Here is a 57,671-nt window from a genome sequence, read left to right on the forward strand (position 1 = left end):
GTCTCGATGGCTGCTTAGTCTTTTTAATACTGTCTACTTGACAGGGATAAGACCATGTTCTCTATATACAAGAGTCTTTTCATTTAACTTCGCTTTACGAACCTTTTATTAATATTTATCTAAAATCTTTAAACGTCTCGCTAATACATGCTTAATCTCTCTAACTTTTTTAATTCCCTAAAGTTCGGATACATTTTATTTAACGAATGTATCGCACATCCACTTATAAAATTTTTCTTTCTCTTCAAATTGTGGATAATGAGCTGATTTCTCAAAAGCAATAAATTCCTTTTTATCCGCCTCAATCCTATCAAAATACTGTTTTGCTGCATGAAATGAAGTATTATAGTCGTATTTCCCCATAAGAAAATAAAACGGTAGATTCAGCTTAGTTACTTTAGTAGGTAATGGATTCTTTAAATCTTTTTCTAATAAGACAGTTTGAGAGTGTGATAATCCAACGTTATAACGAATTACGTCTAACAAGTTATATTCATTACTGAATAACATCCCCATGTTATCACCATCTGGATTTTCAATGAGTCTTGATGTTCCACCATATTTCGCAACATAATTTCGCGGGGTATATGTATCACCATTTTTAATTTTTTCAGTTAACCCTTTTAAATGTGAAACCTCATCCGCATTCCCAGCATTTTGTGCCTGTTCAATAACGTAGTTTAAACTGTCCATCTCACTTTCTACTGTATCACTCATCTGCCCTATACCAACATACGCTTCATATTTTTCAGGAGCTTTATAGGCAGCTTGCATTCCAATATATGTACCGTAAGAATGGCCAATCAATATTACTTTTTCTTTTCCGAGACGTTTTGAAACATAATCTGTCATAGCTAATAAATCCTCCACGAGTAGATCTGATGAAAGGTTAGAATAGTCTTCAAAGAAATGATACGATTTTCCACTTGCTCTTTGATCGTAATTGACAACCTTGAATTTCTCTTCCAATAAGTCTTGGTATTTTTGAGCATATGGTATTTCCGAAGAACCTGGTCCACCATGTACAAAGATAATAACTGGATTACTCTTATCTTTGCCGCGTATCATAATTTCATGACCAGTTCCATTTATCTCTACTTGTTCTAATGTACTTATACTGTTTTTGACCTTTATTTGTGAGGTCCATGTAGGAAATACTAACGCTATGATTAGTAATAGTATAGTAATGACTCCAATAAATTTTATTGCTTTATTTATCCTCTTCATAAGACATTTCCTTTCTGTTTAATTTATAATAATATCAATTTAATTCTGCAAAACTACCTCAAAAAAATAAGAACGTAAAACAATTACACTTTCCAATTTCATCTCAATCTTTTTGTACATTATTAATGTCCCATACACTTCTTAACTTTCCACTACATAAAACCTTAACACTTTCTTAATTTTCTATATATTCACTACAGAAAGGCTTGATAACATCTCGCATACACGTATCCCACGCATAGAAAAAAGCCCTTGTTTTCATAACAAGGACTGTTTTGTTAAACTATTTCACCACTTCTTCTTTCGGCACTACCATACCTTTATACAATTGAACAGTTATCCAGTAATAGATGAAATAAATTACTAAGAAGATTCCTATTGGCATCCACACCTTTACAAATGGGTCAACTAATATGAAGCTAAATAAGTTAAGCCCTACTAAAACGTGGGAAATTCCAATAATTGCTGGGAAGATAAATAAATATGAGATTTCTTTATATATACTTTTTGTTAACATACTACGTCTCACACCGATTTTCCGTAACATTTCATAACGGCGTACATCACGAGAAGCTCCTGTTAATATTTTGAACATAAGAGAACTTGCCATCATTGCTAAAAATGCAATTCCAAGGAAAAATCCCATAAACATTGTTCCGCTCATGAAACTGTTCATAAACTGATAAATTGTCATTTTCGTAAATAAGTCTACTTTTGCACCTGTTGTTTTTTCAATTTGTTCTTTTTGTCTCTTGTCTATTTCGATCAACAGCGGTTTATATTTTTTCATATCATCTACTTTTGCTAATGTCACAGTGTGTTCTGTTCCTTGAATTCCTTTATAATGCTCTTCATCAGCAATTCTTACAGGCTTTCCGTTAAATTGATTATGTGTAATTTGTATTTCTCTTACAACCGCATCTTCCCAATCTTTTGGCATACGAGGAAGCTTATTCGCTGCTTCGGGAGCTTCCAAAGCAGAATATACAGGTTCTGTTAAAGGTTCAGCCACACGTTTTCGTGCAGGCTCTTTTAAAGTCTTTGTATCAAAGTGATCAGAAACAAGCGGCGGTTTCGCAGTTAAATCGTCACGTAAGTAATAAACCGCTTCTTCATCTACTTTGTACTTATACTTGCTTTCTTCAACAATTTCCATTTCTTTTAATGCTTCTTTATCTTGATCATTTGGATCATGAATTACAACATCATATACACGAGAAAAGTCTGTCATTATGCCTACATTTTTTTGAAATGCCATACCTGCTGTCATTGCCCCTGCACCTAATGCAATTAACATCGCTACAGTGCCTAGTACTCTCGATAAACTAGTTACTCGAAAACGTAACTGTGCATAAGTAAAACTATTTAATCCCGTTTCATTTCGTTTTTTATTCCCCTTGATTTTCATTACAAAAAGTGGGAGTAACGAGCTAAAAATGAAATACGTTCCTAAAGTCGTAACAATTGTCGCTATTATAAATCCTAGTTCAGCAAACATTTTTATATTTACCATAAAATAGTATCCTGTACTTACTAGCAATACACCTAGTACTGTCATAATAACTGTGCGAGTCTTACTTTTCTTCACCTCATCTTGCGTTTCGTCTTCTCGTATTAACTCTAATTCTGTTTTACGTAATAAGCGGAAACTATTCATTAAACCAGTAATGAAAAATAATATTAAGAAGAAAATAGATGTAACTAATATAGCTGGTGTGTACACAGATGCGTAATTACCTTTTGCTGAAACTTCCATTCCATTCATTAAAAAATTTCCTGCTACACTAGCTAGTATGATTCCTACTAAAATACCGATAATAATACTGACAATACCCATACCGAATGTTTCAACAAATAATAGTTGTGCTACTTTTTTCTTTTTCGCTCCAAGCATCATGTACATACCGAGTTCTTTTCTTCTTAATGTAAGTAAAAAAGAATTGGCATAAATGATGTAAAAAACAGTAATGAAAGAAAGTAATATTGCACCAACCCAGAAGACGAGCCTAATACTACTAATGAGACTATTATCTTTTGTAAATTCACTATTCATCGCCATCGTTTGGAACATGTAAAAAATACTAATACTAATGACTAGACCAATAAGTAAAACCATATAATCCTTTAACATTTTTTTCATACTATGACGTGATAATTTGAATAACATAGTCTCGCCCCCTTACTTCGACTCAGTTGCTGAGCCCATTTGGGCAAGCACACCTAAAATATCTTGATAGAAATTTTCTCGTGTTCCTTGACGATTTAACTCTTTATAAAGAAGTCCATCCTGAATAAATAAAATACGCTCACAATAGCTCGCACTAAATGCATCGTGTGTTACCATCAAAATACTTACATTGTGATTTTCATGTAAATCTTGCATCGCTTCTAATAAACTTTTTGCATTTTTACTATCAAGTGCTCCTGTCGGTTCATCTGCTAATACGATTGCCGGATTATGTACTAAAGCTCGTGCTGCCGCTGTTCTTTGTTTTTGTCCACCAGAAACAGCAGTCGGATATTTAGTTAAAATTTCAGTAATCCCTAATTTCTTTGCTACTCCATTTACCTTCCCAGTAATCTCTCTTGATGGTACTCCTTGCAAAGAAAGTGGCAAAGCAATATTTTCATAAATTGATAAGTTTTCTAACAAGTTAAAATCCTGAAAAATAAATCCTAATTTTTGAGAACGAAAATCTGATAATGCATTCCCCTTCATAGAAGTAATATTTGTGCCAGCTATTGTTACACTGCCACCTGTCGCTTGATCAAGTGTACTAATCACATTTAGCAATGTAGTTTTACCAGATCCAGAAGGACCCATAATCCCTACAAACTCTCCCTCTTTAATACTTAATGAAACACCCCTTAATGCTTTTGACTGATTCTCATTTCTTTTCCCATACGTTTTTTCTACACTTTCTACAGTAACTACATTTGTTGACATCTCTTTCACTCCATCCCTTTTGTATAGTATTAATTTCTCACATATTTCTTATCTTTTTCTCATGTAAATCCTTAATTTTTTTTTAATCTTTCAAACAGAAAGAGATACATAAGTAGCATGAACCTATTTCCTACTTCATATTCTCACTTTTCTAAAACTCGTTCATTCGATTTCCCTTACATTTACCTTACATTTTTGTAAGGTAAAAAAGAAAACAAACCACTTCATAAGAGCATTTCTTTGGAATGCGAAATGCTTTTTATTTTTATCAAAATTAAAAAGATATTTCAAAAACAATAATAAAACAACAAAAAACAATACAATTTTATTGCAAAACGATAAATCGCATGATAAAATCATGTTGTTATTACATAAGCGAGGTGCTTTCTATGAAACAAGTTACGACACTCTTTTTAAAGCTAGCTATTATTTTTATAGGAATCCCAGTTTTTACATTGTGCATATTTTTGGTGCCTAAAATCGGGAATTTTGCTGGAGAATTGTATCCAGATATTGCTTATATGAAATCTCTCGTTTTAATCGATATGTACGCGGCAGCGATACCTTTTTATTTTGCTCTGTATCAAGCTTTTAAATTTTTAAGCTATATCGATAAGAACCAAGCGTTCTCGGAATTATCGATAAAGGCTTTAAAGAATATAAAATACTGTGCCATCACGATCAGTACCTTGTACTTGCTAGGTATGCCACTCTACTATCTCATAGCGAAAAAAGTTGACCCTCCAAGTTTCATACCAATCGGATTGGTCATCATTTTCGCCTCTATGGTGATCGCCGTTTTTGCTGCTGTTCTCCAAAGACTTTTACAAGAAGCTATTAATATAAAATCAGAAAATGATTTAACCGTCTGAGGTGGAGGATATGGCAATTATTATTAATATTGATGTGATATTAGCAAAACGAAAAATGAGCGTAACGGAGCTTTCGGAGAGGGTCGGGATTACGATGGCGAATCTTTCCATTCTGAAAAATGGGAAAGCAAAAGCGGTTCGTTTTTCAACATTAGAAGCGATATGTAAAACTTTAGATTGTCAACCAGGTGATATTTTGGAGTACAAAAGCGACGAATACACTCAATAAAAACAGACATTAACTCCGTCCTACATTTAGAACGGGGTTATGCTTGTCTGGGTTTTTAAAATTAAATAACTTTATTGTCATTTTATATAACGTTGTTCTTTAAATATTACAGAAACAACGTTATTTCAAAGCAACGTATTTGTCGTTTTGATGAATGTAGTAATAAAAGTGGTAATACAGTGACTGAATGTAGTGAAAAAAACCATAAAAAATAGGCGTATCAAGCAAAGTGTTGATACGCCTTAAAACTACTTTGTTAAACAACATGCGTCGTCGTGTAGTATATCTTTAATTACTTTAAATTCAGTATTACATATTAATGGTGTATTTTATTATCAATCTCTATTTCCTATTTTTCATTTCCACTTTCATACTTTCCACAAACGCATCTAGTGCAACAACTTCTGACTTCTCTTCACCATATTTACGTACATTTACAGCTTCGCTTTCCATTTCCTTATCCCCAATAACAAGAACATAAGGAACTTTTTGCATTTGCACTTCTCTTATTTTATATCCTAACTTTTCATCTCGTATATCTCGTTCGACACGAATTCCGGCTTGTGCTAATTTATCTGCAACCTCATTTGCATATTGTACATGAACTGCATTTGAAACCGGAATTACTTTCACTTGAACTGGTGCCACCCATGCTGGGAACGCGCCTCCAAAGTGCTCAATTAATATTGCTAAAAAACGGTCTAATGATCCTAAAACTGCTCGGTGAATGACAACTGGTCTTCTTTTTTCATTATTTTCATCTATATAATTTAAATCAAATTTCTCTGGCATTTGGAAATCAAGCTGGATTGTTCCGCACTGATGACTTCTATTTAAAGCATCTTTAATATGGAAATCAATTTTCGGTCCGTAAAATGCACCATCACCTTCATTTAATCTATATTTATAATTTAATGATTGTAATACATTTGCTAATGCTGCTTCTGCTTGCTCCCATAATTTATCATCACCCATTGAATCTTCTGGACGAGTAGAAAGCTCTACTTCATATTGGAATCCAAAAGTTTTATATACGTAATCAATTTGCGCCATTACTGATTTGATTTCATCTTCAATTTGTTCTGGTGTTACAAATAAATGAGCATCATCTTGGCAGAAAGTACGAACTCTTAATAATCCATTTAACGCCCCGCTAAATTCATGTCGATGTACTTGACCGAATTCACACATGCGAATCGGTAATTCGCGATAAGAATGCAATTTATTTTTAAACATAAGCATATGTCCTGGGCAGTTCATCGGTTTTAATGCAAAACTTTTATTATCCACTTCTGAGAAATACATATTATCTTTATAATGTCCCCAGTGCCCTGATTTCTCCCATAATTCTTGGTTCATCATGAACGGAGTGCGTACTTCTTGATAATTGTACTCTTTTTGAATTTCTCTTAAAAATGCTTCTAATTCATTGCGAATGATCTGTCCTTTCGGCAAGTAAAAGGGCATTCCCGGAGCCTCTTCCGAAAACATAAACAATTCAAGTTCACTACCTAATTTCCGATGATTTCTCTTCGCAGCCTCTTCAACAAAATGCAAATAATTTTCTAATTCTTTTTGTGAAGCAAATGCAACGCCATATATACGCTGAAGCACTTGATTATTACTATCACCTCGCCAATATGCACCGGAAACGTTAGTTAATTGAAATGCTTTCAAATAACCTGTTGATGGTAAATGTGGTCCTCTACATAAATCTACAAATTCACCTTGTCTATATAGTGTTACACTTTCCTCATTAGGAATAGCTTCTAAAAGTTCTAATTTCAAGTGATCGTTCATTTCTTGAAACAGTTTTTTTGCTTCTTCACGAGAGACCTCTACTCGCTCTATATTTATATTTTCATTTATAATATTTTTCATTTCTTTTTCGATTTTCGGTAAGTCCTCTACATTTACACTACTTGCCAGATCCATATCATAATAAAATCCATTTTCAATAACAGGCCCTACACCCAGGTTAATGTCACCATACATTCTTTTTACAGCTTGCGCTAAAATATGTGCAGCGGAGTGTCTTGCAATTTCTACTCCTTCATTTGAGTCTAAAGTAATGATTTCAACTTTCGCACTTTCTTCAATGTTTCGTCGTAAATCAAAAGGCTGATCATTAACTTTTCCTGCGACTGCTTTCTTTTTCAAGCTACTACTAATTGCCCCAGCGATTTCTTCTAAAGTAATTCCTTTCACAAATTCTTTAACGCTACCATCTGGAAATTTAATTTCGATCATCTGTTCTTTCATTTTTCATCTCTCCATTTCATAATAAAAAGCACACTCATCCCTAAAATAGGGACGAGTGTGCTTTTACCCGTGGTTCCACCCAGATTCCCATCGTAAAAATACAATGGCTTCTTTTACGGTAACGTCGTTTACACGGCACTAGATACTTGATTTCCCCAGTGCAGCTCTAAGGTGGTAAGTTATTTTTCTGCGTTAGGAAGTTCTCAGCTTTTCTTCCTTCTCTGTATAACCGTTTAAAATAACTCGTGTCCTTTTCTTCGCTTATTATGAAATTGAATGCAAAAAAGCATATTCATCCCTAAATATAGGGACGAATATGCTTATATTCGTGGTTCCACCCAGATTCCCATCACAAAAAACATAATGGCTTCTTTTGCGATAACGTCGCTTACACGGCACTAGATACTTGATTTCCCCAGTGCAGCTCTAAGGTGGTAAGTTATTTTTCTGCGTTAGGAAGTTCTCAGCTTTCCTTCCTTCTCTGTATAACCGTTTAAAATAACTCGTGTCCTTTTCTTTGCTTTTATAACAAATCCATTTATTGTTATTTAATATATCCTATTCATTTTATTTTTACAAGTGTTAAAAATATATTTTTTATTCAACAAAAAAAGAAACCAAAACATTTTTTGGTTTCCCCTTCTCTTTTTTACCAATCTTGTGGTTCGTAATTTAAGTCTGAAAATAGGCGTTTTTTCTCTTTTTTCGATAAATCTCTCCACTGTCCAACCGGTAAATTATTCAATTCAATATTCATAATTCTCGTACGTTTTAACGTATATACTTGATATCCTAAAGCTTCACACATACGGCGAATTTGACGATTCAATCCTTGTGTTAAAATAATTTGGAACTCATATTTTGATAACTGTGTAATCTCACAAGGAAGAGTTTTTGTATCTAAAATTTTAACACCTGCTGCCATTTTCTCTAAAAACTCCGGTGTAATCGGCTTATCTACTGAAACGATATATTCTTTCTCATGCTTGTTTTCAGCACGTAAAATCTCATTAACAATATCGCCATCATTCGTTAACAAAATTAAACCGTCTGAGTCTTTATCGAGACGCCCGATGTGATTAATTCTTAAAGGATGATTCACTAAATCGATAATATTACCTTTTACTGCTTTTTCACTTGTACATGTAATACCTACTGGTTTATTTAAAGCGATATACACATGGTCTCGAGCAATTCGAAGCTGCTCTCCATTTACTCGTACGTCATCACCTGGATTTACTTGGTCACCAATTTTTGCAACCTTACCGTTAATAATTACTTTTCTCTCGTTAATTAACTTATCTGCTCCACGTCGAGACGCTTTTCCAGCTTCACTAATAAATTTATTGATACGCAAGTTAGGCACATCCTTTTCATAAAAAATTTCAAGCTCACACTGCTTCTACCGTACAATACAAAAGGGTAAGCCTCCTATTATAACTTAAATATATTAACATGAAAGGGTATATGACGTCTTCACTTAATTACATGTTTATTAGAAAATAATTGGTTCTCTTTTCCTTTTCACCTTAAACTGTTTAGCAGTCAATAGATTAACCCTTGAATATAACATCATTTATTTACTTTTTTCATAGATAATATACCGATATAAGTTTGATTAATAATGCCTAAATAACTCACAATATGTGAAAAACAAAAAAGAATCCTTTTGAAAATAATCAAAATGGATCCTTCTTCAACTAAACGAATACTAGTTTTTATACAAAAGTGTTCAATAATTATAATCTTTGATATAAAACATCGTTCAACAAACAAAATAATCTCGAACTCCCCTAATTTTTTACGCTTCAATATTTTCTTCACATACTCCAAAAAGAAGCCCTTGATTATCTATACAATAAGCAAAGTAACCCATATTAGGAATAGCAGTTTTAGGTACAACTACTTGTCCACCATTTTCAATAACTTTATTTATGTACTCATCAACTGAAGGTACTTCAATCGAATTAGTCGTCCTAGTAGCACCATCAGGTGATTTCATTAATCCACCATCGATACCAGGTCTATCACTCTCACCTGTAATTATGAACCAATAGTCATGTGGCCCAGGCATTTTTTTAAACTTCCATCCAAAACTATTTGTATAGAATTGAATAGCTTCTTCAGGGTTTGGGACTTGCAATTCAAATCTTAAAACTTTACTCATTTAAATACCCCCTCTTGTTCTTGTACAAAGTAACCTTACCAGAACGAACGTTCTGTATCAACTTTATCTAAACCAGCTACTTTAACAAGTTCTAACTTTATTTCGAAGCGGCAACAGACCATTCTTCCTTCCGAATAACTTTCTTTCCATTTATATTTTCAACATACTCATTTACATTTGCTAACTGATATAACTCAGGGAAAATTTCTTTCATATAACGTTCATGTGCTATTTCATCTTGCCAATAAGTTAATACTATATAACGATTTTCAGTCTTTAAAGACTTCCCAACAACTCCACCTAACATCCCTTTTGCATTTTCCATTCCTTTATTCCAAATTGTTTCTTGCGTATGTAAAAAATTCTTTTCTTTTCCTTCTTTCACATCGCAAATTGCAACTCTTACAAATGACCCCTGTGCAATTACGTCTTTCAAAGGGGTTTCCGTTATATCATACAACGTTTGAAACATTTCAATATTACAGGAAACATATGTGCCTTCTTGATTACTATTTAAAAAAATTGTATCATGAGCATCATTCATGAATGATTGATATGCATTTCTATCTTTCCATAAAGTATACACACACGCTTCAGCTTCATTCCACCCACCAAATTGTCCATAGAATCCGTCTAAACACTGTAAATCACGCCATTTTTCTTGCGCATCAGAAAACAATTCCCTTTTCTCTTCTTCCACCTTGCAAAATATTGTTTTTAATAGCATTTCTAATCCCCCTTATGATACGGTTCATTTCCCTCTTGCAATACTTTCTACTTTTCCACCAACGCAAACATTAATTTTACTCTCAAACACCTCTGCTTGTATATGTATTAGAGAATGGCGATTTATCTCATACCCTTGTTCAACACGAATATTTATCTTTTCTGTTCCAAAATAACGATATTTTATAAGATACGCCGCTAAATATCCATTTGAGCTTCCTGTTGCCGCATCCTCTGGGATTCCATAATAATCTGCAAAATCACGGACATTTAGATTATTGATTTCCTAACTAAAAAATTCCTGATTTGCCATAAACACTGCAAGTTGATTACCTGAATACTTGCCTTGCGAGAATACATCCACAATGTAAAAATCCAAATATCTCACCTCTCTTCTTTGCTTCAATATAATCTGTTTACATAATGTAATTATAGTTTATTAAAATTGTATGTTTTTCAAAGGATCCTCTGCCTTTTCTATCAACCAATCACCACACGTATTTAAAAATGCTAAAATTTCTTCTATATCTTTTATCGGTTCAATTACATTTTGTAGTGCTTTCCTCATATTTTTTTCTTGTTCAGGAAAATGCTTACTAAATAACTCATATGCTGGATATAAGTCCCTGGAATAAAGCCCTTCTCTATCAATTGTTAATGCTAGACCTGCCCTGATTATTATCTTCATAATCCAACGACAACAATCCGCTATATCATCCACGCCTTTATTATGAAGTAACTCTTTACGAGCTTGTCCAATTTGTTTCCGCAATTGAATAAGATGTTCATAGGCTAACTCCTGACTTACTTTATATTTAGGTAAAGACAATTTTACGTCTTCACCAAATATACATACACCATGTGTCTGTATCATAAAGCTTATAAAAGAAAAACAATTGGAATTTATCACTTCTTTTTCACTGTAAAAACTTAACTCCACTCCTGATATACAATTAAACTGTTGTAAACTTTGAACTTCTAGCCTCTTTCGCCAACTTAAGTCTATTAATTTAGGATCCTTTCGCACTAATATAATCACATCTATATCTGCAATCCCTTCAATTCCAATCCCTCTTGGAATTGAACCCCTTATATAAACACTGTGCAATTCATCCTGTAACATTTCACCACAAGTATTTTTTATTTCTTGTATTACCTCCATAAATATAGGCTGAATTTTATCAATATGTGCATCATTTATAATATATCCATCATCATCTGTAGGACAAAAACGTCCTATTTTTTTTATACTTGGCAAATTATCAGCTCATTTCCATACTAAATATTATTTTATTCTATACGCATAACAATTATAATTTAAATAATTCAGAATTAAAAATCAAAAAGAGATAGGAAGTAAACAATCCTGCAATATTGTTTACTTCCTATCTCTTTTATTATCAATTATTTTTCAAATATATAATACGTAATTTTTCCCGGATAATGTAATACGGTTACCTTCCGTTTTCCTTAGTAATATGCATTACACTTATATATTTATAATCCTCTTCATTATCATCGTTAATATGTATTGCTGACATTGGTACTGGAAAATCTTCAATTTTAGATTCTTTATTCATAAATATGAATGCAAATAAACCAACTAATAACATAGCCGTTGAAATATTTGAAACTAGTTTTTTCTGTTCATTTCCACTAAAAATCCCCTTTTCTCACATACTCCTTTCATCATTTTACCTTTTTGAATTATTTATGTATATAAAAATTGTAATTCAAATCACTACTGCTTATATTCTCTACCTTTAACAACATTATTGTTATATATTTAATTATAAGATTTTTGATTTTTGGAGGCGTTGCACATTGAAGAAATTGTTTTTTAATAAATGGATAGTTGTAATTTCTATTTTTATCATTTCCATTACGATTTTCTACACAATTAAAGATAAAAATAATAACGAAAAAGGAACCGTAGAAACAGTTGATACAAAAACATTCAAAACTAAATTGCAACCTAAAATTAATGAATTAACTATTAATTATAATGACATAATTGAGAAAGATTGGTTGCCTGCCTGGGAAGAGATTAACACGAACGGAGATTCAGTAGACAGAAATAAACTATTAGTTACAATGAGTGCTGTTTCCAAGCAGTATGAAACAATTATGAAAGAAATAGACACGATGAAAATTGAAGAAAACATAACAGATATACATATACAAGAACAACTAATCTACTTCACAACTGAGTTTAAAGCTGCATCAAACTTCATGAAAAATGCAACCGATTTGATTATAGACGGAGCTAATAACTCTACTCCAGCCAATGAAATAATTGAAAATACTAAACATGCTTTAGGACTTGCGGATCAACATATTGTCATCGCTTTATCTACTTTAAATGAAGTTGAAGATAAATTAGGACTTTCTAAAAAATAAAACCGTTTACTATTTTAAAATAAAAAAAGGATTGCAATTCACAATTTGTCTGTCTATAATATTTTTATTGATTTACAATCAATGCGTTTAAGTTATTAATTTTATAATTCGGATGAACCATTCAGGAGAAGATTTATTGATCTACCGACGGGGCAAAAAGTTGCTGAACCAACTTTGAAACTCTCAGGTCTTGTTTACAAGTAGAACTGCATGGGGACGAATCTCTGGAGAGACTCCCTCTCGCTTAATATAGCGCGGAGGAAAACGAGCACCGAAGGAGCAAATCCGCTAATATAGCGGATAATCTCTCAGGTAAAAGGACAGAGACAAGCGAAAGAAAATGCCGATTTGTATCGGTTTATTTTTCTATACCTTGTTTCTCCAGAGACCATTTCATTTCCTTGAAGTGGTTTTTATTTTTTCTAAAAAAGGAGAATACAGATGGAGACAGTAAGTAAAGTATTAGAACAAATTAATCAGTATGTGTGGGGGTTACCAACTTTGTTGCTACTCGTTGGAACTGGTATCATTCTCACAGTGCGCTTAAAAGGTTTACAGTTTCGTAAACTAATATACGCTCACAAACTAGCTTTTAAAAAATCAGAGGAAACATCTTCTTCTGGAGATATTAGTCACTTCCAAGCACTCATGACAGCTATGGCTGCAACGATTGGTATGGGAAATATAGCAGGTGTCGCAACTGCTGTAACAATCGGCGGACCGGGCGCAATCTTTTGGATGTGGATTACTGCTTTATTCGGAATGGCAACAAAGTATGCCGAAGCAATCCTTGCAGTGAAATACCGTGTTAGTAATGAAAATGGTGAATACTCCGGTGGACCAATGTATTATTTAGAACGTGGTTTAGGGAAAAAGTGGCTGGCTGTTTTATTCGCTATATTCGGCACAGCTGCTTCTTTCGGTATAGGTAATATGGTTCAATCTAATTCAGTTGCAGAGGCAATGCGAATCAACTTCTCTTTCCCTCCTGCATTAACTGGTATATTCATGTCATTCTTAATCGCTATTGTTATTTTAGGCGGTGTAAAAAAAATCGGTAAAGTGACTGGATATCTCGTTCCTATTAAGGCATTCTTTTATATAATCGCTGGGCTTATTATTATCTTTTATCACTTTGATCAAATTCCAGAGGCAGTTTCACTTATTTTTTCTGGTGCATTTCAAGGTACTGCAGCTGCTGGTGGTTTTATCGGCGCAACAGTTGCATCTGCAATTCAAATAGGAATGGCGCGTGGTGTATTTGCTAACGAGGCTGGTTTAGGAAGTGCTCCTATTGCTGCGGCGGCTGCCAAAACAGATTCACCTGCAAAACAAGCTTTAGTTTCAATGACGGGTACTTTTCTCGATACATTTATCGTATGTACAATTACTGGTCTTGTATTAATTACAACAGGTGCATGGAAATCTGGTAAAACCGGTGTTGAAGCTACAACATTAGCATTCCAATCCGTATTCGGTACTGCTGGTAGTATGATTCTCGGTATCGCCATTATATTATTCGCCTACTCTACTATTTTAGGATGGTCGTATTACGGTGAGAAGTGTGTAGCTTATTTATTTGGACAAGGTGCTGTTCGATATTATAAAGCAATCTTTATCGTTATGATTGCTATTGGTGCAAATTTAAAACTAGGAATCGTCTGGACATTTGCTGATATTGCAAATGGGCTTATGGCGATTCCAAACTTAATTGGTCTTATTGGGTTAAGTAGTGTAGTTGTTGCTGAAACAAATTGGTTTTTACAAGCAGAGAAATTGAAAGAAATTCATAATAAACAGGCAAGTTAATTTAAGTTTAAAAAGAATGCTCCTAAACTGACGAGCATTCTTTTTATTTACTTTATTATACGAATCACCTGTTTCTGCAATTCCACTTCTTTATCTGCTTTTACAATTCCTTTTTCTTCAACTACATGTTTATTTATAGTTTTATATTTTACATACGTATAAAATTCCATTTTAAATGGAAACGGTGTAATTCGAATTGTTTCTTTATTCACCCACTCTGCTTGAATAGGTTGCTCCTCCTTACTATTAAATATTTCTGTTCCTTCAAAACCATCTTTAAATAATTCAATTTCATCTTTCTTTTTTACACCAGGTTTATTCATACATACATATAAAGAAAGTTCATCGCAAAACTTTAATAATCTATAATGTTTATCGAACATCGCAAATTGTTCTTTTGTTAACGTTTTCAATATTCTTTTTTGTCGTTCCAATTCCCCTGTATAAAATGACATCATCTCTTCGTCTTCCTCATTTAATGGAAACGATAAAAAATGTTTACTACAAAGTAACACCCCGTATGGATTTGACTCTTCAATTGCATTCAAACCAATCGTATAAAAAACAAAGCGTAATGAACTTGGACAATCCATAAATGTATATGGAATATTTTTAGCATCATTCAAAATTGGTACTTTATCAAGCTCTATCCATCCTCTATCATGCTCATATATAGCATCAATTGTCTCTTTTAAGTATATTTTATCTTCAAAAAAATCTTCTATTATATGTTTTGCAATTTCACCAGCTAAAAAACCATGATCATGTTGACGAATTAATATACTTTCTTTCTCATTCTTTTCACGAAAAATCATCCGTATACTCCCCCTCATCCTCATATTACAGCTTGTTGTATGCATCAATTCTTAATTAATCCCTAATTATTAGCAGGGATTCAGTCTCTTACAACGAAATTAACATAACTATACAGTATTCTTTCTACTAGCAAAAGTAGCTTATTCTATAACATTCATTATACTAAAACTTTTATTCTAAAATTTTTTTATGAGGTGAAAACATGAACAAAACAGAATTAGTTAAAAATGTGGCACAATCAGCCGATATTTCTCAAAAGGATGCTTCTGCGGCTGTACAATCCGTATTTGACACAATTGCTAATGCATTACAATCTGGCGATAAAGTTCAATTAATTGGCTTTGGAACTTTTGAAGTGCGTGAAAGATCTGCCCGTACAGGACGTAATCCACAAACTGGCGAAGAAATTCAAATCGCTGCTGGTAAAGTTCCAGCATTTAAAGCAGGTAAAGAATTAAAAGAAGCTGTTAAATAAACAAGAAACCAGCCATTTTATAGGCTGGTTTCTTGTTTATTTCTTATTTAAGCAGTTCCTTTATATTCTCTGCATGATACACTTCACAAATATAAAATATACATTTGCAGTTACTTACAATTTGATATTTTCTAGTCGGATAAACATTCGCTGCTACCGAGCACCCATCAAACAACTCGATAATATTTCCAGAAGGCTGATACCCTTCGTATAATACGTTTCTTCTTACTTCCATCTTTTCTATAAGCTTTTCAACTGGAATATTTCCATCCTCTAATTCTTGCTTTATGGTATCCGGTAAAAACGATGTGTCCGCAAAAATTAGGTTTTCAGATAACACCTTACCTTTATAACTAACATGAGATACGCGGTAAAGAAATGTTCCGTTTTTATCAAAGAAATTCTTTGCTTCTTTCGGAAGGTACTGTCTATCAAGTACCTCTTGTTCGAGAACATCAAACTGAACTGTATCATTCAAAAGCTTTTCTAAAGCATGAATAGATGATGTATCTCCAGAAAATAAAATATTCTTAATTGCTTGTACATTATAAGTTAATTCATTTTTTCTATTTTCCGCCACTAACATGAGGAACACCTCTTCTATAAAATATTTTATTAAACTTATTTATAATTTAAAAGCGATACCGCGTCTAACTGCGTAATTTCAGTTACTTCTTTACTAAATATTGCAATGGAAGCCATATAATCTAAACTAGGTCTTACATCTTCCATCATTGTATTATCTGCTAACTCTTGTCTATCCTTAAAAATTAACAATTTAGGAGGGTCATTTGGAGCTGATACAGTAATTTCTACTGGTGGAATCAATAGTCCTTCACCTGTCGCTTTCAGCACTGCTTCTTTTCGAGTCCAATATGTTAAAAATCCTTCTAGTCGCTGCTCATCACGTAATGTCATAACTTGTGCCACTTCAATGTCTGTTAATACACCCTCAGTCATTTTCATAACATCTACATTTGGATTGATTTGCTCAACATCAATACCAATAGGTGCAGATTTTGTAAATGCAACGACAACCCACTCACCCGAATGTGAAACTGATATTTGCGGCATACCTTTTGGTAATTGCGGTCTACCATGCTGTAACTTACATACCGGGCACATTCGATCAATTGGTACTTGAAATGGCGACATAGAAAGTATCTTTCCGAGTACTAATCTACTAATTACGCAACCTATTATAAAACGTGTACGATCTGCCGAATGATGATATGAATTTGCTTTCTCTCGCTCTACATCATTTAATAAATTGTAATGCCATGATTGTAAATCTGAAATTCTCGCCCACCATATTTGACAACTATTCTCATTAAGAGTTGGTACAGGATCTACAACTTTACTCTCTATCATGTAAACTCTCTCCTTTTAAATGCCAATATCACTTTATTTCAAAAGAGTATTAGCATGCTGCAACTCATTCATTTACAACTTCTTTCTCTTTTTGTAATACAGATAACGGCTTTTTATTCTTTTTTGACATTACCTCTATATCGGAAATACGTAAAGAAAATAGTAATGCTATGAGTAAAAATATTGCTGATCCAATTAATGCCGCTTGATATGGCAAGAAATCTGATTGAGCATTATTCTGTACATTATTACTTCCAAAACCAGATAGTATACTAGCTAAAACAGCAACTCCTATTGCAGATCCTAATCGATTTTGCACATTGAATATAGTAGTTGCTCTTCCCATAGAAGGTGGTGCAATATTGTTAAAAGCAGAAAATTGAACTGCTCCTACAGACTGCCCTAAGAAAATACCTATGCCAAACAATAATGCCCGTATTTGCCATGGATTTGTATTATGATTTACAAAACTTAATAAAACAAATATAACCGCCGTACTTATTAATCCAATAGAGATTACCTTTCGAGCTCCTAATTTCTTATATGACCATGGCACAATCTGTGAAGAAATCATTAATCCAATCGCCTCTGGGAATGTAGTAAGACCCGATTCCAGCGCGGAAACTCCTATTACATTTTGATACATAAGCGGAAAAACAAATAACATTCCTAGTAAACCAGCTGATGAAAACAACGAAATAAGACTCATTTTTCTAAAGACCGGTTCTTTTAATAAGCGTAAATCTAACATCGGTTGCTTTACTTTCAGTTCTACAATTATAAACAAAGTAATGAATACAATCCCAGCTATTCCAGTACTTATAATTTCTGGAGAAATCCAACCTTTTGACGGACCTTGACTGAGTGCATATATGAGCATCGCAAAACCTGGTGCTGAAAGAACAAAACCAAGAGAATCAAAGCGACCAGCTGATTTTTCAACATGCACTGTTAAAAATAGAAGACCAACTAGCAACGCAATGATACCAAACGGTAGGTTAATATAAAACGCCCAGCGCCAAGACATTTGATCTACAAAGAAACCGCCAATAATTGGTCCAATCGCTGGTGCAACAGCAATTGGGAGTACAATAAATCGAGAAATCTTCGGTCTTTCCTCTGGCGAGAATGTACGGAACAACATTGCCATCCCGACTGGTGTTAAAAGCCCGCCACCAGCACCTTGAATGATACGAAAAATGTTTAATGAAGTAATATCATTAGCAATTCCACATAATGCAGATGCAATTGTAAAAACGAAAAGGGCAATTAAAAATACTCTTTTCGTACCAAAGCGATCACCTAACCAACCAGAAATCGGAAGAGAAACAGCTAAGCTAACTAAATACCCAACATTTACTGTTCCCATTGCAGATGGGGGCACTTGCAGTTCTTTACTTATCGTTTGCAGTGCTACATTCACAATCGTTGCATCCATCGCAGCCATAAACATCGCTGTTATATAAACGATGCTTACAACTACTTTTGGATTTATTTTTGCTTTCATTATTGTTTCCCTACTAATATTTTTTCGCTAATTTGATTTTTTTTCGGCTCTAAATCATTCCAGTTAACTTCAACGTATTCTAAGCAAACTTGTCTGCTAGCTTCTTCATGTACGACATTCCATCCAATAGGTACATCGAGAAAGGCAGGCCAGAGAGAATACTGACCCTCCTCATTCATTAATACTTTATATGTGTAATTATCATTTTCAAATGGATTCGTCATACTCTACTTACCCCTTTCTTATTCTGCAAATATTTCGCTAGCACTTGTCCAATTTCTGTAAGCGGCCCTGGCTGACATAAATCTTTATGTCTACAATCAATATCATGTTGCACGATATCTCCATCTAAATAATTTAGCCATGTATTTGGAGAAATAGGATCAAACCAGTCTGGTATAACAGTAGATCTAAAGAATAAAATATCCCCGTTATAAACTTTCGGTACGTATTTTCCTAACAGCCCTACCGAATTTACATATGTTTCTTTCAAGTTCAAAATAGTCTCTTCTTCAAGACTTGCTAATGCACTTCCATCTTTACGAAGGATTGCAATCGCACTTTCCATAGTAAGTGGTTTACCATCCATGTTATCTGGATCATATCCACCTAAAGCAAGTAATGCGATTAACGCTTCTTCTTCAGTAGGTGCTTCCGTATTCGGTAAGAAGTGACCAGGATAAGAATCAAGCATAACGAGTAATTCTACTTCTTCCCCTTCATTTTGTAGTTGCGCCGCCATTGCATGAACAACATTTCCTCCAAGCGACCAACCGAGTAAACGATACGGTCCGTGAGGCTGTACTTCACGAACGTGTTTCAAATAATCCGCCGCCATCTCCTCTAAGCTTTTTGGAAGTTCTTCATTTTCAGCGATACCACGTGCTTGTACACCATAGATTGGATAATCTGTTCCTAAAGATTTCATAAGTCCTGCATAACACCAACTTAACCCACCTGCTGGATGTACACAAAATAGTGGTAATTGGTCTCCGCTTGCTCGTAATGGAAGCAACACATCAAGTGCACTTTGACCATTCCCCATTTCAAGTCTTTCAGCAAGCCCTGCAACAGTAGGTGCTGCAAATAAAGTTCCGATATTCAGTTCAACTCCAAGTGCCTCTTTAATGCGACTCATAAGCTGCACTGCAAGAAGTGAATGACCACCAAGATCAAAGAATCCGTCATCAATTCCAATTTGAGACACACTTAAAACTTCTGTAAACAAGTCACATAGTATTTCTTCTTGCGGTGTTCTTGGTCCACGGCTAGAAGATGATGCAATAAATTCTGGAGCTGGCAATGCCTTTCTATCTAATTTACCGTTTGGAGTTAAAGGTAACTCATTTACTACTACAACAGCGTATGGAACCATATAATCTGGCAAACTACCTCCAGCATACTGACGCATTTCATTCGTATCAATCGTTTCATTATTTGATGCGACGATATAAGAAACTAATCGTTTATCCCCTGGTTGATCTTCCCGGACAATAACGGCTACTTGTTCAACTTTATCGTGTTTCATTATTACCGCTTCTATTTCCCCTAATTCAATTCGGAATCCACGAATTTTAATTTGATGATCTGCACGTCCTATATAATCTAACGTCCCATCTTGACGCCAACGCGCTAAGTCTCCAGTACGATACATTCTTGTACCTGGTTTACCAAATGGATCTGCGATAAAGCGTTCAGCAGTTAATCCTGCTCTACCTAGATATCCACGAGCTAGTCCAGCGCCTGCAACATACATTTCTCCAACTACTCCTGGTGGCACTGGTTGTAAATAGTTATCTAATACGTATACTTTAAGGTCTGGTATACTGCACCCGATTAAACTATTTGCTCGTAAAGAAACGATACTCTCATCTAACTCAATATAACTAACATGTACCGTCGTCTCCGTTATACCGTACATATTAATAAGCTTCGGTTCGTTATAAGGATGACGACTATACCAATCTTCTAATCGACTTAGTTCAAGTGCTTCTCCTCCAAAAACAACATATCGTAAAGATAATTTTTGACCAATCTCTTCATTTTCACGATCTGCTTGCATCAATTGATAGAACGCTGATGGAGTTTGGTTTAAGACAGTAACCTTTTCCTCAACAAGAAGGTGTAAAAATTCTTTCGGTGAACGACTTACATTGTGAGGCACGACAACAAGGCGTCCTCCGTATAATAAAGGTCCCCAAATTTCCCAAACCGAGAAATCAAAAGCGTATGAATGGAACATCGTCCACACATCGTCCGCGTCAAATTGGAACCAATGATCTGTTGCTCCTAAAAGTCTTACTACATTTTGATGAGGTATCATAACGCCTTTCGGTCTACCTGTTGAACCTGACGTATAAATAACATAAGCAATATGTGAAGGAGATAAAGCCTTAATGCGCTCCATATCCTCAATATTGTCTTCACTGTATTTCTCTATTTCTTCTATTACTTTCACATTATCAACTAAAATCTTTAGTTTCTCATCACAATCAATGTCCACATCTGAATTTGTTAAAATACATGATGGTTTCGCATCGTGTAGCATAAATGAAATACGGTCTGACGGGTAATCTGGATCTAACGGAAGATATCCCGCACCAGCTTTAAGAACAGCTAGTAAGCTTACAACCATATTTAAAGATCTCGGCATCGCTAAAGCAACGAGTTGATCAGGACCGATCCCTTTTGCTATTAGCAAACGAGCAATTTTATTCGCTTTTCTATTTAACTCTTCATAACTTAGCGTTGTATCTTCAAAGACGACAGCAATAGAATCTGGACTTACATGGGCTTGCTTTTCAAATAATTGTGGCAATGTCATTTCAGGTACAATTTGAAAACCACCATTCCACTTTTCTAAAACTGTAGTTCGCTCTGCTAAAGTTAATATTTCTAATCTGCCAATTGATCGATCCGGATGTTTTGCCGCATCATCTAATAACAGAATGAATCGTTCTATTAGTTTTTGAACCGTTTCACGTTCATACAAATCAGTACTGAACTCCAATAAACCGTCTAAGCCATTTGGCGTACCATCAGCTCCAGTACTTTCACTAATCTCAAATGTTAAATCAAATTTTGCAGAACCAACGCTTTGAATTTCAAGGTTTGCTTCTAAATCTGGTACATCAAACGTTGCTTCTGGCGTATTTTGGAAAGCTATCATAACTTGAAACAGCGGATGACTATTTCGAGTACGTACTGGGTTTAACATTTCAACGAGTCGTTCAAATGGAACATCTTGATTTTCATAAGCAGCAAGGTTTGCCTGCTTCACTCTATTTAATAATTCTTTAAAACTTGGATCTCCTGAAGTATTTGTACGTAACACTAATGTATTTACAAATAAACCGACTATATCCGAGAGTGCATCGTCGTTTCTTCCAGCGATCGGACTGCCAATTGGTATATCAGTTCCAGCACCTAATCTTGTAAATAGCGCACTTAGTCCCGCTTGCAACACCATAAACAAACTAACCCCGTTTTTACGTGCAAGCTCTACTAACCTACGATGCATATTTTCATCTACATGAAAATGAATTGTCTCACCACGATAACTCGTTTCAATTGGACGCTGAAAATCTGTAGGTAACTCCATTTGATCTGGTAAACCTTTTAGTTCCTCTTTCCAAAAATCTAATTGTGTTGAAATAAGACTCTCTGGTGTAGCTTCATCACCTAATAACTGTTGTTGCCATAGTGAATAATCTGCGTATTGTACTGGAAGTGTCTCCAGCTGAACTTTGTCACCTTGACATCGTGCTTTATAAGCCGCTGTAAAGTCTCTCGTTAACGGTTGTAATGACCATCCATCTCCTACAATATGATGTAAAAGAATTAGTAATACATGTTCGTTTTCACTCACTTTAAAAAGTTGCAAACGAATTGCTGGTTCGATATCAAGATTAAAACTATATCTTACAGCTTCAGACATTGTACTTTCTAATTCATCCTTACATGTATTTGTTATAATCATTTTTAAATTCAATTTATCCATTTCTAGAATTTTTTGATATGAACTGCCAAGTGAATTCGGGAAAATCGTTCTAAGTGTTTCATGTTTCTCAACTACATCATAAAAGGCACCTTGCATTGCTTCCTCGTTCAAATTTCCAGACATACGAATGACTAACGGAATATTATAAGTAGGACTTGGACCTTCTAAACAATTTAAGAACCATAATCTGCGCTGTGCAAATGAGAGTGGAACTTCATTTGGTCTACTTACTTTCTTAATAGCTGGTCTTGCGCTTTTTGCACGATCCAATTGTTTCGCTAATTCAGCAACAGTTGGCGATTCAAATAGTTTCCCTATTCCTAATTCCACACTTAACGTTTCACGAATTCTTGTCATTAAACGAGATGCAAGAAGCGAATGACCACCCATTTCAAAGAAATTATCATCAATGCTAATTCGCGAAACACCAAGTATTTCTGCAAATAAATCACATAATATTTCTTCTTTCGGATTTCTAGCAACTCTCTCATTGCTCATTCCATTAAAATCAGGAGCAGGTAATCTCTTTCTATCAAGCTTACCATTTGGCGTTAACAGTAATTCTTCTAGCACAACAAATGCTGATGGTACCATATAATTCGCTAAACTTTCTGAAACATAAGAACGAATTTCTGAAAGATTAATCGTTTCCTTCTCCTCGGCAACGATATACGCAATGATTCGTTTATCATTTGGACGATCTTCTCGTACCATTACTACCGCTTGTTGTATATTTTCATGTCGTTGTAATACCGTTTCAATTTCAGCTAATTCAATTCGGAAACCGCGAATTTTAATTTGATGATCTGCACGACTAATGTACTCTAGCACACCATCGTTACGCCATTTCACAAGATCACCTGTGCGGTACATACGTGCTCCTGGTTCTCCATAAGGATTTGCAACAAACCGTTCAGCTGTTAACTCAGGTTTTCCTAAATATCCGTTCGCAAGCCCTTTGCCTGCAATATATAATTCACCGATAACTCCAGGTGGAACTGGTTGTAACCCTGCATCCAATACATACAATTCTGTATTCCAAATTGGCTTTCCAATAGGAGGTATACCACTTTCACTTTCATCAATGTTCATGAAAGTAGACCAAATTGTCGTTTCAGTTGGTCCATATAAGTTTGTAATAGAGCAACCTAATTCTATTAATTTATGTGCTAAATGTGCTGGAAGTGCTTCACCACCAACGAGCACGTTTAACCCTTGTAACCTCTCTGGATATTCAGTTACTAACGCCTGCCACAACGTCGGTGTAGCTTGCATAATTGTCGCTCTTTCTTCTTGTAAAAGTGTCGCTAACGCCGAAGGCTCTTGGATTACCTCTTTTTGAGCAATTGTTATACTTGCACCACTAATAAGAGGTAAATAAATTTCTAAAGCAGAAATATCAAACGCAAACGTGGTAACTGCTAATAAATGATCGTTTTCATTAAATGAAAGCGTATCTTGCATAGCTAATAAGAAGTTACTTAAACCTTCCATAGGAACAATTACACCTTTTGGCTTCCCTGTTGATCCTGAAGTGTAAATTGTATACGCTGGGTTTAAAAGTGATTCATCATTTTTAAATGGTATATTCATATGAGAATATGTTTTTAACGCTATTTTCGTTTCTTCGCTATCTAATATGATTTTTTTAATATCATTTTCTATAACTAAAGTAGATGAAACAGATGAATGTGTTATGATACAAACCGGATTTGCATCATTTACTATATAATTAGTTCGCTCGGCTGGGTATTCTGGATCTATCGGTAAATACGCTGCACCCGTCTTTAGAACTGCTAGCATACTAACTACCATTTCTATTGATCTTGGAAATACTAAGGCTACAAACTGATTTGCTTGTATTCCTTCTTCTACTAAATAGGTTGCTAATTCATTCGCTCGTTCATTTAGCTCTTTATACGTAAGTTTTATCCCATTACAAGTAACTGCTATTTTATTTGGATTTTTTTGTACTTGTTTTTCAAATAATATAGGTAGATTAATTAGCTCTTCAGCTTTCTTAGTTTCATTCCATTCCAATAAAACTTTATGATTTTCTTCAGGAAGAGTAATGTTTATTTTTCCAATCGGCTCGTCTTTGTGATAATTATTTATCACTAATTCTAATAAATTCATAAATCTTTCTTTATGCAATGCTAGTTCCGTATCGCTATATACTTCCGGATTCGCATCAAAATGAATCCTTAACTCATTTTCATCGAAGCGCTTATATACATTTATCGATAAATCATCGACAGGTCCTGCTGATAAATTATGTGTAATACCACGATTCCCAGCAAAGTTAAGCCCATAATCAAAAGGCATAACATTCACTAACGGCCCAAACAACCTTTGATTTTCACCTAGTAACTTTAAGTCTCTTCTTAATTCCTCATGACGGTATTTATGATGACGACGTACGTCTCGGATTTCTTTAGAAACTTGCTGTATTAATTCCGTAAGAGTTATATTTGGAGTTACAGTGAGACGAAGTGGAACTAAATTCATTACCATGCTTGGTGTATGAATAGATACAGAACCAAGACGCCCCATCATCGGTAAACCTAAAACAATATCATTTGCACCTGTTAATTTATGCATATAAATACTTGTTACGGCTACAACAAATTCGGGCCAACTCGTTAACGAAATATTGATATCTTCTAGTAAAGTTTTCGTACTAGAATTTGATAAATAAGCAGTTTCTCGTAAAAATCCATTTGATGTTCTCGGCGCTCGTTCTGCTAAACTTACAACTTCCGGTTCATCTGCAAACTTTTCTAGCCAAAAAGTACGATCTTCCTGAAATTGTTTAGATTCACGATACTCATTATCTTCTTGTACAATTTTTGCAAGAGAACCAAATGGCTTTTCATTCTTGTTTATTTCTTCTATAAGTGATGTATACTCATTCGCTACCTTTTGGCTAAGAAGTGAAAATCCATAGCCATCCATCACAATGTGATGGATGCGCTGATACCAAAAGAAACGATTATTTTCAACTTGAATAAGTACTTCAGTAAATAATTTATCCTCTTTTAAATCCACAGGCATAGATAAATCATTTTTCATCCATACCTTAGCAGCTTCTTCAGGATTTTTTTCTTTACGAACGTCAATAAAATGCATATGAAACTTTGACGATTCCTCAATAACTTGCCATGGGCCAATTTCATCCTCTTCGAAACGAACATGAAGTGCTTCTGCTTCTGTTACAACTTTACGTACAGCTAATTCGAAAATTTCTTGAATAATCGTTCCGTTTATTTCTACATATTCCCCAGTATTATAAATCGGATTAAGCGGATCTAATTGTTGCGCAAACCACATACCAGACTGCGCAGATGATAACGAATGACGAATCTTTTGACTGTTAGGCATTCTTTACTACCCCTTTATTATGTAGTCTATTTGTTACAGCACCTGTGCTGCTTGTGAAGATAATACACGGTACCAATCGGCAACTGTTGGACGTTCTGCTAAATCTGCAAAAGTGATTTCTTTCCCTTCGCGACGCCACTTCTCTACTAAACTCATAATTCTGACCGAATCAAGTCCTCTATTTAATAAATCTTCATCCACTTCAATACTCTCTACTGGCTCACGGAGTAGTTGTGCAACTAGTTCATGCACTTCCTGTAAAGTGATTCCTTCACTCTCAGCACCTTTTAAACTTTGTAAATCTTTTAATAGTAAGTTTGTTGATGTCGTTACTGCACATCTATTAGATGCATACTGCAATGCTTGTCTATGATGCTCTAGTGAAAAATCAGCAACTGCATCTGCTACAAAAAATGGCTCTATACCATCCATAAACGCTTCACAAGCTGTTAAAAGGCAGCCAATATGCGCATAAATACCGCAAATGATGAGTTGATCTCGTCCTTGTTCATTTAAAATTTCTAATAGATTCGTCTTTTTAAATGCACTATATCTCCATTTTGTTAGGAATATATCATCCTCATCAGGAGTAAGTTCATCGACAATTTTCTTTTTATCCGGTCCAGCAGGAATACCGTCACCCCAAAAATCTTGTAATAACCCTCGTTGTTCTAACGTTTGTCCACCAGGTTGTGCAGTATAAACAACTGGTATACCAAGTTCCTTACATCTTTCTCTTATCACCTTAATATTTGAAATTAGTTCTACCTTTGGCGATTTTTTATCGCTATATGCATCAAGAAAATACTCTTGCATGTCATGGATTAGAAGAACTGCACGTTTCGGATCCGGTGTCCAATTTACTTTATTTTTTGGTAGTTCTGATTCAACTGGCATTTTATATACTGAAATAGATGGGATAGCCATCTAATCACTTCCTTCCGATTTTTATTATTGTTTTACTATAATAAGTTTTTCAGCAATGACTTTACGTAATTCTTTTTTACTTACTTTTCCAACACCCGTTTGCGGGAATGATTCAATAAATTCGATTCGATCGGGAATCTTATAAGCCGCAATGCCTCGTTCTCTTAAGAAGATTTTTAATTCATTTGCAGTTAGGGCTTGTCCACGAGCGATAACAAAAGCACAAGTACGCTCTCCTAAATAATCATCAGGCATCGATACAATAGCTACATCATGTACTGCATCGTGTGCTAACAGATGATTTTCAACTTCTTCCGCAGCAACCTTCTCACCACCACGGTTAATTTGATCTTTATCTCGTCCCTCTACAATGATGTAACCTTGTTCATTTACTTTCACAAGATCTCCTGTACGATAAAAGCCATCTTCTGTAAATGATCTTACATTATGCTCTTCCGCTTTATAATAGCCACGAATTGTATACGGCCCTCGCGTTAATAAACTGCCTACTTCACCATGCTTAACATCATTATCATTTTCATCAACAACTCGAACTTCATCAAATGTAGACATCGGTCTACCTTGTGTATGAATAATAATTTCTTCTGGATCATCTAGTCTTGTGTAATTTACTAACCCTTCTGCCATACCAAATACTTGCTGTAACGTACATCCAAATGTAGGGCGTATACGCTTTGCAACTTCGGCACTAAATTTCGCACCGCCTACTTGAATAACTTGCAGGCTTGATAAATCGTTATTACGGGAAAATACCGCATCAAGCCAAATCATTGCTAATGGTGGAACGAGCGCTGTAATCGTAACTTTTTCTTTTTCTATAAGAGCAAATGCCTGATCTGGACTACCTCCAGTTGCCAATACTACTTTTCCACCCGCATAAAAAGTTCCAAACGTTCCTGGAGAACTCATCGGGTAATTATGTGCTACTGGAAGAACTGCCATATAGACACTTTCTGCATTTAAATTACAAATTTCAGCGCTAACACGTAAACTATAAATATAGTCATCATGTGTTCTAGGAATTAATTTTGAAAGTCCTGTTGTCCCTCCTGATAATTGGAGAAACGCAACATCACTCGGATGAACTTCTGGTAATGAAACCGGATCCATGTAAAGTTCATTTATGTTCACAAATTCTTCTTCTTCCCCTACTACGATTACATGTTGTAAAGTAGGAACTTTTTCTTTCACTTCTCTTGCTAATTTTCGGTAATCAAACCCAAGTACCTTATCTGAAATAACGTAAGCGCTCGCCTCACCAAACTCGCAAAAATAACTAATTTCACTGCTTCGATGTGAAGGTAGTGCAAAAACAGGAAGCGCTCCCATTCGAAATAGTGCAAAACATATTTCGAAAAACTCTATAATGTTAGGTAATTGGATTACAACTCGATCCTCTTGCTTTATTCCTAAATTCAGTAAACCTGCAGCTAAGCGATCTACTTTTTTATCAAGTTCACTATAGGTTATTTGTGTATTACTACTTACAATCGCAATTTGATCTCCATGTTTTTCAGCGCGTTCTCTTAACATCGAACCAAATGTTTCTCCAAGCCAACATCCTTCTTCTCGATAAAGATCTGCAAATTCTTTTGGCCATTCCGTATAACCTGCTAACATTCTTTCTTCCCCCTACTTTTCATTCAATGAATTATCTGTTAACCCTAAAGCTTTCAACATTGTTTGAAATTTAGCTGATGTTTCCGCTAACTCATCTTCTGGTTTTGACTCGGCAACAACTCCAGCTCCTGCAAATAAACGAAGTGTATTCTCTTGAACTTCAGCACAACGAATTGTAACAATCCATTCGCCATCTCCATTTAAATCACTCCACCCTAACATTCCTGTAAAGAATTCACGGTCAAATGGCTCAATTTTTTGAATAGCTTCTCTCGCTTTTTCCATTGGAGTTCCGCAAACTGCTGGCGTTGGATGAAGTGCAATTGCTAATTCTAAAGAAGAAGTATTGGGATCCTTAAGTTCACCTTTCACTTCTGTAGACAAGTGCCACATCGCTTCACTATGAATAACAGATGGTTTTGCTGGAACATGTAATGTATGACAATACGGGCGAAGTGCAGCGGCAACCGCTTCAACTACTACCGCATGTTCATATAAATCCTTTGGTGAAGAAAGTAATTCTTCTGCTCTTCTTTTATCTTCTACTGGATCCTCGCTTCGTGGTCTTGAACCAGCTAACGGATTAGAAATGACTTGCATACCATTACGTGAAACAAGTAATTCAGGGCTCGCTCCAATTAACGTCTTACTTTTCTCGTTTTCATCTTTCGGTAAATTAACAGCAAATGTGTAGCCGTGCTTATTATGCTCTGCTAATTTTCGAAGAAGTTTTTGCTTATCAATCTTTTCGGAAGATTTAACATCTAACGATCTAGATAGAACAATTTTTTTAAAATTTCCGTCCTGAATTTTTTCAATCCCTTGCTTCACACCATTCATATAAGCTTCAGGCTCTGGAACGGGTGTCATTTCAAATGTCAATTCCTCATTTGGTTCAATCTGATTAGTTACCTCTAATTGTAAACAATCGGAAATTCTGCTATATTCCGGTACGATAAGTTGAACTTCTTTTCTACGATCAAATGGCAAAGCACCTACAACGATAGGATTTGGATTTCCATCTTGTTTGGCATTACTTAATACCGTCTTTACAAGCTCTGGAAAGCTTTCGATTTCACTATGTTTTACTGTAGTAAACGCTCCTTCTGTCAATATCGTTCGATTTGGTGAAGCGAAAAAGAATGAAGATTCAGTCTTATATTCTTCTAAAAGTTTTTCTGACAGTTCCTTTACGGCTGTAAGTTCATTCATAGTATAATAACCTCCTGAATTTTTTATTAAGCTCCTAATGTAGCTCCGCCATCGACACATAAATTGTGCATTGTAATATGACTTGCTTTATCTGAAGCTAAAAACAATACTGCTTCAGCAATTTCTGAAGGTTGTGCAATTTTTTGTAACGGAATTCCGAGTCTATATGTATTTTGAGAACCAGCAATTATATTTTCAGCTCCATTCTCATCAGCCCATAGTAATCTTTGCATTTCAGTTTCAGTAGAACCAGGAGAAACTAAGTTACAACGAACATTGTATGCTGCAAGTTCTAACCCTAAACATTTCATAAACATCGTCGTTGCAGCTTTTGATGCAGCATACGCAGCCATCTCCATTCTCGGAGTACTTGCCGCATTTGAACCAACTGTAACAATTGCCCCTGACTTTCTTACCATCATACGTTTACTTACTGCTCGGGACATATAGAAAACTCCTGTAGTATTTACAGAGAATGTTTTATGCCAATCTTCATCACTTAAAGAGTGAATCGCTCCCATACGTAAAACTCCTGCGACATTTACTAATATATCAATAGGTGCTATTTCATTTTCAATACGGTTTACTATGTCTTCAACAGCGGCACTATCACTCACATCTAAATGAAACGTCTTAATACGTGTTTCATTTAATTCATAACGATTTAAGAACATATTAAGCCCTTCTGCATTTTGATCCACTGCAATAACTGTAGCTCCTTTTTCTAAAAACATTTTTGCTACAACACTACCTATACCTTGGGCTGCACCTGTTACTAAAACGGTTTTCCCTTCAAATTCCCCTAAGTTCATCTCCTCTATCCTTTCATATAAAAATTATCTAATTAAACAACATAAATGATAACGATTTTCATTATCGCTGATGATGTAAAAAATAATACACTCACTAAACTAATTGGTCAAGTATGTTTTTTATTACATAATCATAGAAAAGAAAACAAATTCACCAATTGATAATGATTTTCATTTTCTTTATCCACACCGAAATGATAATGTTTCTCAATATACTTGTCAATCTTTTTTTATTTTTCAGATAAAGTATTTTTACGTTTCTATATAAGATTGCATCTATAATCTTTAAAAAGTGCTTTAATTAAAAATTAAATCCATAATTCCTTCGCATCTTTTTTGAAATTCAAAAAGAAAAACTGCAGATTTCTTCATCTACAGTTTTTCTTTTCTCAATATTTTTCTGAAAATATCTCATTTTACATCTTGCATTTCTCAATGAATGTCATGTATATAATCTAAGATTTAGTAAGAGTTTCATATATTATGTATCACTTTATAATATTCCAGTATAATCCAATGAGATGTTTTACTCGCTTTTTTCATCAGGGAAATTCCGAAAATTATAAAGACTAGGTAGAGAAAATCAATTAAAAAATAGTTCATAAAGAAAAAAGGAAGTAGTTTGTCAGCCACTTCCCTTTCGTAATTTTATAATATACCGTAAAAAAGCACCCTATTTAATAGGGTACTTTTTAGTTATAGTAGATTTAAATACTCACGCTACGCTGCGATACTCTTCTTCTTTTTCTTTTTTCTCATTAGGTGCTTGAATTAAAATTGCGATAATAAATGACACGACACATAATACGCCGATCACCATGAAAGTTGGTTTGAATCCACCTAGAATTGCACCGATAAAGGAACCTGCGAGCGCTCCAAATCCAAAGCCTTGATACACAATTCCGTAGTTCTTACTATGGTTTTTCATACCGAAGAAATCACCAACAATAGCTGGGAAAATAGTGATATTTCCACCAAAGCAAAACGCTACACTTGCTACACAGACGAAGTAGATACCATAATTTAAATCTACGAAACTTAGAACCAAGACTGAAGTCGCCATAGCAACAAAAGTACCAGTAACGATTTTTAAACGGCCGATTTTATCTGATAACGGTCCTAGAATGATACGACCTAATGTATTGAAGATTGCAACCATAGCCACCGCATTAGCTGCTGTTGCTGCGCTAAGCCCTACAAGTTGAACACCGATGTCTTTTACCATGCCAATTAAGTATAAGCCACTCATACATGATGTAAATAACATAATAAATAATAAGTATACTTGTTTTGTGCCTAGCATTTCTTTTGTTGTATATTCCTTAGTTTTTGTTTCATGAACTGCACCTTGATCAGCGGCTTGATGGATTAAACAAGCGCCAATCACAATCATAGCTGTAACAATTAAGCCCCAGTATATAAACGCTTGCGATACACCAACTGAATCAATTAACTTTGCGTTTATGTATTTAAAAATTAGGCTACCTGTACCATATGCAGAGACAGATATACCGGCGATTAAACCTTTACGCTCTGGAAACCACTTTATTAAATTGGATAGTGAAGTAATATATGCTGTACCATCTGCGTAACCTACAACAACTCCTGCTAGTACATAAAGTAATATTAATGAGGAAGCTTGTGAACTAAGCACTAATCCCATTCCTAATGCTAGTCCAGCTATCATAATAAGTTTACGAAGTCCCCATTTTTCTTGCAATTTACTCGCAAACAAAGTTGAAAACGCTAAAGAAAGGCTAGTAATTGAGAAAGTTATAGCAACAGCGTTAAGACTCCAACCGTATTTACTAACTAAAGGCTGATTGAATAAGCTCCATGTATATATCGTTCCAAGCCCCATTTGTACTATGACTGTGCCAAGAACAACAAGCCATGGATTAACCGATGATTTTTTCATACCGTCTCTCCTCCTCTTTCTATTTCAATGCTATTCGCTAAATATGCTTTTTTCATTTTCATTTTCGCCACCTCATTCGATTTAACAACTTCATTGTATAGGATGTTACCGATTATGTAAGCACTTACAAGACGGAGCGTCAAATATATGGAACCAGTTACATAAAACGAAGGGTGAAATACAAAAAACTGCTTGTTAAATACGTAGCAGCTTTTATAATGTTTTGCATCAGTACGACTTACGGTGGCTTTTACATCCTCTTTTACAAAAAAATTTTATCGAATTATACCATGGCTGGACTTCAATATTTTGCTTATCCTATACAAACAAAAAACATCCTATTCTTATTTAACTCTTCAGCGTTTATAACATGTTGCGTCTGTATTTCTTGATACAAATCATTTAATAGTCTTGTAATCTGGCTTCTCGTTACAATGCTTGTAATCAAAAATCCCACCATTTCTACTTCCGCATATCTTGTTTTTCTAACGAAACATACAGAATTACAACGTTTTTACAATTTTCTACATAAAAACAGAAAATATATAATTCATTTACATAATGTTGCACTTTAATTTTTATTAAACAACAAATATTTTATTGATAAATAAAATTAAACATTCACTAATATATCTATACGTGGTTTAATATATATAATAAACAAACATTTCTGTCTTTTATAAGGAGGTACTATGAAAGCAAACGTAGGGGATACTATACTATTTCAACGAAATAACTTAAAGATCACAGCATCTGTACTAAAACTATACACTGAATCGGTCTTAGTTGAAGTTACAGATGTAAGCGGTGGTACTTTTGAATTTGAGCGAACAATTGTAAATCATAAAAACTATAAAATTTTAAATGTAAATAAATAAAACAATACAAAATAGCCCCTGCTTAACAGCGGAGGCTATTTTGTATAATAACACTTCATTAATTTACATATCCTAAAACACTAACAATCTTGCTTGCTTTTAAATTATTAATGTAATAATAAATTTCTAATCCTCTTCTTTCAGCTCTTAGCACTTTACCTTTCATTTTTGATAAATGCTGTGAAACAGTCGATTGAGGAATATTTAATATTTCTGTTAATTGTGTTACATTACAAGTTTTGCGTGCACTTAATTCATTTACAATTTGTAATCGTATTGGATGCGCCATTATTTTTAAAATGTCCACATCTTCTTCAGTAACTAAACTTTTTTTTATCTCGCTCGTATATGTTGTCATAAGACATTCCCCTTTTATTTGAATTCCTTTTTATTAAAATCTGCTTCTAAATAAAATATTATCTCAAATATACAACCCTTATATAGAAATAATAGGATTTTGATTATTTAAAAACAGCAATGCTATATAATTTTATTTATTTGGTACATATACATAATACAATTTCAATTTGTGCTGCATGTGAAGTTAGCGTAAATTTAGGATGAAGATTTTTCAAATAATTGAAACGCTTTTTGATACTATAAGATTCATTTAACTTTCTATAATTTTTTATTATAAAACAAAAAACAACTAGATGATTCTACATATAACTATCCAGCTTTTTTAACACATGTTAGGCATTTGTATATACTATTACAAAACACATTATTATTGAGGGGGAATTTATATGCCAACACCGTCACAAGAACAAGTTGAAGAAGCTCGTGAAACGTATGTCAGTCGTATCATATTGGTTGGCGGATCAACTTTATTTTTAGTAGGTGGTGTAATATCGGCAATTTCAGCTTTTAAAACTTATAATCGCTTGGAAAATACGCCACCTTCTCCAAATGATTCATAATTGCATCGTTCATTCCTTTATATAATAAAAATGCCGCCTCTACTATAGAGACGGCTTTATATAAAAACATTATTAAATTCATTTGAACTTTATTGAAAAAACGTTATACCGATTTGGTACAATGTTCAAAGTAATGATAGATACTTTCAATTTGACAAGCTTATTTCACCACAAACCTCGTCTGACTACACCCATCCTTCTGCTTCGTGACCTCTAATACAGCTGGCATTGCGTTTTTCAGTTCTTGCACGTGTGAAATTACGCCGATAAAGCGACCTGATTTTTGCAAGTCGATTAGGGCGTCAACTGCTTTCGTTAATGACTCCTCATCTAATGAGCCGAATCCTTCATCGATAAACATCGTTTCGATGGAAATACCACCCTCATACGCTTGAATTACATCTGCCATTCCAAGTGCTAAGCAAAGTGATGCGTTAAATTTCTCACCGCCAGATAATGTTTTTACATCTCGGGTTTGACCTGTATATGCATCGTGTACATCTAAGCCTAATCCACTCTGTCGATTCCTCTTTTCAACTCGTTCGCTTCGTTTTAAATAAAATTGTCCATTTGATAATTTACGTAGTCGTTCGTTCGCAATTTGAACAATTTGTTCTAAATACTCAATTAAGATGTAACGTTCAAAGGATATACGACTATCGTTATCCCCTTTCATTACTTCATATAAATCAACAAGTTCTTGGAATGCTTTTTCTTCCTCATGAATTTGTTCATCAATTCGTTTAATATTTTCATGTAAATCCGTAATATATGATACGGCATTTTGAGCACGTTGTCGTTTTTCTTTAATAATATCAAGGTTAATTTCCAATTCTTTCACTTGCTCATCTAATGAAGAAATGTCCATATACTCTTTATCTTTTAAGTCTGCCTTTAATTCTTCAATTTGTTTTGTAAGTACTTCTAGAGATGAGTAATAACTTTGGATTTCTTGTTGTAACTTATCCATCTCAGCATCATTTAATTTAGATTCTGTATATGTTAATTGATCTGTAAATCCGCTTTGTTCTAGCTCTTTCATAAAGCGTGTGAAAGTCTCTTCTTTCTTCTCTTTTGCACTATTAAATTGATTAGAAGCACTATCATGTTCTACTTGAATACGTATATTTTCATTTTGCAAATGTTGATACGCTTCTTGTACTTTCTCCCATTCATCTTCCATTAACCTGAGTTCTTGCAGAGCATGGTCAAACTGTACTTTCCAAGCTTGTACCGTTTGCAAGCTTTCCGGAATATTTTGCTTATCATGTTCATATGACGTACGAAGCTGCATACACTCCATTTCAGTGCGGTGCTGTATTGTTTCTACTTCACGCTTTTGTTTCTGGAGTTCTTCCACTTTTTCTTCTACGCTTTTTATATTCACAGCAATTTTCTTACGTGTTTCTTCACTTGCTTTTAACGTATTAACTTCTGCTGCTAATTGCTTTCCTTTTTGAACGAGCGCACTATATGTTTCTACTAATTCTTCTGAGCGATACCCTCGCTTTAGCACTTCTTCTATCACTTGTTCATATTGAACTCGATAAAAATTCCACTTTTCTTCTAATTGAACATGCGATTTTTCCGCAACGTTTTTCTTTTCTCTTAGCTCATTTAACGCTTTTTCATCAATTGCATTACTTTGCTCTGTAGCTTTTTTCGGGTGATCCATACTACCACATACTGGACAAGATTCACCATCATGTAAATGAAGAGCTAATATACCAGCTTGTTCACTTAACCAGCGGCGTTCCATATTTTCATATGCACTAACTGCCTGTTGCATCTTATGAAACGCAATTTCTTTTTCTTGCTCGTATTTTTGTTTTTCTTGCCATACATCATATGCCTGCTTTAATACTTTTGCATCTTCTCGCATATTCGTTAGTTCTTCTACTTTAGCTACATATTGTTCAAGCGCTACTTCTAATTGCTGTAATTCGCCAGACATTCTTTGTTTTTCATTTGTATGCACTTCTAGTTGTTCATCTAACTTTTGCATACCTTCTTTTAATTTTCCTATTTGAATTTCAGCATTTTGCAAATTCAACTTTTTCTCAGCTAATGATGCAATAATTGGTTGTAACTCTTCTAGTCTTTGAACTTGTTTTTTAGCATTTTCTCGCTCAGATGCCTTATTCTTTAATGCTTCATATTTCTCCTGGGCAAGTTCAAAACTGTTCATTATAAGTTCTTTTTTTGTGATTATCTGTTTTAACAAACTTTCAGACTGCTGTTCATGTTGCATCGCTTCCTCATACCATTGCTCAAATGGTAATAATCGCTTCGCCTGTTCCGCATGTTTAAATGATTTTTCTTTCATTTCGATTACGGCACGATTTTCTTGTAAAGTACTGTATTTCTCATTCTTTTGTTCTAAATCTTTGAATTTCTCATTTACAGCTTTTGCTGCATGAAAACGTGCCTCTGCTTCTTTTAATTGTTTCGTTTTGTCATTTTGTTCTACGTGTAATTGCTCAACCTCTGCATTGTACCAAATTGTTTCTTGTTCTAATGCCTCTACTACTTGATGTGTATTTACATGCTCTTGCTCCACTAATGTCTCTAATAATGCTCCATCACGTATTGGTAATTTAAATACATTACGGAAATATAGCTCACGTTCTTTTTGTTTTTCTTGTAAGACGTCTTTCCATTGTTTACGCTTTTGATCTAATAACTCACGCATTAATTTATAACGATCTGTTTTAAAAATGCGGCGTAATATTTCTTCTTTATTTTCCGTTTCAGATGTTAATAATTTTCGGAACTCTCCTTGCGGTAACATGACAATTTGGCTAAATTGATGTTTACTTAATCCAATTAAATCTTCAACTTTTTTATTTACATCCGTTACATGAAAACGATCGACACATGGAACTTTTTCCTCATCAATTACTTCATATAATTCGACTGCATGTCCTGTAATTGTTTTATTCCCTTGTTTTTTATGGCCCAGTTGTCGTTTTATTTCATAACTTTTCCCTTTTAACTGAAAAGTTAATTCCACACTTGTATAAACATTATCATCAGCAAATTGGCTACGAAGCATGTTTGTATCACTGCGCTCTTCTCCACTAGCCTCTCCATATAATACATAACAAATCGCATCAAAAATCGTTGTCTTTCCAGCTCCTGTATTTCCAGAAATAGCGAAAATACGATGCTCACCAAGATCTTTAAAATCGATTACTTCTTTCTGTTTATATGGACCAAATGCGGTCATTATAAGCTGAATCGGTCTCATCCTCGCTCACCTTCCCGTTCTTGCACTGTTTGCAAAACATCTAAAAATAGACGTTCTTTCTCTTCTGATAAATCTAGCCCTTTCATTTCTTTATAAAATGCTTTTAAAAGAGATAAATCATCCGTTTTATGTCTTGAAACAGTTACTTCATTTTCATCTGTGAACTCTCGTCTTTGAATAGATCTTTCAACATGCATTGCATTTGGGTATACAGAACGTATTTTTTCCATTGGCTGCAAGACAGGATTTTCATCTAATAATTTCACAAATACATAATCTTCATTTACTGGATGAAGCAATAAATCGTCTATTTTCGCTTCTACTGTACGCATTTTACGACGTGGTGTAAGTAAACGTTTTTCAATTGTTGTTTCACCTTTTTCATCCAGTTCCACAATATAATATCCTTTTTTATGCTTTTCTTCAGAAATAGAATATGCAAGTGGCGAACCTGAATAACGAATTGTCTCATTACGCACAAAATGCGCTTGATGTAAATGGCCAAGCGCAGTGTAATGAAACTTATCAAAATAATGGCTATTTACATATTCAGCACCACCAATTGAAAGTGGTCGTTCCGCATCACTCGTATTTTCCTCTGCCTCTCCTGAAGAAGTTACAAATGCATGTCCTACAAATATGTGTCTCGCTTCTTTATCCATTGTTTCAGAGAGCTCGTTCATAAAAATACGCATCGCATCATCATGAGAACGAACATCTTCATTTTTCAATATATGTCTAACAATACTTGGATCCGCGTACGGAACGAGATGGAAATGAACCTCTCCGTTTTCATCATTTAAAACAACAGGATTGTATGGAAACTGGAATTGTCCAACAATATGTAATCCTTGTTTTTTCATTAAATTGCTACCAAAATGTATGCGGTCCGGACTATCGTGGTTTCCTGCAACTGCGATTACTGGTGTTTGTAAATCAATAACTATCTTTTGTAATACATCATTTAATAAGTCTACTGCCTCTGTAGGTGGAATTGCTCGGTCATATAAATCTCCTGCAATAATTACAGCATCCGGTTTTTCTTCTTCAACAGCTTGTACAAACTGATCTAACACAATTTTTTGATCTTCAGTCATATATACACCATGAACAAGCTTACCTAAATGCCAATCCGCTGTATGAAAAAACTTCATATTACCCTTCTCCTTTTAGTTTACTGATTGTAGTGAAACAAGCTGATAGTTTAGTGTAGTTTTTCCGTTCTCCCATTCTAACTTTTGGACAATTGCACTACCGATTCTTTCTTCGTTTGATTTATATAAAGGTAATATTTCTTGAATAGTAAATAGATGATAACCATCTAAAATTAATTGAAATAAATTATCTTCTATATGTAATCTTACTTCTTTTTCATTTGAAATAATTTTTGTATGCATCTCAAATTTCATGCTAGATACAACCCCTTTTTTCTAATCTCTACATTTTAATAGTATAGTGGTCATGCAAGATTGACAAGTAAATACACCGCGATGTACATACTTTTTTAATTATAAATATTTTATGTTTTTTTACATAAAATACGGTATGTGAAATTATTAATCTATAAAAATAAAAATGCCATTCAGGCATCCTTATTTTTGTAAGTACTCTTTCATAACGTAGTACAATACAGTTATTAAGACAATCGCTACAAAAAACGCGAATACGGCCACAACATACCCATCTTTATTTAATAAAAAACATATGGAAATAGATATTATAAAAATCGGAAACACGAGACGTACCTTAGCCTTCACTTCTTCTGTCGTATCTGTATGATGAAAATACTGTGTAATTCCTACCATAAGAGATGACAAAATAATAACCGACAATAGTAAAGGTCCTGGCATTCCGATCTCTCCTTTCTCTATTTCTAATTATATACAAACCCCACGCCCTTTAAAAGTTAGATAATTCAGCCTTTTAACCTTTTCTACATCCACTCTTTAATGTATTGTTACGCCACGTATACTAACTCAATATAAGTTATACATATAATAGCGCCTTCAACACGACATTTTCAAATAATAGCACTTACAGTAATGTTGTAATATTCCTCTTCATTCTCTGAAATCCTGCAAATATAACTCGTCAAAATATGCGATAAATAATAACACTAAGCACCTAATTTAGACAAAAATTATAGAGGACATTTCAGCATGTATCCAGAAATAAGAATAGGAAGATATATAAGGGAGGATTTATAATGACTGAACACGTTTTATTTTCTGTTAGCGAAAACGGCGTTGCATCTATTACTTTAAACCGTCCAAAAGCACTTAATTCTTTATCATATGACATGTTACAACCAATTGGGCAAAAACTTAAAGAATGGGAGCAAGATGAGCGTATTGAACTCATCGTTTTAAAAGGAGCTGGGACGAAAGGTTTTTGTGCAGGTGGTGATATTAAAACGCTATACGAAGCACGTTCTAACGAAGTTGCATTACAACATGCAGAGCAGTTTTTTGAAGAAGAATATGAAATTGATACACTTATTTATCAATACAAAAAACCAATTATCGCTTGTTTAGATGGAATCGTAATGGGCGGTGGTGTCGGTCTGACAAATGGAGCTACGTATCGAATTGTAACAGAGCGTACGAAGTGGGCAATGCCTGAAATGAACATCGGTTTCTTCCCTGATGTCGGTGCTGCTTATTTCTTAAATAAAGCACCTGGATATACTGGTCGATATGTTGCTTTAACAGCATCCATTTTAAAAGCTCCTGATGTATTATATATTAACGCTGCTGATTACTTTATGACATCAGATTCATTACCAAATTTCCTTACCGCACTTGAAAATGTAAATTGGAAAAAAGAAGATGTACATACTCATTTAAAAGAAGTTATTCGTACATTTGCAACTGCTCCAAACTTAGATGGCAATCTTTCTTCTTCATTAGAAGAAATTAATTCGCATTTTGCATTCGATACAATTGAGGGCATCATTCAATCGTTAGAGAAAGATCAAAGTCCATTTGCCCAAACAACGAAAGAAAAGCTATTATCCAAATCCCCTGTTTCATTAAAGGTAACATTAAAACAGTTTATCGATGGCCAAGAAAAGTCAGTTGAAGAATGTTTCGCGACAGATCTTATACTCGCTAAAAACTTCTTGCGACATGAAGATTTCTTTGAAGGAGTACGCTCCGTTGTAGTTGATAAAGACCAAAATCCAAATTATAAATATAAACAATTAAGTGATGTTTCAGAAGAAGATGTAAATCGATTCTTTAACTTACTTAACGCCTAAACAAAAAGGCCATATAGAGTAGCTCACTCTCAGCTACTCTATATGGCCTCTTCTTTTCAGTTAAATAATTTTAAATATAATTTAATTTTATTTAACTAAAATATATGTTAAACTAATGTTAATTGAATTTTCTAAAAACAACGAAGGAAGGCGGATAACATTTCGGAAAATTTTTTTCTGTTTATTATTATGTCTATATGTCTTATTATTCTACCCGGTCCTGATACAGCAATGGCTACGAAAAACACATTGGTTGCTGGCAAAATCGGTGGCGTAAAAACTGTTTTTGGTACTTGTGTTGCGCTTTTAATTCACACTTTAGCTGCTGTAATTGGTCTTTCAGCACTTATTGTGAAGTCTGCTCTTTTATTTTCTATTTTTAAATATGTTGGTGCTGTATATTTAGTCTATATTGGTATTAAAGCCCTTTTAGCAGTAAGAAACACAGAAGACTTAAATACAAATGACGTTCCAATAAATAATGACAATAAACATACTTCTTGCTTTCGCCAAGGGTTTCTTACAAATTTACTAAACCCTAAGGTTGCAGTCTTCTTTTTAACTTTTTTACCACAGTTTTTAAATCCAAATCATAATACATTTATACAACTTCTCGTTATGGGACTTACTTATCTCATTTTAACAGTCATTTGGTTTGCTTTTTATATATTTTTAATTGATAAAATTAGTGCTTTTATGAAAAAACCGAAGACACAGCGTTATATTCAAGGAATTACAGGAATCGTCTTAATTGGGTTTGGTATTAAATTAGCCTTTGAAAGAAATAGTTAACATAATACAAACGAAAATACACTACTCCATTATGAGTAGTGTATTTTCGTTTGTATTATTTTTATAATGAGTGGGAATGCACCCCACTCATTATCCTTTCACTTTATTAAAACCAGCGCTCAGTTACAACTTTTTTACGTGTATAAAATTGAACGCCATCCGTACCATTTGTACCAAGATCTCCAAAGAATGAAGCTTTATTTCCTGCAAATGCGAAGAATGCCATTGGTGCTGGAACATTAACGTTTACACCAATCATACCAGCATCAATATTGTCTCGGAATGTTTGTGCATGTTTTCCATTTGATGTATAAATAACAGCACCATTCGCAAATTTCGATTGATTTGTCAGCTTAATACCTTCTTCTAAATCTTTTACTCTTACAATACTTAATACCGGAGCGAAAATTTCATCTTGCCAAATTTTCATTTCTTGATTTACGCCATCAAAGATTGTTGCACCAACAAAGTAGCCTTCTCCAACTTCTTCATTGATTTTACGGCCATCTACTAGTAAAGTTGCTCCATCTGCTACACCGCTATTAATATAGCCTAAAACACGTTCTTTATGAGATTCACGGATTAATGGTCCAACATAATTATCTTCGTTGAAACCGTCACCTACTTTTAGTTTTTTCGTCTCTGCTACTAGTACGTCGATGAACTCATCAGCAATTTCATCTACTACTGCTACTACTGAACATGCCATGCAGCGCTCTCCACTACTTGCAAACGCAGACCCAATTACACCTTGTACTGTTTTCTCAAGGTTGCAATCTGACATAACAACCGCATGGTTTTTCGCACCTGCTAACGCTTGTACACGTTTACCATTTTTTGTACCAGTTTCATATACGTAGCGTGCCACTGGCTCAGAGCCAACAAACGAAACTGCTTGAATATCTTTATTTTCTAAAATACTATTTACAACATCTTTTCCGCCTTGTACTAAATTTAATACCCCTTTTGGAAAACCAGCTTCATAGAATAACTCTACAAGTCGCTCAGCTAAAAGTGGTGTTCTTTCAGATGTTTTTAATACGAATGTATTACCGCAAGCAATTGCAAGTGGGAACATCCATAATGGAATCATCATCGGGAAGTTAAACGGTGTGATACCAGCAACAACTCCGATTGGGTAGCGCCAAATCGATCCATCAATTCCGCTAGCAATATTCGGAAGAGCTTGTCCCATCATTAAATTTGGTGCTGATGTTGCAAGTTCTACCGCTTCAATACCACGCTGTACTTCACCTGTTGCATCCGTTAGCGTTTTACCGTTTTCTAGCGTAATGATTTTTGCAAGCCCATCTTTATTTTCTTGTAACAGTTGTAGATATTTGTATAGTTGTCTTGAACGATTTGGAACTGGCACTTTAGACCATGTTTTGTATGCCGCTTTTGCCGCTTCAACAGCTTTTTCAACATCTTCTTTTGGAGAAAGTGGAACGTAAGCGATGATTTTTCCAGTTGCCGGATTTGGAACCGCTTCTACTTCCGTACCAGTAGATTCTACCCATTCGCCATTAATATGATTTTTCACTCGTTTAATTTCAGTTGTAATCATTATATTCTCTCCTTTTTTATCATGATTTTTATAAGTGCACTATTTTTGATTAGAAATTAATTGTTCGCTAACTTTCTTATATAAAGCAGCCATATCGTTTTCACCATATCCTGCCTCACTCGCTTCTTCATATACGTTTAATAGCATCTCACTTACTGGTAAGTGAAGTTCACTTTCTTTAGCTAAATCTACCGCAAATCCTAAATCTTTCTTTAATAAATTTACAGTAAAGCCCGGCTCATAATTTTCTGATGCAATGAAACTTTTATAATTACGCTCATAAATTCTACTTTGACCGTAACTTACATTTAAAATATCAAACATTTTATCTAAATCCATATTGTTCTTTTTCGCTAATGTTAAAGCTTCACTCACACCAGCTGTATAAAAACCAATTAATAGATTGTTAATTAATTTAACAGTTGTACCACTATCAATCTGCTCACTAACATGGAAAACATTCGCTCCAAGTACTTCCATGACAGATTCAGTTTTTTCATATACTTCTTTCGATCCACCAACCATAAACGTTAATGTACGGTTTTCTGCACCAATTACCCCACCACTAACAGGTGCTGCTAAAAAGTCTACTTTCTTTTTCTTCGCAGCCTCTTCTAACTGTTTGTTTAACTGTGGAGATACTGTACTTGTATCAATTAAAACTACATTTGAGTGGCTATTTTCAAATAACCCTTCTGCTCCAAAATATACTGCTTCAACAGCACGAGGTGACGGTAAACTTGTAAAAATCACATCACATGTCTCTGCTAGTTTCGAAATTGATAAACCGATAATTCCGCCTTCTTTTTCAAAGGAAGCTTCAGCTTCTTTATTCAAGTCCACTCCGTATACTGTGTAACTTGATTTAACTAAATTTTTAGACATTGGAAGACCCATGTTACCTAAACCGATAAAGCCAATCTTTTTCATATCGCTTTCCTCCTATTTACACAATATATTTCCCGCGATTTATAATAGCTTTCGCAATATCTCTCTTTTTCGTAAATAAGTTCGTGTATAAAGGCACTAATAATTGACGGATTTCAGCTAAAACTACACTTCTATCTTGTTCTTCTGTGACAGCTGCTGAAAGAATGGAAATCGCAGCTTCTTCTACTTTACGATATCCTTCTTCACAAATAACATCTGTTATCATTTGCTTCGTACGCTCTTTTTCCTCACCATTTTTACTAACTGCTTTCCTCGTACGTAAAAATGCTGATTCCATGACGTACACGTCCGTCAACATATTTGATAATACGCGTGAATATTCTTGCTCCTGATCAATTTTTAAGTCCGGAGTTTTAGAGAGCGTTTTTAAAGATTGTTTCAACAATTTTTTCGCTAATAAAATGTAACGATGGTTTCTTTCTACATTTTCCATATCACTTTCTACTTCATGCTCTTCTATTTGCTCTATTTGTTTCATTAACATTTTGGCAACTGTTAATCTGTTAATTTCGTTCGTTCCTTCAAAAATACGACTAATTCTAGCATCACGATATAAACGTTCTACCTCGTACTCTTGCATATAACCGTATCCACCATGAATTTGTACAGCCTCATCTACAATATTGCCCAGTGTTTCAGAAGCATTTACTTTATTAAGTGCACATTCAATTGCAAATTGGGACATTTTTTTCATAAGATCTTCATCACTCTCATGAATTGCTTCATCAATTACACCCGCTGTGCGGTAAGCTGCACTTTCTGCTCCATATGTAGAAATAATCATATTGGCAATTTTCTCTTGAATCATCGTAAAGTCCACTAATTCAGTTTGGAACTGTTTTCGTTCTTTTCCATATTGAACCGACAAACCGATTGCTTGTTTTGCTGTTCCAATATTTCCAAAAGCAAGTTTCAATCTAGCGAAGTTAAGAATATTAAGAGCTACGTGATGCCCTTTCCCAACTTCCCCTAAAACATTTTCAGCGGGGATGACAACATCTTCTAAAATAAGCGTCGCTGTTGAAGAACCTTTAATCCCCATCTTCTTTTCTTCTAGTCCTATTGATACACCTTCACATGTTCTTTCGACAATAAACGCTGTCATTCCTTTATTTGTCTTCGCAAAAACAACGTATACATCTGCCATATGAGCATTTGTAATCCACTGCTTCTCACCATTCAACTTCCAAGCTGTACCATCTTCATTCAATACTGCACTCGTTTTTGCACTTAATGCATCAGAACCAGCATTTGGCTCAGTTAAAGCATAAGCACCAATCCATTCTCCTGATGCGATTTTCGGCAAATACTTTTCTTTTTGTTCTTTCGTTCCGTAATATATGTAAGGCAACGTACCTACACCAGCGTGTATATTAAAAGAGACGCTAAATGCACCAGCGTATCCCATCTTTTCTGCTACAAGCCCTGAAACTGCCTTTCCTAACTCGAACCCGCCGTATTCTTCTGGGACCTCGATACTTAATAATCCAAGTTCCCCAGCTTTCTCAAATAATTGACGAGAAACTTTATAGTTATGTTGTTCAATGTTCTCAATTTGTGGAACAATTTCTTGTTTAACGAATTGTTCTGTCGTTTTTGCAATTAAATCTTCATCCCCTGAAAAATCTTCTGGTGTAAAGAAAGTATTGTTCACATCTTTATTGAGTGAAAAAAATTCATCCCATGGTAACTTTGTTTTCTCCATCTGAATCCCCCTATCATTTCGGCCTTCATTGCTTTTTGCATATGCTCGTCTACGATGAGTGGAATATCTTATTATTGAAAACAGAAGGCGATGATTTTTCACATCAAGCAGTTCGTTTTGCCAAAGATGTATTCTCATCGCCTAAGTCCTTCTACCTATTGATCTTCAGATAATACGGTTTTCGCAATTCCAGTATCTAACTCTTCAAAGTCATGATATGAAATTGTTTCATATAACTCACTTCTCGTTTGCATATTAGAAAGTGCATCTTTTTGGGAACCTGTTTCCTTAATTAAAGTAAACACATTCTCATACGCTTTCGCTGCAACTCGAAGTGAAGTTACAGGGTAAATAACCATTTGGAAGCCCATATTCGCAAATTCCTCTGCACTATAATATGGTGTTTTCCCGAATTCGGTCATATTCGCTAATAAAGGGGCATTTACTTTACTATTAAATAGACGGAACTCCTCTTCTGATTGAAGTGCTTCAGGGAAAATCGCATCTGCCCCTGCTTTTACATATGCGTTTGCTCTTTCAATCGCTGCATCTAATCCTTCTACACCGCGAGCATCTGTGCGTGCTACAATATACAAGCTTGGTGCAACTTCTTTAATCGCTTTAATTTTTTGAACTAATTCCTCAGTAGTAACAAGTTTCTTACCATTTAAATGTCCACATTTCTTTGGTAATTGTTGATCTTCAATTTGAACAGCCGCTACTTTCGCTTCTACCATTTCTACAGCTGTTCTCGCTACGTTTAGTACTCCACCAAATCCTGTATCAATGTCAACAAGAACTGGTAAATCTGTAGCTCTTACTAGATCCCTTGCTCTCTCTGCTACTTCAGTAGACGTCACGATACCTAAATCTGGTAGCCCTTTACTTGCAGTGTAAGCAGCTCCCGATAAATATAGAGCTGAAAAACCTGTATTTTTCGCAACAAGAGCCGCCATTGCATCATGAGCACCTGGAATTTGCAAAATATCATTTGCTTCTACTAAAGCTCGGAAGCGATTCGCAAGCTCCTCTTGTGTTGACTGTTTATTCACAACCCAAGCCATTCTATATTCCCCCTATTATTAGATTATGAATAGATCTACAAATTCGTTGACATTCATATTTTCTAGTTTCTCTTCATTTAGACAAGTTTCATGAATTTGTTCTTGTTGCTTACTAGAATAATGAACAGCCATATTTGCAGTGAATTTTTGAACAACTTTTGGAATCGCTTCGTCTCTACGGAAACGGTGGCCAAGTGGGTATTCACATTCCACATTTTCTGTTACAGTACCATCTTTAAAATGAACTTGAACAGCGTTGGCGATTGAGCGCTTGTTCGGATCAAGGTAATCTAAACTGTACTGCTTGTTTTCAACAACAACCATCTTATTACGTAATTCATCTACACGTGGATCATTCGCTGCTACATCCTCATAATCATCCGCAACGATATCTCCTTTTAATAAACCGATTGCAGTAATGTATTGTAAGCAATGATCGCGATCAGCTGGGTTATTTAATGGTCCCTCTTTATCGATAATACGAATTGCTGATTCATGAGTTGTAATTGTAATACGATCAATTTCATCTAATCTTTCTTTAATTTCCGGATATAATTTCACAGCACATTCTGCAGCTGTTTGTGCATGGAATTCTGCTGGGAATGACACTTTGAATAATACATTTTCCATTACATAAGATTCTAGCGGTCTTGCTAATTTTAATTCTTGCTTGTTAAATAACACATCTTGGAATCCCCATCCTGGTGCAGATAAAGCTGTTGGATAACCCATTTCACCTTTTAAAGCAGTCATTGCAAGATGAACACCGCGGCTCGTCGCATCTCCTGCTGCCCATGATTTACGTGAACCAGTATTTGGAGCATGACGATATGTACGAAGACTAGAATTATCAATCCACGCATGTGATAATGCATTAAAGATTTCTTCACGCGTTCCGCCAAGCATTTTCGCAACTACTGCAGTTGTTGCTACTTTTACATATAATACATGGTCAAGGCCAACACGATTTAAGCTGTTTTCTAAAGCAAGTACACCTTGAATTTCATGTGCTTTAATCATCATTTCTAGTACTTCACGTACCTTTAATGGTTCTTTTCCTTCTGAAACACGAACGCGGCTAATATAATCTGCTACTGCTAAAATTCCGCCTAAGTTATCAGATGGATGTCCCCATTCTGCTGCAAGCCAAGTATCGTTATAGTCTAACCAACGGATCATACATCCGATATTAAATGCGCCTTTTACTGGATCTAGCACATAAGATGTTCCTGGTACACGTGTACCATTTGGCACGATTGTTCCTGGTACAACTGGTCCTAATAATTTCGTACACTCTGGGTATTGTAGTGCTAAAATTCCACATCCAAGTGTATCAAGTAATACGTAGCGAGCCGTACTGAATGCTTCTGCACTTGTAACCTCTTTATTTAATACATAGTTCGTAATTTCTTCTAATAATGCATCTTTTTGTTTAATTTCATTTGTTTTAATCATGCTATTCTTCCCTTTCTGTCGAAAATTCGTTATTATTAATGATGGGTGTCGGTCAAACACCCATCTGGCGGGCGGCGCTAACAACTCCCCAGTTGTTTTTATTTACTAAATGCATGTCGCTCGCCAATATAATTTACACGTGGACGGAACAAACGATTGTTCGCATGTTGTTCAATAACGTGCGCACATAGTCCTACTGTTCTAGAGCTAAAGAAAATTGGTGTGTATAGTTGAATTGGAATACCGAGCATCCAATATACTGGAGCAGCATAATAATCAAGATTCGGATAAATTCCTTTTTCTTTCTCCATAATCTTTTCTCCAGCTTCACACATTTCATATAGTGTATAATCACCTTTTACATCACATAGCTGTTTTAAAGCTTCCTTCATCATAAGTGCTCTTGGATCCATCTTCTTCATATATACGCGATGTCCAAAGCCCATGATTTTTTCTTTGTTATAAAGTTTCTTCTGCAATAGTTCTTCAAATTTCTCAACATTGCCAGCTTCTAAAAGCATGTACATAACCGCTTCATTTGCACCACCATGTAAACTTCCTTTTAAAGATGCAACTGCACCTGTAAGAGCACCGTATAAATCCGATTGTGTTGATGCAATTACGCGAGCTGTAAATGTAGAGTTTGGCATTTCATGTTCACTATATAAAACAAGGGAACGATCAAAGATCTTTTCCTCGAGTTCAGTTGGTTTTTTACCAGTTAACATATAGAAGAAATTCGCACTATATGACAATTCCTCAAGGGGCTGAATTGGCTCCTCATTATTTAAAATATGATAGCTATTCGCTACAATATTTGGCACTTTACTTAAAAGCTTGTACCCTCGACTTTTATTCACTTCTAACGAGCGGTTTTCGATATCACTATCGTAACCAGCTAATGCAGACACACCTGTACGTAACCCATCCATAGGATGCGTTTCTTTAGGCAATGCCTTTAGCACATTAAATACACCTTCTGGCACTGCATATTCTTCTTTTAATTTCTTTTCAATTGTTGCTTTTTCATTCTCATTCGGTAGATGTTCTTCTAATAAAAGGTGCACAATGTCTAAATACTCTTTTGTTTTTGAGAGTTCGATTAAATCATACCCTTGAATTACAATTTCACCTTTTACTGTGTCAAGAAACGAAATTTTCGTCTCCGCTGCTACTACACCATCTAATCCCGGGGAAAATTTTTCTTCAGCTTTCATCATTATTTCCTCCAATCCTAATAGATCTTCGTGCACATAACTGTAAGCCTTTACAATACTGTGAAACTACATTTCTATTTCAATGTATCAGAGTTTTTAGAAGATTTCAATTTATTTTATAATGATAAGTTTCCTATACTTTTACCGATGTAATAATACAATTTTTCAAAAATAACTTTCATCTTTTATAAAGAAAGGACAGACATCTTTTTACGACTTTCTAAAACGAAATATAACAATTATCCATATAATCCCACTAAATATACATTTAATCTCTTTTTCTTTAACAAACATAAAAAAACGAGCTGCACTCATGCACAGCTCGTTTTTTTATAATATTTATTTCATATTCCCATAAATATAATTCTTATATAGAATTTATTTATTTTTAATAAAATTATTATTTTACATAATTAAATTAAATTTCTTCCGTTTCTTTACGATAGCTTACAACTAAATCATAGTTTTGAAAGTACCAAAGATCATCAAAATCTATAAAAAATAAAATACCGTCTTTCTCAACTGACACTATTTCCCCATCTGATTTCTCAGAAACAATCCCTAAAGAATATCCGGGCTGAATTGAGCTATTTCCTCCGTACCTTACAATAAAGTGAAACTTTAATCAGGGGGGGGTTTGTCCCTCCCCCACTGATTATTAGTTGAACCAATCGGGCATTTACGAGCAGTTAATCTCCTGCCTAACTTCCTTGTATTTGCTGAATTTTGAGGTGGAGGTCTTACTGCTCGTTAATGCGGGGTAAATCAAATAGATTCATCATGCTTTATACGCAATTCTTCCTTAAACCATTGTAGAGCATCATGATCAATTGAAATTTTCATGTTCGCTCCTCCTGTTTACGCAAAATCCTTTTTGCCTAATCTTTGTTTTACAAAAATGACAAATATAATTAAAGCTATTAATCCTGAAATTGCACTACCTGCGAATAAAATACGATAACCAAATATTTGTGAAACAAATCCAAGTAAAATTGCACCTAATCCAATACCTAAATCAAATGCGGTAAAGAATGAAGCGTTAGCAACTCCTCTTTTACTCGGAGCAACAATTGTAAGCATCGCTGCTTGCAAAGCAGGTTGTGCTGAACCGAATCCAACACCGTATAATGCCGCTGCGATAATTACACCCATTAAACTATTTGAAATAGTTAATACAACTATAGCTAAAATGGTAATACATAGTGCCGGGAGTATGATAAATACTTCTCCATACTTATCTAATAATTTCCCTGAAATCGGACGTACAATTGTTAAAGCAATTGCATATACAAGAAAGAACGTCCCAGGATTCACATCAATTGATGACGCAAATAACGGTAAAAACGTTGTTATGCCTCCGTATGCAAACGATAAAAAGAAAACAACAATTGTAATTGATAAAACGGATTTTTCAAATAGCTGGATTTTCCCTTTTTCTTTTTGTGGCGTGAATGGCACTTTCGTTATTAACGATAATACGACTGCCATAAAGGATAAAAGAGTTGCTAATAAGAATAGGCCATGAAATGAATAATTTTGTACAACCCATAATCCAATCATCGGGCCGATTGCCATCGCAATTGTCATCGCCATCCCATACCAGCCCATTCCTTCTCCGCGGCGTGAATCTGGGATAACATCAGTTATAGCTGTCCCAACAGCTGTTGTAGAAACGGCCCATGTCACGCCATGAATAACGCGTAAAACCGCTAAGAATATAATAGTTGTTGCTAAATTATAAGAAAACATTGTTAGTCCAAAAAAGATAAGTCCCCAAATAATAAAAGATTTCCTACCATATTTATCTAACATACCTCCAATAATCGGCCGTATCATTACTGCCGCTATTGTAAACATTCCCATCATCAGTCCAACTTGTGATTCATTTCCACCAATCTCTTTAATAAAGAGCGGGAGCGTTGGAACAAGTAAATAAAACCCTGTAAATAAAAATAACATCGCGATAGTCATTTGAATAAATGATTTCGTCCATAATCGTTCCATTAAAATTCCTCCATAAACACGTAAAATATTGCAATCAACACATCAATTGTATATTTTTCATGTTCCCTTGCCCTCCGCTAATAGACGTATCTTTCATACTAAATGGTCCACGTTCAATTTAATTTGGTCTTACGACTTTGTACGTATGTTTCATTCGAAAGTCTTATCCATATGTACCTTTATAGCTGTTAAAAGAATATACTACTTTATCATTAAAACTTAGGAGTGATTGTTTTCATGTGGGTATCACCAAGAATAACCGCCGTTGTCCCATCAGTTCCCTCAGCACATGTGCCTGCCGTCCATACAGCCAGTTCCGATGTTGGTATCGAACTCCCCGCTTCCTGGCAACAATATCAATTCCCTGGCCAAGTCAGTCCGTCATTTTGGCATCACGGTACACACCCTAGTAGTACCTCTTATTATCACCCTAGCTATCCCCAAGTAGCTCCAACTCAAATTTTCTATCATTTCCCATCAATTTACTTTCAACATTTCTATGGTACTTTTAACATTTAAAAAATTGTAAGAAATCACGACCTTTTAAATACAAAAAGCACTTAAGGAACCGCTTTTTACGATTCCTTAAGTGCTTTTCAAATACATTATTTATTGTCCATTATTGGCAGGGACTTCTCCTGTGTTCCCGCCAGTAGTTGGTGGCGTTGTTGCTGGTGGAGTTGGAGTTGTATTCCCTTGGTCCCCTCCACCGTTATTCGGTGGAGTTGTATTCCCCTGACCTCCATCGTTGTTCGGTGGGGTTGTATTTCCTTGGCCTCCACCGTTGTTCGGTGGGGTTGTATTTCCTTGACCTCCACCGTTGTTCGGTGGGGTTGTATTTCCTTGGCCTCCACCGTTGTTCGGTGGGGTTGTATTTCCTTGACCTCCACCGTTGTTCGGTGGGGTTGTATTTCCTTGGCCTCCACCGTTGTTCGGTGGGGTTGTATTTCCTTGGCCATTTCCATTATTTTGTTCATTTTGCTTATTTAATTCATCTTGTTTCTTTTGCTCTTCTTGCTTCTTTAGCTCTTCTTGTTGCTTAAGTTCATCTTGTTTCTGTTGCTCTTCTTGTTTTTTAAGTTCTTCCTGTTTCTTTAATTCTTCTTGCTTTTTCTCTTCTTCAGTTTTTTGCTGTTGGTCTTGTTTTGGTTGTTCCGTTGTATCCGGTACGCTCGTATTTGGAGATGAATCACGTTTTTCACCTTTTATACGTAACTCGCTACCTTCTTGAATAACACTACTTGGCATTTTAAAGCGTGATTTATCTGTAGCCATTTCACTCATCATTGATTTAAAGATCAACTGTGCAATTTTCGTATTTTTACTACTAATATACTCGTCTTTACCATCTTTCATATATCCAGTCCATACTGCCATCGTATATTGCGGTGTATATCCTGCAAACCAACTATCACGAGTTGCACTTTCTGGAATTCCATATTGTGCTAGTTGTTTTGAAGAATAGTTAGTTGTACCTGTTTTACCAGCTACATCTAAAGAGGCCACATTTGCCGATGTACCAGTACCTGATGTAACTACAGAACGAAGCATATCAGTAATCATATATGCTGTAGAATCCGCCATAACTGGTTTTGGTTTTTGTCCAAAACTTTGTGACTTGCCATCTGGATAAACTACTTTCTTAACAAAATGCGGCTTCGTATACTTACCGTCATTCCCAAATGCCGCATAAGCACCTGCAATTTCAGTTGGTGACGCTTCATTTGTACCAATCGCTGTTGATTCTGTCGGTGCTACATTAAATGTAATACCTAATTTCTCAGAGAACTCTTTCGATTTACTAATACCTACCTCTTTAGCTGTTTTAATAGCTGGGATATTACGTGACTTTGTTAGTGCTTCACGCATTGAGATTGGCCCTAAATGACTTCTATCTGCATTTCTCACTTCTTGGCCAGTTGAATACTTAAATGGAGAGTCATCAATTTGATGATAAGTAGCCCATTTTAAATATTCAATTGCAGGAGCGTAATCAAAAATTGGTTTCATCGTTGAACCAGCTGCACGATCTAATTCAATTGCCATATTATGCCCTTTAAATACCGCTTTATTTTCACCACGTCCGCTACCTATAGCACGAACTTCTCCTGTTTTCGTATCCATAAATGTGAAAGCACCTTGGAAGCTCTCATTTGGATAATTAATAATATTGTCATTTAAAATCTTATCAGCATAATTTTGTGCTTTTGGATCCAATGTTGTATAAATTTCTAAACCATCAGAACCAATATTAGCATCTGGTAGTTCTTTTTCTACTTCTTTCACAACCGCATCCATAAATGCAGGATATGGCATTGTTTGTACAGTTGCAGTCTTAAGTCCCTTTGTTACTGGAACTTTTGATGCTTCTTCCATTTCTGCCTTTGTAATATAACCATGTCGATTCATTAAGTTTAGTACAGTATTTCTTCTTTCTGTTGCCCTTGGAACATTTTCTGATTTCGTTGGATCATAGTTATTTGGTGCTTTCGGTAAACCTGCAAGCATCGCAACTTCTGGTAATGTTAAATCTTTTAATTCTTTACCATAGTAGTTTTGTGCTGCTGTTGCGATTCCATATGAACGGTTACCTAAATTAATTTTATTTAAATACATCTCTAATATTTCATGTTTTGAATATTGTTGTTCTAGCTTATACGCTAAATATATTTCCTGAACCTTACGCTTTGACGTTTTTTCCATCGATAAGAAGTAATTTTTAATAACTTGCTGCGTTATCGTACTTCCACCTTGAGAGCCATAATCTCCTTTAAGGCTGACTAAAACCGCACGTGCAGTACCTTTAAAGTCTACTCCACTATGCTCATAAAAACGTGCATCTTCCGTCGCTAAAAATGCATTTTCTACCAATTTAGGGATTTGATCATACGTAACATTCGTCCGTTTTTCTTTCCCATATTCATATACCAAATTCCCGTCTTTATCATAAATTTTTGAGGATAACGGATTAACAAGTTTTGTTTTCTCAAGTTTCGGCGCGTCCTTTATCATAACGAAAAAGGTAGCCACCCCTGCCACTAAACCTACAATACCAAGTAGTAAACAACTAATTAAAAATTTACGGAAAAACGATGTTTTACCTTTTGGTTTCGTTTTTTTAGAAGCTGGCTGTTTTTTCTTTTGAACTTGTCTTCGCTCCTCTCGAGAACGATAATTTTCTGACATGTTACTTTCTCCTGCCTTTCAATTCTCCCGTTGATTTACTTAAAAATATTGAGGTCACTTTCACAAATACATTTAGTCAAGAAAGTATATTGACCTGGAGCATTCAATATTTTCCTAATTCACAGATTATAAATTTTAGAATACTTCTTATACAAACTATTTCCACTTCTATTTTTCTAATAATACTGCCCCTTAAAGCATAGAATGTAAGAAGTGAATTTTGAATACCTCGTATAAATAATATACCTTTTTTTCAAATGGTCAATATTTTCTTATTGATAAATCAAAGGTGAAATAAAAATAGCACAACGATATGTACTTCGTGTGAACTTCCTTATAATTACGTATAACAAACATTTAATATATTGCATATAAGTATAATACTCCTTTAATTATTAGGATTTCAACACGACAATCCCCTTCTCTACAAGAAACCATCTAAAATGAAAAATAAGGAGTTGCGTAATGATGAAACTATCTCCCGTTATTTCAAAAAATTTAGTTGCTGTTGGCTATAATCCTTTTTCTATGATTTTACGTATTCAACTAAAGAATGGTATGTATGATTTCTTTAATGTGCCAGAAAGCATTTACACCGGTTTATTAAACGCACACTCTAAAAGTTATTATCATAATACTTATATTAAAAATTCTTACCGCTATACTAAAATTTAAACTTGATTGGCATACAAAAAAGAAAGGAGAATCAAATCCCCTTTCTTTTTTGTATGCCAATCGCAATTTACCTTCTATTTCTTTTATTAATGTCATCGTACGCTTGAACTTGTCTTTTAAGTCGCCTATCGGCTTTTTTATCATGTACGACAAGAACTGCGTGTATCGCTCCTGGAACCCAAAAAATTAAGGTTAAAATGAAATTAATAATCGCTTGAAACGGCTTTCCGCAAAATAAAACAGCTACCGGCGGAAGTAGAATTGCTAATAAGTACATCATGTCTGAAAAACTCCTTACTGTTTATTTTTCAATTCTTACCCATCCATCTCCTACACTATCAAACCTATGAAATCATGTTATTTCTAAAAGCGTATATAAGAACTCATCATTACAAAAACCACATATAATAGTATAACTAAATGAGGGGCCTCTCACTAACGTTAACAAGCTATTTTCACCTGTTCGTTTATATGTATATTCTACGCCTATATGAAAAAGCCTACAAAAAGAATTATCACATCAATCTTGTCCTACTTCTAAAATTGAAATACTCCAAACTTCATTTAAAAGAGTATTTCATTTCCTTTTCTTAGATTCCAATCTTTGTTCCTCTACTATTTCTGTTAATCCAATTGCTGAAATCACAGTACCTATTGCCTGTATCCAAATACCTATTAGCCCTATTATACGTTGATCTTCTTTATCTATATTACTATCTTCATTTCCCTCTTCTTCTTTTGATATATTGTGAATACCTTCATATGCTTGTAATCCTGCACCTAAACTTTGCATTGAATTCCCTAATACAATAATCCACTGTATTCCATTTTTCTCATTCAATGCTACTTCTACTCCTAAAAAAGCTCCAATTGATTGCAAACTATTTCCAGTAATTATAAGGAAATCGTTTTCTTTCATTTGTTCATTTAGATTAAAATACGTTCCTATTACATTAGAAATATTACCTAAAGCTAGTAACTCAATCCCCGTCTTTGCTAGCGCTTTATTTTTATTATCTATAGCTACCTCTTGCTTCTCACATTCATCTTTCGCATCAATAGTTGCTATAATTTGTAATATATATCCGAGGGCTTGTAATGAACTCCCTACAATAACAAGATCCGACTCAATCTTTTCTTCTCCTGCAAACCCTCTAGTTATTCCAATAGCTGCTATAAGATTTCCTCCTACTTGAAACCATGCCCCTGTCAATTCTAAATCGCGTAGGTTCATTTCCTATCACCTATATTAAAATTTTCTAGTACATTCGAAATAAACAAATATCACCTTTAATTCATTATTTTATTTTTCATATGTAATTTTGTGCATCACTTTATGTACTAATAATACAAAAGAGCACCTTTCAGGTGCTCTTTTTGACAAGGAGTTTCTCGATGAATGTATAATTTGCAAATGTTTCCTACACACTTAAATATATGCTTGTCCTTCAAAACTGTGAATATAACATTTAATACCTATCTGAACATTAAATGTATACCGGACATGTCAATGAATCTCCGTTTTTATCTATTGATATATTTAATATATAATGAATTGCTTTATGTGACCACATTTCAGGTGTAGGAGATTCTTTTACATATTGAGGTGCACATAAGTGAAGCATTGGAGTGCTAATACTTCCACCTGGATCTAAAGCAACTACTGCCATGCCACTTGGCAGTTCCATTGCCATTGACTGCGTGATACCTTCAATAGCAAACTTCGAAGCACAATATGGCGCAAGTTCAGCCTCGCCTTCTCTTCCCCAACTAGAGCTCATATTAATAATAATTCCTTCTTTCCTAGCTATCATCGCCGGGACGAACGCCCTAATGACATTTACTACCCCGTTCACATTTACACTCATTACACTTTCAAATTCTTGAGCGGTAACTTTCCATAGCGGTGCATTTTGATTAACAATCGATGCATTATTTATTAACATATCGGGAGCCCTATACCTATTAATAATACGACTTGCCCATTTACTAACTTGGTGATGATTTGAAACATCAATTATTTGAAAATCATGTGAAGCACCGTAATAT

At 34.8% G+C, this 57,671-nt stretch carries 47 protein-coding genes, 2 pseudogenes, 1 riboswitch and 2 other annotated features (1 of these 52 running past the window's edge); of the genes and pseudogenes, 11 read left to right on the top strand and 38 right to left on the bottom strand.

What is annotated here, in order from left to right:
• Positions 1–195: 195 nt before the first annotated feature.
• The 3 genes from CQZ94_RS21835 to CQZ94_RS21845 form a co-directional block, all read right to left on the bottom strand.
• On the bottom strand, positions 196–1,227 hold the full coding sequence (locus CQZ94_RS21835; RefSeq protein ID WP_105587055.1) for an alpha/beta hydrolase: 1,032 nt from the start codon (positions 1,225–1,227) through the stop codon (positions 196–198).
• A gap of 283 nt (positions 1,228–1,510) precedes the next feature.
• Positions 1,511–3,394 (bottom strand): ABC transporter permease, encoded by a 1,884-nt coding sequence (locus CQZ94_RS21840; protein ID WP_105587056.1) that lies wholly within the window; start codon positions 3,392–3,394, stop codon positions 1,511–1,513.
• 12 nt (positions 3,395–3,406) lie between these two features.
• Positions 3,407–4,174 (bottom strand): ABC transporter ATP-binding protein, encoded by a 768-nt coding sequence (locus tag CQZ94_RS21845; protein WP_000106423.1) that lies wholly within the window; start codon positions 4,172–4,174, stop codon positions 3,407–3,409.
• Between the two features lie 389 nt (positions 4,175–4,563).
• Between CQZ94_RS21845 and CQZ94_RS21850 the strand changes: the two genes are divergently transcribed.
• On the top strand, positions 4,564–5,046 hold the full coding sequence (locus tag CQZ94_RS21850) for a DUF2975 domain-containing protein (RefSeq protein ID WP_105587058.1): 483 nt from the start codon (positions 4,564–4,566) through the stop codon (positions 5,044–5,046).
• Positions 5,047–5,056: 10 nt separating this feature from the next.
• Positions 5,057–5,275, top strand: a complete 219-nt coding sequence (locus CQZ94_RS21855) for a helix-turn-helix domain-containing protein (protein ID WP_105587059.1) — start codon at positions 5,057–5,059, stop codon at positions 5,273–5,275.
• A gap of 342 nt (positions 5,276–5,617) precedes the next feature.
• Here CQZ94_RS21855 and thrS read toward each other — a convergent pair whose 3' ends face one another.
• The 7 genes and pseudogenes from thrS to CQZ94_RS21895 form a co-directional block, all read right to left on the bottom strand.
• Positions 5,618–7,537: a threonine--tRNA ligase gene (gene thrS, locus CQZ94_RS21860; protein ID WP_105587060.1), complete on the bottom strand. Its 1,920-nt coding sequence runs from the start codon at positions 7,535–7,537 to the stop codon at positions 5,618–5,620.
• 44 nt (positions 7,538–7,581) lie between these two features.
• Positions 7,582–7,804 (bottom strand) — a binding site (T-box leader).
• Between the two features lie 36 nt (positions 7,805–7,840).
• Positions 7,841–8,064, bottom strand: a binding site (T-box leader).
• Between the two features lie 122 nt (positions 8,065–8,186).
• Positions 8,187–8,894: a pseudouridine synthase gene (locus CQZ94_RS21865; protein WP_002200551.1), complete on the bottom strand. Its 708-nt coding sequence runs from the start codon at positions 8,892–8,894 to the stop codon at positions 8,187–8,189.
• Between the two features lie 444 nt (positions 8,895–9,338).
• The gene (locus CQZ94_RS21875) at positions 9,339–9,704 is read right to left on the bottom strand and encodes a VOC family protein (RefSeq protein WP_105587062.1); all 366 of its coding nucleotides are present in this window, start codon (positions 9,702–9,704) and stop codon (positions 9,339–9,341) included.
• Positions 9,705–9,801: 97 nt separating this feature from the next.
• On the bottom strand, positions 9,802–10,431 hold the full coding sequence (locus CQZ94_RS21880) for a DUF4937 domain-containing protein (protein ID WP_105587063.1): 630 nt from the start codon (positions 10,429–10,431) through the stop codon (positions 9,802–9,804).
• A 24-nt stretch (positions 10,432–10,455) separates the two neighbouring features.
• Complete coding sequence (locus CQZ94_RS21885) at positions 10,456–10,713, bottom strand: PhzF family phenazine biosynthesis protein (RefSeq protein ID WP_105587130.1); 258 nt, start codon at positions 10,711–10,713, stop codon at positions 10,456–10,458.
• A gap of 156 nt (positions 10,714–10,869) precedes the next feature.
• A complete protein-coding gene (locus CQZ94_RS21890; RefSeq protein ID WP_105587064.1) occupies positions 10,870–11,688 on the bottom strand; it encodes a nucleotidyltransferase in 819 nt (272 codons plus the stop codon).
• A 146-nt stretch (positions 11,689–11,834) separates the two neighbouring features.
• Positions 11,835–12,123, bottom strand: a pseudogene (locus CQZ94_RS21895) (hypothetical protein).
• 131 nt (positions 12,124–12,254) lie between these two features.
• On the opposite strand from CQZ94_RS21895, the gene CQZ94_RS21900 reads away from it, so the two are divergent.
• The gene (locus tag CQZ94_RS21900; RefSeq protein ID WP_105587065.1) at positions 12,255–12,830 is read left to right on the top strand and encodes a hypothetical protein; all 576 of its coding nucleotides are present in this window, start codon (positions 12,255–12,257) and stop codon (positions 12,828–12,830) included.
• A gap of 214 nt (positions 12,831–13,044) precedes the next feature.
• Positions 13,045–13,164, top strand: a riboswitch (glycine riboswitch).
• Positions 13,165–13,271: 107 nt separating this feature from the next.
• A complete protein-coding gene (locus tag CQZ94_RS21905; RefSeq protein ID WP_105587066.1) occupies positions 13,272–14,639 on the top strand; it encodes an alanine/glycine:cation symporter family protein in 1,368 nt (455 codons plus the stop codon).
• 47 nt (positions 14,640–14,686) lie between these two features.
• On the opposite strand, the gene CQZ94_RS21910 is transcribed toward CQZ94_RS21905, so the two are convergent.
• Complete coding sequence (locus CQZ94_RS21910) at positions 14,687–15,454, bottom strand: DUF3891 family protein (RefSeq protein ID WP_105587067.1); 768 nt, start codon at positions 15,452–15,454, stop codon at positions 14,687–14,689.
• Positions 15,455–15,657: 203 nt separating this feature from the next.
• Between CQZ94_RS21910 and CQZ94_RS21915 the strand changes: the two genes are divergently transcribed.
• Positions 15,658–15,930, top strand: coding sequence for an HU family DNA-binding protein (locus CQZ94_RS21915; protein ID WP_002012780.1), 273 nt, complete (start codon positions 15,658–15,660; stop codon positions 15,928–15,930).
• A 43-nt stretch (positions 15,931–15,973) separates the two neighbouring features.
• Here the strand turns inward: CQZ94_RS21915 and CQZ94_RS21920 are convergent, their stop codons facing one another.
• From CQZ94_RS21920 to CQZ94_RS21965, 10 genes are all read right to left on the bottom strand, one after another.
• Positions 15,974–16,516: a chorismate pyruvate-lyase family protein gene (locus CQZ94_RS21920; protein WP_105587068.1), complete on the bottom strand. Its 543-nt coding sequence runs from the start codon at positions 16,514–16,516 to the stop codon at positions 15,974–15,976.
• Between the two features lie 35 nt (positions 16,517–16,551).
• A complete protein-coding gene (sfp, locus tag CQZ94_RS21925) occupies positions 16,552–17,301 on the bottom strand; it encodes a 4'-phosphopantetheinyl transferase Sfp (RefSeq protein WP_105587069.1) in 750 nt (249 codons plus the stop codon).
• 64 nt (positions 17,302–17,365) lie between these two features.
• A complete protein-coding gene (locus CQZ94_RS21930) occupies positions 17,366–18,808 on the bottom strand; it encodes an MDR family MFS transporter (protein WP_105587070.1) in 1,443 nt (480 codons plus the stop codon).
• The gene (locus tag CQZ94_RS21935; RefSeq protein ID WP_000184075.1) at positions 18,808–19,032 is read right to left on the bottom strand and encodes an MbtH family protein; all 225 of its coding nucleotides are present in this window, start codon (positions 19,030–19,032) and stop codon (positions 18,808–18,810) included. Before CQZ94_RS21935 ends, CQZ94_RS21930 begins: the two co-directional genes overlap by 1 nt.
• Positions 19,029–26,189, bottom strand: coding sequence for an amino acid adenylation domain-containing protein (locus tag CQZ94_RS21940; RefSeq protein WP_105587071.1), 7,161 nt, complete (start codon positions 26,187–26,189; stop codon positions 19,029–19,031). Before CQZ94_RS21940 ends, CQZ94_RS21935 begins: the two co-directional genes overlap by 4 nt.
• 33 nt (positions 26,190–26,222) lie before the next feature.
• Positions 26,223–27,116 carry an isochorismatase family protein gene (locus CQZ94_RS21945; RefSeq protein ID WP_105587072.1) on the bottom strand — a complete coding sequence of 298 codons (894 nt, stop codon included), beginning with the start codon at positions 27,114–27,116 and terminating at the stop codon, positions 26,223–26,225.
• A 24-nt stretch (positions 27,117–27,140) separates the two neighbouring features.
• A complete protein-coding gene (locus CQZ94_RS21950; protein ID WP_105587073.1) occupies positions 27,141–28,757 on the bottom strand; it encodes a (2,3-dihydroxybenzoyl)adenylate synthase in 1,617 nt (538 codons plus the stop codon).
• A gap of 12 nt (positions 28,758–28,769) precedes the next feature.
• Entirely contained in the window at positions 28,770–29,969 is a 1,200-nt protein-coding gene (gene dhbC, locus CQZ94_RS21955) for an isochorismate synthase DhbC (RefSeq protein WP_105587074.1), read from the bottom strand.
• A 26-nt stretch (positions 29,970–29,995) separates the two neighbouring features.
• A complete protein-coding gene (gene dhbA, locus CQZ94_RS21960; RefSeq protein ID WP_105587075.1) occupies positions 29,996–30,781 on the bottom strand; it encodes a 2,3-dihydro-2,3-dihydroxybenzoate dehydrogenase in 786 nt (261 codons plus the stop codon).
• A gap of 715 nt (positions 30,782–31,496) precedes the next feature.
• Positions 31,497–32,699 (bottom strand): L-lactate MFS transporter, encoded by a 1,203-nt coding sequence (locus CQZ94_RS21965; protein ID WP_105587076.1) that lies wholly within the window; start codon positions 32,697–32,699, stop codon positions 31,497–31,499.
• Positions 32,700–33,391: 692 nt separating this feature from the next.
• On the opposite strand from CQZ94_RS21965, the gene CQZ94_RS21970 reads away from it, so the two are divergent.
• The gene (locus CQZ94_RS21970; protein WP_105587077.1) at positions 33,392–33,577 is read left to right on the top strand and encodes a YkvS family protein; all 186 of its coding nucleotides are present in this window, start codon (positions 33,392–33,394) and stop codon (positions 33,575–33,577) included.
• Positions 33,578–33,635: 58 nt separating this feature from the next.
• On the opposite strand, the gene CQZ94_RS21975 is transcribed toward CQZ94_RS21970, so the two are convergent.
• Entirely contained in the window at positions 33,636–33,935 is a 300-nt protein-coding gene (locus CQZ94_RS21975; RefSeq protein ID WP_002012759.1) for an ArsR/SmtB family transcription factor, read from the bottom strand.
• A 388-nt stretch (positions 33,936–34,323) separates the two neighbouring features.
• Between CQZ94_RS21975 and CQZ94_RS31295 the strand changes: the two genes are divergently transcribed.
• Positions 34,324–34,497 (top strand): hypothetical protein, encoded by a 174-nt coding sequence (locus tag CQZ94_RS31295; protein ID WP_105587078.1) that lies wholly within the window; start codon positions 34,324–34,326, stop codon positions 34,495–34,497.
• Positions 34,498–34,657: 160 nt separating this feature from the next.
• On the opposite strand, the gene CQZ94_RS21985 is transcribed toward CQZ94_RS31295, so the two are convergent.
• The 4 genes from CQZ94_RS21985 to CQZ94_RS22000 all read right to left on the bottom strand — a co-directional run bounded on the left by CQZ94_RS21985 (position 34,658) and on the right by CQZ94_RS22000 (position 39,597).
• Positions 34,658–37,747: an AAA family ATPase gene (locus CQZ94_RS21985; RefSeq protein ID WP_105587079.1), complete on the bottom strand. Its 3,090-nt coding sequence runs from the start codon at positions 37,745–37,747 to the stop codon at positions 34,658–34,660.
• Positions 37,744–38,901 (bottom strand): exonuclease SbcCD subunit D, encoded by a 1,158-nt coding sequence (locus CQZ94_RS21990; RefSeq protein ID WP_105587080.1) that lies wholly within the window; start codon positions 38,899–38,901, stop codon positions 37,744–37,746. Before CQZ94_RS21990 ends, CQZ94_RS21985 begins: the two co-directional genes overlap by 4 nt.
• A gap of 15 nt (positions 38,902–38,916) precedes the next feature.
• Positions 38,917–39,156, bottom strand: a complete 240-nt coding sequence (locus CQZ94_RS21995; RefSeq protein WP_002085739.1) for a DUF2584 family protein — start codon at positions 39,154–39,156, stop codon at positions 38,917–38,919.
• 183 nt (positions 39,157–39,339) lie between these two features.
• Positions 39,340–39,597 (bottom strand): hypothetical protein, encoded by a 258-nt coding sequence (locus CQZ94_RS22000; protein WP_002012747.1) that lies wholly within the window; start codon positions 39,595–39,597, stop codon positions 39,340–39,342.
• A 356-nt stretch (positions 39,598–39,953) separates the two neighbouring features.
• Between CQZ94_RS22000 and CQZ94_RS22005 the strand changes: the two genes are divergently transcribed.
• Entirely contained in the window at positions 39,954–41,006 is a 1,053-nt protein-coding gene (locus tag CQZ94_RS22005; protein ID WP_105587081.1) for an enoyl-CoA hydratase/isomerase family protein, read from the top strand.
• Positions 41,007–41,165: 159 nt separating this feature from the next.
• A complete protein-coding gene (locus CQZ94_RS22010; RefSeq protein ID WP_105587082.1) occupies positions 41,166–41,798 on the top strand; it encodes a LysE family translocator in 633 nt (210 codons plus the stop codon).
• Between the two features lie 106 nt (positions 41,799–41,904).
• Here the strand turns inward: CQZ94_RS22010 and CQZ94_RS22015 are convergent, their stop codons facing one another.
• From CQZ94_RS22015 to CQZ94_RS22055, 8 genes and pseudogenes are all read right to left on the bottom strand, one after another.
• Complete coding sequence (locus tag CQZ94_RS22015; RefSeq protein ID WP_105587083.1) at positions 41,905–43,365, bottom strand: CoA-acylating methylmalonate-semialdehyde dehydrogenase; 1,461 nt, start codon at positions 43,363–43,365, stop codon at positions 41,905–41,907.
• Positions 43,366–43,404: 39 nt separating this feature from the next.
• On the bottom strand, positions 43,405–44,295 hold the full coding sequence (locus CQZ94_RS22020) for an NAD(P)-dependent oxidoreductase (RefSeq protein ID WP_105587084.1): 891 nt from the start codon (positions 44,293–44,295) through the stop codon (positions 43,405–43,407).
• Between the two features lie 16 nt (positions 44,296–44,311).
• Positions 44,312–46,021 carry an acyl-CoA dehydrogenase family protein gene (locus tag CQZ94_RS22025; RefSeq protein WP_105587085.1) on the bottom strand — a complete coding sequence of 570 codons (1,710 nt, stop codon included), beginning with the start codon at positions 46,019–46,021 and terminating at the stop codon, positions 44,312–44,314.
• A gap of 155 nt (positions 46,022–46,176) precedes the next feature.
• On the bottom strand, positions 46,177–47,085 hold the full coding sequence (prpB, locus tag CQZ94_RS22030) for a methylisocitrate lyase (protein WP_105587086.1): 909 nt from the start codon (positions 47,083–47,085) through the stop codon (positions 46,177–46,179).
• A gap of 18 nt (positions 47,086–47,103) precedes the next feature.
• Positions 47,104–48,540, bottom strand: a complete 1,437-nt coding sequence (gene prpD, locus CQZ94_RS22035; RefSeq protein ID WP_105587087.1) for a 2-methylcitrate dehydratase — start codon at positions 48,538–48,540, stop codon at positions 47,104–47,106.
• Positions 48,541–48,638: 98 nt separating this feature from the next.
• Positions 48,639–49,760 (bottom strand): citrate synthase, encoded by a 1,122-nt coding sequence (mmgD, locus tag CQZ94_RS22040; protein ID WP_142395903.1) that lies wholly within the window; start codon positions 49,758–49,760, stop codon positions 48,639–48,641.
• Between the two features lie 415 nt (positions 49,761–50,175).
• A pseudogene (locus CQZ94_RS22045) lies at positions 50,176–50,370 on the bottom strand (HesB/YadR/YfhF family protein); the annotation flags it as partial.
• Between the two features lie 245 nt (positions 50,371–50,615).
• Positions 50,616–51,761, bottom strand: coding sequence for an MFS transporter (locus tag CQZ94_RS22055; RefSeq protein WP_105587089.1), 1,146 nt, complete (start codon positions 51,759–51,761; stop codon positions 50,616–50,618).
• Between the two features lie 237 nt (positions 51,762–51,998).
• Here CQZ94_RS22055 and CQZ94_RS22060 point away from each other — a divergent pair, with 237 nt between their 5' ends.
• Positions 51,999–52,280 carry a hypothetical protein gene (locus tag CQZ94_RS22060; RefSeq protein ID WP_105587090.1) on the top strand — a complete coding sequence of 94 codons (282 nt, stop codon included), beginning with the start codon at positions 51,999–52,001 and terminating at the stop codon, positions 52,278–52,280.
• A gap of 90 nt (positions 52,281–52,370) precedes the next feature.
• Here CQZ94_RS22060 and CQZ94_RS22065 read toward each other — a convergent pair whose 3' ends face one another.
• Positions 52,371–54,947 carry a transglycosylase domain-containing protein gene (locus tag CQZ94_RS22065; protein WP_105587091.1) on the bottom strand — a complete coding sequence of 859 codons (2,577 nt, stop codon included), beginning with the start codon at positions 54,945–54,947 and terminating at the stop codon, positions 52,371–52,373.
• 465 nt (positions 54,948–55,412) lie between these two features.
• On the opposite strand from CQZ94_RS22065, the gene CQZ94_RS22070 reads away from it, so the two are divergent.
• Positions 55,413–55,622: a KTSC domain-containing protein gene (locus tag CQZ94_RS22070; protein ID WP_002157941.1), complete on the top strand. Its 210-nt coding sequence runs from the start codon at positions 55,413–55,415 to the stop codon at positions 55,620–55,622.
• A gap of 67 nt (positions 55,623–55,689) precedes the next feature.
• Here the strand turns inward: CQZ94_RS22070 and CQZ94_RS22075 are convergent, their stop codons facing one another.
• The 3 genes from CQZ94_RS22075 to CQZ94_RS22085 all read right to left on the bottom strand — a co-directional run.
• Positions 55,690–55,902 carry a YqaE/Pmp3 family membrane protein gene (locus CQZ94_RS22075; RefSeq protein WP_105587092.1) on the bottom strand — a complete coding sequence of 71 codons (213 nt, stop codon included), beginning with the start codon at positions 55,900–55,902 and terminating at the stop codon, positions 55,690–55,692.
• A 297-nt stretch (positions 55,903–56,199) separates the two neighbouring features.
• Positions 56,200–56,856 carry a DUF6944 family repetitive protein gene (locus CQZ94_RS22080; protein ID WP_105587093.1) on the bottom strand — a complete coding sequence of 219 codons (657 nt, stop codon included), beginning with the start codon at positions 56,854–56,856 and terminating at the stop codon, positions 56,200–56,202.
• A gap of 253 nt (positions 56,857–57,109) precedes the next feature.
• Positions 57,110–57,671: the 3' portion of an SDR family oxidoreductase gene (locus CQZ94_RS22085; RefSeq protein ID WP_105587094.1), read on the bottom strand. Its footprint extends 146 nt past the window's final position; 562 of the gene's 708 nt are visible here — the last part of the coding sequence; its start codon lies beyond the right edge, outside the window — the gene reads right to left on this strand; it ends in the stop codon at positions 57,110–57,112.

Source organism: Bacillus sp. MYb209 (genome assembly GCF_002975175.1).
In the GTDB taxonomy this organism is placed as follows: domain Bacteria; phylum Bacillota; class Bacilli; order Bacillales; family Bacillaceae_G; genus Bacillus_A.

What these genes read in the sequence shown, in the direction of transcription:
- CQZ94_RS22015 (WP_105587083.1), bottom strand. Translation starts at nt 43,365, where the DNA reads ATGATTACAACTGAAATTAAACGAGTGAAAAATCATATTAATGGCGAA.
- CQZ94_RS22065 (WP_105587091.1), bottom strand. Translation starts at nt 54,947, where the DNA reads ATGTCAGAAAATTATCGTTCTCGAGAGGAGCGAAGACAAGTTCAAAAG.
- CQZ94_RS21965 (WP_105587076.1), bottom strand. Translation starts at nt 32,699, where the DNA reads ATGAAAAAATCATCGGTTAATCCATGGCTTGTTGTTCTTGGCACAGTC.
- CQZ94_RS21935 (WP_000184075.1), bottom strand. Translation starts at nt 19,032, where the DNA reads ATGACGAATCCATTTGAAAATGATAATTACACATATAAAGTATTAATG.
- CQZ94_RS21930 (WP_105587070.1), bottom strand. Translation starts at nt 18,808, where the DNA reads ATGAAAGCAAAAATAAATCCAAAAGTAGTTGTAAGCATCGTTTATATA.
- CQZ94_RS22000 (WP_002012747.1), bottom strand. Translation starts at nt 39,597, where the DNA reads ATGCCAGGACCTTTACTATTGTCGGTTATTATTTTGTCATCTCTTATG.
- CQZ94_RS22020 (WP_105587084.1), bottom strand. Translation starts at nt 44,295, where the DNA reads ATGAAAAAGATTGGCTTTATCGGTTTAGGTAACATGGGTCTTCCAATG.
- CQZ94_RS21840 (WP_105587056.1), bottom strand. Translation starts at nt 3,394, where the DNA reads ATGTTATTCAAATTATCACGTCATAGTATGAAAAAAATGTTAAAGGAT.
- prpB (WP_105587086.1), bottom strand. Translation starts at nt 47,085, where the DNA reads ATGGCTTGGGTTGTGAATAAACAGTCAACACAAGAGGAGCTTGCGAAT.
- CQZ94_RS21850 (WP_105587058.1), top strand. Translation starts at nt 4,564, where the DNA reads ATGAAACAAGTTACGACACTCTTTTTAAAGCTAGCTATTATTTTTATA.
- CQZ94_RS21910 (WP_105587067.1), bottom strand. Translation starts at nt 15,454, where the DNA reads ATGATTTTTCGTGAAAAGAATGAGAAAGAAAGTATATTAATTCGTCAA.
- prpD (WP_105587087.1), bottom strand. Translation starts at nt 48,540, where the DNA reads ATGATTAAAACAAATGAAATTAAACAAAAAGATGCATTATTAGAAGAA.
- CQZ94_RS21990 (WP_105587080.1), bottom strand. Translation starts at nt 38,901, where the DNA reads ATGAAGTTTTTTCATACAGCGGATTGGCATTTAGGTAAGCTTGTTCAT.
- CQZ94_RS22055 (WP_105587089.1), bottom strand. Translation starts at nt 51,761, where the DNA reads ATGGAACGATTATGGACGAAATCATTTATTCAAATGACTATCGCGATG.
- CQZ94_RS21945 (WP_105587072.1), bottom strand. Translation starts at nt 27,116, where the DNA reads ATGGCTATCCCATCTATTTCAGTATATAAAATGCCAGTTGAATCAGAA.
- CQZ94_RS21950 (WP_105587073.1), bottom strand. Translation starts at nt 28,757, where the DNA reads ATGTTAGCAGGTTATACGGAATGGCCAAAAGAATTTGCAGATCTTTAT.
- CQZ94_RS21970 (WP_105587077.1), top strand. Translation starts at nt 33,392, where the DNA reads ATGAAAGCAAACGTAGGGGATACTATACTATTTCAACGAAATAACTTA.
- CQZ94_RS21845 (WP_000106423.1), bottom strand. Translation starts at nt 4,174, where the DNA reads ATGTCAACAAATGTAGTTACTGTAGAAAGTGTAGAAAAAACGTATGGG.
- CQZ94_RS21985 (WP_105587079.1), bottom strand. Translation starts at nt 37,747, where the DNA reads ATGAGACCGATTCAGCTTATAATGACCGCATTTGGTCCATATAAACAG.
- CQZ94_RS21880 (WP_105587063.1), bottom strand. Translation starts at nt 10,431, where the DNA reads ATGCTATTAAAAACAATATTTTGCAAGGTGGAAGAAGAGAAAAGGGAA.
- dhbA (WP_105587075.1), bottom strand. Translation starts at nt 30,781, where the DNA reads ATGAACTTAGGGGAATTTGAAGGGAAAACCGTTTTAGTAACAGGTGCA.
- CQZ94_RS21920 (WP_105587068.1), bottom strand. Translation starts at nt 16,516, where the DNA reads ATGTTAGTGGCGGAAAATAGAAAAAATGAATTAACTTATAATGTACAA.
- CQZ94_RS21995 (WP_002085739.1), bottom strand. Translation starts at nt 39,156, where the DNA reads ATGAAATTTGAGATGCATACAAAAATTATTTCAAATGAAAAAGAAGTA.
- CQZ94_RS21940 (WP_105587071.1), bottom strand. Translation starts at nt 26,189, where the DNA reads ATGCCTAACAGTCAAAAGATTCGTCATTCGTTATCATCTGCGCAGTCT.
- CQZ94_RS22080 (WP_105587093.1), bottom strand. Translation starts at nt 56,856, where the DNA reads ATGAACCTACGCGATTTAGAATTGACAGGGGCATGGTTTCAAGTAGGA.
- CQZ94_RS21975 (WP_002012759.1), bottom strand. Translation starts at nt 33,935, where the DNA reads ATGACAACATATACGAGCGAGATAAAAAAAAGTTTAGTTACTGAAGAA.
- CQZ94_RS22060 (WP_105587090.1), top strand. Translation starts at nt 51,999, where the DNA reads ATGTGGGTATCACCAAGAATAACCGCCGTTGTCCCATCAGTTCCCTCA.
- CQZ94_RS31295 (WP_105587078.1), top strand. Translation starts at nt 34,324, where the DNA reads ATGCCAACACCGTCACAAGAACAAGTTGAAGAAGCTCGTGAAACGTAT.
- sfp (WP_105587069.1), bottom strand. Translation starts at nt 17,301, where the DNA reads ATGATAGAGAGTAAAGTTGTAGATCCTGTACCAACTCTTAATGAGAAT.
- CQZ94_RS22025 (WP_105587085.1), bottom strand. Translation starts at nt 46,021, where the DNA reads ATGGAGAAAACAAAGTTACCATGGGATGAATTTTTTTCACTCAATAAA.
- CQZ94_RS21835 (WP_105587055.1), bottom strand. Translation starts at nt 1,227, where the DNA reads ATGAAGAGGATAAATAAAGCAATAAAATTTATTGGAGTCATTACTATA.
- CQZ94_RS21915 (WP_002012780.1), top strand. Translation starts at nt 15,658, where the DNA reads ATGAACAAAACAGAATTAGTTAAAAATGTGGCACAATCAGCCGATATT.
- CQZ94_RS21905 (WP_105587066.1), top strand. Translation starts at nt 13,272, where the DNA reads ATGGAGACAGTAAGTAAAGTATTAGAACAAATTAATCAGTATGTGTGG.
- dhbC (WP_105587074.1), bottom strand. Translation starts at nt 29,969, where the DNA reads ATGAATGAACTTACAGCCGTAAAGGAACTGTCAGAAAAACTTTTAGAA.
- CQZ94_RS22070 (WP_002157941.1), top strand. Translation starts at nt 55,413, where the DNA reads ATGATGAAACTATCTCCCGTTATTTCAAAAAATTTAGTTGCTGTTGGC.
- thrS (WP_105587060.1), bottom strand. Translation starts at nt 7,537, where the DNA reads ATGAAAGAACAGATGATCGAAATTAAATTTCCAGATGGTAGCGTTAAA.
- mmgD (WP_142395903.1), bottom strand. Translation starts at nt 49,760, where the DNA reads ATGATGAAAGCTGAAGAAAAATTTTCCCCGGGATTAGATGGTGTAGTA.
- CQZ94_RS22005 (WP_105587081.1), top strand. Translation starts at nt 39,954, where the DNA reads ATGACTGAACACGTTTTATTTTCTGTTAGCGAAAACGGCGTTGCATCT.
- CQZ94_RS21875 (WP_105587062.1), bottom strand. Translation starts at nt 9,704, where the DNA reads ATGAGTAAAGTTTTAAGATTTGAATTGCAAGTCCCAAACCCTGAAGAA.
- CQZ94_RS22075 (WP_105587092.1), bottom strand. Translation starts at nt 55,902, where the DNA reads ATGATGTACTTATTAGCAATTCTACTTCCGCCGGTAGCTGTTTTATTT.
- CQZ94_RS21855 (WP_105587059.1), top strand. Translation starts at nt 5,057, where the DNA reads ATGGCAATTATTATTAATATTGATGTGATATTAGCAAAACGAAAAATG.